The organism is Stenotrophomonas sp. a6 (assembly GCF_030913325.1).
GTDB lineage: Bacteria > Pseudomonadota > Gammaproteobacteria > Xanthomonadales > Xanthomonadaceae > Stenotrophomonas > Stenotrophomonas maltophilia.
In genome coordinates this window covers 352,501-408,992 of the sequence record NZ_CP133161.1, presented here as the reverse complement: position 1 = coordinate 408,992, position 56,492 = coordinate 352,501, and the positions used below count along the sequence as shown (strand labels likewise).

Here is a 56,492-nt window from a genome sequence, read left to right as displayed (position 1 = left end):
GAAGGTTTCCAGTGCTTCCTCGACGAAGCGCTCGGCATCGGCCTGCGCCAGGCCACCGTCACGCTCGGCCTGGTCGATCAGCGCCAGCGCGCCGTCGGTGAAGATGCGGCGGCGCGCAAGGATTTTCGCCGATTCGGCACGCAGCGCTTCGTCTTCGATCAGCTCCAGGCGCAGCAGCGAGGTGAACACGCGGAACGGATTCTGCGCCAGCGCCGCGCCGGTGAGCGGGCGGAACGCGGTGGAATGCACCGGCACGCCCGCGACCGACAGGTCGTAGTAGCCGACCGGGTACATGCCCATCACGGCGAACAGGCGGCGCAGCGTGGCCAGTTCCTGCACGGTGCCGACGCGGATCGCGCCGTGGCGCTCTTCATCCAGGCGTGCGCGCTCGTCGTTGCGCTGCAGCTGCGCGGCCAGCGCCGGATCCTGCTCCAGCACCTGCGCGTTGATCCGCTCCACCAGTTCCACCAGCGTGCCGTACAGCGGCACTTCGGTGCGGTACATGCGGGACATGGCCTGTGCGAACAGGCGGCGGATCACATCAGGCGAAACCAAAGAGGCGCTCATCAGTCACTCGATTACGGGAACGGGGGAACAGCTCGGACCCGTATTGTCGCCGGAGCGCGCGGTGGCGGCGATATGCAGAGCAACATGAAACAAACCGGTAGTGCCGGCCGCTGGCCGGCAATCTCCGGATGCCTGGAAGGGTGCAATTGCCGGCCAGCGGCCGGCACTACCGCTTGAGCTGGCGCTTCAGGGTGGCATCCAGGGTGATCGGCCGGTCCCAGTGCTGGTAGCTGGCCACGATGGCGTGGCGCACGGCACGGTAATGCAGGTTGTCCGGCCTGGTGGGCATCCGCTTCACCACCGCTTCCCAGCCGCCGTCCGGGTCCTGGCTGAAGGCGCGCACGCTGTCGCGGCAGGTCTGGCCACTGGCCTTGGCCCAGAAGCAGGCGAAATAGATGTCCCCGGCCTGCCAGCCATGGGTGGTGAACAGCGCGCTGATGTAGCCACGGGGCACGTCGGCATAGCGCGATACCTCATCGAGAAAGGCATCCGGGTAGCGTTCGGCGTAATGGTTGATGTCCTGCAGCTGGGCATCAACCCAGCTGTCGCCGGTTGCCACCTCATACGCAGCCGAACGCTCGGCGGTCTGCTGGGCCAGCACGGTGGCCGGCGCCAGCAGCAGGGACAACAGCAACACGCGCAGTCGGTAATTCATGCCCCGATTCTGCCGCAGCCGCCGGGCCCTGTCAGGCCGCCGCAGCGGCCTTGGCTTCGATCGCCGCCAGTGCGGCCGGCCAGTCGTGGGCGGTGTCGGCGGTGACCATGCGCGGTTCATCATCGGCCACGCCGTGCTGGGTCTCGTGGGCCCAGGTCACTGCGTACGGGGTATGCACGCCCCAGCCACCCAGGGTAACCACCGGCTCGATGTCCGAACGCAGCGAGTTGCCGACCATCACGAAGCGCTGCATGGGCAGATCGAATTCGGCCAGCACGCGGGCGTAGGTTTCCGGGTCCTTCTCCGAGACGATCTCGATGCGCGGGAACAGCTCGCCCAGGTTGGCGACCTTGATCTTCGCTTCCTGGTGGAACAGGTCGCCCTTGGTGATCAGCACCACCGGGTAGTGCTCGGCGATGGCCGCCACCGCTTCGCGCACACCGTCGATCAGTTCGACCGGGTGGCGCAGGGTGTCGTGGCCGATATCCAGGATGCGCTGGATGTCCTTCGCTTCGATGCGCTGCCCGGTGATGTCGATGGCCGCTTCGATCATCGACAGCGTCATGCTCTTCACGCCGTAGCCGAAGGTGCCCAAGTGGCGCTGCTGCACTTCCAGCAGGTGGCGCGCGGTCTGGGTGTCGTGCACGTCGACGTAGCGCGACAGCAGGTCAAGGTAGTCCTGCTCGGCCTTGCGGTAGTAGTCCTCGCTCTTCCACAGCGTATCGTCACCGTCAAAACCGACCAGGCCGATGGCGCGCGACGGCGCAGGCGTGGAGGTGTTCATCGCGCAAGGATACAGGGGCCGTGGTGACGAAAAAAACCCGGGCGGCCGAAGCCGCCCGGGTTCCCATACGCCCCGATACAGGTCTTACCTGCCCTGCGCACCCTGCGCTGCGCCGCCGGCGCCGGCCTGCTGGGCGGCCACATAGGCCTTGTACTCATCGGCGCTCAGCTCGCCGTCCTTGTTGGTATCAGCCTGGTCGAACACCTGGGCCAGGCCCGCGTTCACCTGCGCCTCGGTCTTGCTGATGGTGCCGTTGCCATCGGTATCGATGCTGGCCCAGGTCTGGCCACCGCCGTTGGCCTGCGCCGATGCGGCTGCGGCAGCGTTGGTCGCCTGGTCGGCGGCCTGGCCGGCCTGTGCAGCCGCCTGCTGGGCCTGTGCGGCCTCGTTCTGCGCATGCGCCGCCTGCTGCTTGGCCGACTGGGCCATCGCCGGAATGGCCAGCACGCTGCCAGCGGCGACGATCAGGGCGATCAGGGGCTTGCGGTTGCGAATAGTCATCAGGGGTGTCTCCTGCCAATTGGGTGGTGTTGCGCGGCGTGTTGTCTCCGCACGGCACCTACCCTGCCACCGCGTTTCTGAATCGATTTTGCCCCGCGACCGGCGTCAACACGCACCATTAACCACTCGCCCCCGCGCATGCATTAGCGCGGTGGTTAGCAGCAAGTGAGCAGCTCATAAGATGCGCATTCAGCGCTGCCGGATTTAACCGGCAACCAACGAAAAACCTGCGTCAGTCGACGGTTTTTTCCGATGACCGCGAACTGAACAACACCCACCCCAGCGCAACACCGGCGAGCGCACCGGCGATTTCCAGCACCACGCGGCTGCCGAGTTCGTTCGGATCGTGGATGGTGGCCAGGAACAGGCGCGCATACAGCGGCGACTCCAGCCGCACGATGCCCATGTAGAACAGCTTCCATGCATCGATGCCGGCGGAGATGATCACGGCGATGACACAGGACCACCCGATCGCGTGACCCGCGGTCCAGTGCAGGAGCCGGCACAGCTGCGACCACAGGAAGTACACCAGCAGCCCGACCAGCAGGGCGATGGCGCCGGCTTCCAGGGTACCGAGCAGGCCGAAGTGCAGGGGAAGGTTCATCGGGTGGGCAGGGATGAAGAGGCGGCCAGTGTAAGGGATCTGCCCCGGACCCAATCCGGTAGCCCCAGTAGATCCACGCCATGCGTGGATGAATCTCCATCGAGATCGAGTATCTCGACGATTGAACAAGAAGCAGCCGACGAACAAAGAGCAGCCGAGCATGGACTCGGCTCTACAACGGACCGCGCGGGAAACTGTCAGAGGCTGGGCGGTGCCGGAGTGCGGGGTGTCAGCCGCATGGATGCGGCTGCCAAGCCTCCATGGACGGATTTACGGCGTCCCCGCACTCCGGCACCGCCCAGCCAACCCACGGAACGCACGCTGTTGCTGTTGCGTCTGATGTTGCCGGCCAGCGGCCGGCACTACCGCGGGTGCAGGGCGCAGCCCTGCCGATACCCCTACCGTACCGGGACGTCGTACGCGGTGCCGGGATCCGGTTCGGGCTGCAGGGTGTAGTGCCACCACTCCTGCGGATAGTTGACGAAGCCGTGGCGCGCCATCGCCTGCACCAGCTGCTGGCGGTTCGCCTGCTGCACAGTGCTCAGCCCGCTCGTCTGCGTATGCGCACGTGGCCCGAAGAAGTCGAAGTCAGTGCCCATGTCCAACGGCGCACATGCACCGCTGCGGCAATCCAGCAGGCCCAGATCCACCGTGGCACCGCGGCTGTGGCCGGAGCGCTCGGCGATGTAGCCGTCAGCCAGCAGGCGTGGCTTGTCCAGATCCGGGTACTGCTGCGCCTTGCGCGAGAGCTCGCGCGGATCGTTCACCCATGCCATGAACGCCTGCACCGAACGCACCGGCCGGTAGCAGTCGTAGAGGCGCAGGCTGAAGCCATCGGCGCGCAGGTCCTGTTCCACCTCGGCCAGCGCCTTCGCCACCGGCGCCAGCAGGTAGCACGAAGGCGCCTCGTAGCCTGGCACACGCGCGCCGGTGAAGTTGTTGGCACCCGCATAGCGGATATCCAGGTCGATTCGCGGCGACAGCGTGCGGATCTCCACCAGTCCGGCGCTGGCCGCGTCGGTGGCCGGTGAAACGCGCGGTGGCTCAGCGGCGCCGGTGGTCGCCGCCAGGGCAATCGCCAGTACGAGTGAAATGCAGGTCCTGGAAGTCATAGCTGAAGTCGATGTCCGGATCGATGGCGCGCAGGTCCAGTGTCGGTGCCGGGCCCTCGCCCGGCCGCAGCCACGCCTGTGCATCGTCACCCAGCGTATCCCAGCGCAGCAGCCAGCGCCCCTGCAGCTGCAGCACGGCTCCCTGCAGGCGGGGCGACTTGTCCACGCTGAAGCGCAGGCCGTCCTTGCCTGGGCACAGCGATGCGGGCCCCAGCCAGGGATCGCTGTAGCGTCCCTGCCAACGCGGCAGATCGGAAGCCGACGCCTGCCGCGCATCCGACATCGGCGGCCGCTGGTGCCCGGTTGCCGCACGAGCGGCCTGGTCCGCCTTCAGTTCGGCCAGGTATTCCATCGCCGGGCGCGCATCATTGGGGGCGGTGAAGCGTTTCAGTGCGGCCTGCATCAATGCGGTGCGCGCATCCTCGCCTTCACCGTTGAACAGCATCACCACGCCCACCTCGCGGTCAGGCAACAGTGCCAGCGACGAGTACATGCCCGACAGGGTGCCGGTGTGCGCCACCTTCCACTGCCCATCCATGTCCGACACCCGCCAGCCATAGCCGTAGCCATAGAAATGCGCGTTGTCCCAACGCCGCTGGCGTTCACCCAGCGCCATCGGCATGTGCAGGGTCCACAGCGTACGGCGCTGCTCAGCGTCCAACCAGCCAGGTGCCAGGGCGGGATCGAGCAGCACCTGCATCCAGCGCGTCATGTCGCGCAGCGAACAACGGATGCCGCCGGCCGCCATCGACGGCAGGTCCGGGCTGATCGCTCCATCCGCGTTCACTACCGCGTTGCGATCACCGCGCCAGGCATGCGGCTGCGCCACGTTGCCCACGCGCTTCACCGACCACGCCCCCACCTGGCAGCGCGTCATGCCCAGTGGTTCGAACACCTGCTCGCGCATCAGCTGGTCGTACGGCTTGCCACCCGCTGCCGCCGCCACTTCCCCGGCCACCACGTACATCAGGTTGTCGTAGGCGTAGCGGCTGCGGAAGCTGCTGACCGGTTTCAGGTGCGCCAGCCCCGCGATGATGTCCGCACGGGTGAACGCGTTCGGTTCCGGCCACAGCATCAGGTCACCGGCGCCCAGGCCCAGGCCGCTGTTGTGGATCAGCAGGTCGCGCACCTGCATCTGCTCGCCCACCCACGCATCGTGCATGCGGAAGCCCGGCAGATATTGCTGCACCGGATCCTGCCAGCGCAGCTTGCCCTGCTGCACCAGTCGCGCCAGCAGCGCGGCGGTCATCGCCTTGCTGTTGGAGGCGATCTTGAACAGCGTGTCCTGGTCGATGCGGCCGCCGTCGCCACGCGCGCCTTCGGCGTGGCGATAGACCACCTGCCCGTTGTCGACCACCGCTATGGCCAGCCCGGGCAGGTGCTCGTGCTGGACCACAGCGGCGACGTCGGCATCGAGGGAGGCGATATCGGTCGGCGAAGCGGACGGTGCGGCCAGTGCCGCCGCGACGATCAGCAGGTGGTACATGCGCGCAGCCCCTCCATTGCCCGCGCCGTCACGGTGGACGGCGCGGATCGTGGCCTCAGAAGTTCCAGGTCACCACCAGCTGGGTGTAGCGCGGGGCCTGCCAGCGCGTCCCGGTGGCGAACGTCGCTTCGCGGTACTGGCCGGGCTGCGCTTCATAGCGCTGGTGCACGTTGATGGTCTTCTGGTTGTTGAACAGGTTGTACACCGACAGCCGTGCACTGAGATCGATACCCTCCACCGGCAGGCGCCAGGTTACGTTGGCGCCCATGGTCCAGGTCCACGGCAGGCGACCGAACGCGCCGCGCGGGCTGTACTCGAACTGGCGCTGGTTGTACGGGCCCGAACAGTTGGCCACGCACAGCCAGCCGGTGCCACCACCGCTACCTTCGCTGGAGGTACTGCCACCGGCGATGGAATCGTTTGGCCACATCACGCCGTAGGCCGTGATCGGGCCACCGGACTGCACCTGCAGCGTGGTGCCGAACGACCATTGCTTGTTCAGCGCGTAAGCGGCACGCAGCTTGAACTGGTGGCGGAAGTCGTTGAACAGCACGCCATAGCGCTCGTTGGTGGCCGGATGGTCCCAGAACTGCACCATGCCCGTGTCGCCGTAGTTGGTATCGGAATTCACCGGGCCTTCGAAATTGCCCTCGCTCTTCGACCACAGGTAGGACGCGTTGAACATCCACTTCTCGTCCCATGCACGGTCGATCTGGAACTCCAGTGCCTTGTAGGTGCGCTTGGGCTTGGAGTAACCGATCACCTCGCCACTGCCGCCCTTCCGATAGCCGCTGTTGGCGGTGTCAATGGTGATCCAGCCTTCGGTGGCGCAGCCGATGCTCCTGTCGCCCCAGATCGTCAGGCTCTCGCCCGGGTTGGCGATCGGCCACAGCGTGCTGGGGGTCGGGCCGCATGGGGTGTAATTGATGCGGATGTCGTCCAGCGCACGGGTCATGCGTCGATAGGTGGCGTTGACGCCCCACGACCATGCCTGGTTGATCATGTTCTGGAAGCCCAGGATGTACTCGTCCTGGTAGACCGCCTTGAGGTCGCGATCCACACTCTGGCGCAGGTCGGCACCGCCGGTGTTCATGCGGGTGTCGGTCGGCCCGATCTGCTGGCCGACGACCGGTGCCATGTACGGTGAGCCGGTCGGCGAGGTTTTCCGCTCCCAGCCATTGAGCACGTAGTAGCTGTACTCGTCGGTCAGGCCACCTGCGAAATTCACGTTGATGTTGTTGGTGACAGGCAGGTAGTAGCGGCCGGCGTTGCCGAACAGCTTGGTGCTGCCATCACCGCGCATGTCCCACGAGAAGCCGACGCGAGGTGCGATCAGGTCATCCATCTTGATGAACGCCTTGCCGGCGGCGGTACGGTTCTCGAAACGGTCCCAGCGCACGCCCAGGTTCAGCATCAGGTTCGGGGTGATGTTCCAGATGTCTTCCACGTACAGCGCATTGGCTTCGGTCTCGAACGTGCCGCCGGAGCGGCGGTTGCGCGCACGCAGCATTTCGGTAACGCCAGCCGGTACGTAGGCATTGGCACCGTCCCAGACTTCATCGCCGGGGCGCGCCACGTAGGCGGTGTAGCTCAGTTCGGTCGGGCCGGGGTAGCGGGTGGACTGCTTTGTGGTCATCAGCTCACGGTCGACACCGAAGCGCAGCAGGTGGTCACCCAGCTGCCATTCGAAGTCCAGTCGCGCCACGTCACGGGTATCGTCACGCTCGGCCACTGCCGTGCCCGTGGGGTGGCAGCCTGCGCGCAGGCCCTGCAGCTTGCCCAGGCGCGGGCCGTAGGTACTGTCGGTGAACACGGGGCTGCAGGCCTGATCCAGCGATGAATTGGTGAACGCACGCTGGTTGTTCTGGCCGACCATGGCGCGCGCGGTGAAGTTCTGTCCGAAGTGGCCGGTGTAGGTGGCCGACCAGTTGCGGCCGCCGGTCTCGGTGACCGAATCGCCGCCCCAGGCGCCGAGCTGGTCGGCGTTCCAGTTGTAACCGTACGACGCATTGGTGACATCGCCCTCATCCGAGAACGCCAGCAGCGCCAGGCTGTGGTTGTCGTTGATGTTCCAGTCCAGCTTGGTGCCCCAGAAGCCGTTGCCGGAATCGTTCTTGAACCAGGTACTGCCATCGGACGAGGTGTTGTGTCCCTTGTCGCTGCGGTCTTCGTACATCGCGAACAGGAACAGCTTGTCCTTGACGATCGGGCCGGAGCCCCACACGTTGGTCTTCAGGAAGGAGTTGTTGTCGCGGCTGCCGTAGGAATGCGGGGTGCCGTCGCGGTGGAAATGATCGCCGCCACTGGCGCGCCACGCACTGGGCTCGGCGGTGACTTCAACACCGCCCTCGAATTCGTTGCTGCCCGAACGGGTCACCGCATTGATCACGCCACCGGTGGAGCGGCCGAACTCGACCGAGTAGCCACCGGTCTTGACCTGGAACTCCTTGAAGAAGGCGAACGGCGCGGTGCTGAAGCCGCGACGGGTATACATGTCGGTGACATTCAGGCCATTGATGAAGACCGCATTCTCGGCCACCGATGAACCAGCGAATGACAGGCCGCCGAATGACGAGTTGCCGCCGACCACGCCCGGCGCCATCAGCGCGACCGCAGACAGGTCCTGCGCCACCGGCAGCCGCGAGATCTCCTGGCGGTTGATGTTGAAGGATGTCTCGGTGGAGTAGACATCCACGCGGTTGACCACGCGGGTGCCGACCACCTGCAGCGCATCGAGATTGGTGACGCCGCCGCCACTGGCCAGGTTGACCGTGGTGGTTCCGCCTACTGCCACACTGACAGCAATCTGATCGCCCAGCTTCTGGCCATCGCGGCTGAGCTGCAGCTGGTAGTCACCTACCGGCAGCTGGCCGAGGCGGTAGCTGCCGTCGGCGCCGACGGTGACGGTACGGGTCAGACCCGTACTGTTGCTGACCACGGTCACCTGGTCGCCCGCGGTTGCACGGCCGGCAACTGCGCCGCTCACGTTCTGTGCCATCGCGATGCCGGGCAGCACTACGCCCAGACACGCCCCAAGGGCGACGCACAACGCCGCCCGCTTGATGCTGTAAGCCTTCATCCCCTGCTCTCTCCTGCAAGAATTGAATGGTGTGGAATGCGGTGTGTCGCGCTAGCGTTGCCTGGCTGGCAGTACCCGCCACTGGAAGTCGTAGCTCCATTGGTCGAAGTACAGGTTGCCGCCTGCCCACTCGGCCTCGCCGCGCTGCGAGTCGACCGTTTCCGAGCGGAAGTGCTGCTTGGCCGGCACGAAGGGCTGGCCGAAATCGTCGTTGAAGGCGATGCGGTAGCCGTCGAGGCCACCCAGGTAGAAATCGCGCAGTGCAGGCACATCGCTGGCAAGCGCGCCGGTGGTCACGTCCATCGGCAGCCAGCCGTATGGCGCCAGGTAGACCTGTCCCCAGTCATGCAGGTTGTTGTAGCCGCTGCCGTCGCTGGAGAACACCATGCCCGACTGCCAGCGTGCAGGAATGCCGTTCATGCGCAGCAGCGCGATCAGCAGCAGGGTCTGCTGCCCGCAATCCGCATGGCCGGCGCGCAGCGCATGATCACTGATGTTGCTGAGCGTCGAGTATTCACGCGCACCGGCCCATGGAATGCGGTCCACGGCGGCAAACAGCTTGCGCAGCACTTCATACGGACGTGTCTCGCCCTGCAGTACCTGGTCGGAGAACAGCTTCAGCGCCGGGGTGAAGCGCACATGCGGCAGCTGCTCGGCCAGATAGGGCTTCAAGGCCGGATCAGCCGGGGTTGGCTGTACCTTGGCCGGGTCGATCGCGGTATGCCGGGCGAGGATCGTGACCGCGTAGCGGATCTCGAAGCGCGTCGGCTGCCCAGCCACTGCCTTGGCTTCCAGGTACGCGGTGCGCTGCAGGGTACTGGCCGGTGCCACCCGCGCCTTGCCCGGGGTGCTGCCCAGCCACTGCACCTGTTCCTGCTGCCCGGGGATTTCGCGCGGGTACGGAATCCACGCGCGGATCGTTTCACCGGCGGGCACCACATCGGATTTCACCGTGAGCGACTGGGTGAATTCGTAGCGCTGCGGCAGTACCGACGCCTGGCCACTCTGTTCGGCCGCGGCAACCACGCCTGCGTGGTGGGCGTTGAGCACTTCGTTGGGGCCCGGAGGCGGCATCGGTGCATCCGTGCGGCGGCGCGCGCGTGCTTCGTCGCTGAGCAGGAACAGGTTCGACGGTGCGCGCTTGAAGTACCAACGCTCGCCATCGGTATCGAGATGCTCGATCAGGCCGAGTTGGTCCCAGCGCGCAAATTCCTCGTCGGTCAGATCGGGAATCCAGCGGCGCACGGCCGCCTTGGCCGCGGCCTCGTCGAGGGAAAAATCCAGGCGGATGCGGCGCATGCGCTCGCGCTGGAAGGTCCCCTCGGTGGTATCGCCTGCCGTTGCCAGCAGCGCTTCGGCATCGCTGAAGCGACCGCTGTCGATCAGGTCGATCACCTGCGTCTGGCGCGCCCGCTGCTGGCTGCTATGCCCATCCGTCGCGTGCGTGGCCGACACCCACAGCAGCAACACGGCACCCAGGCCGGCGGCGGCAGTCAGACGCGGTTTGCGAACGGCAGGATCCACAGCGACACTTCCCCAGCGCGGGTGGTAATGGCTGTGTAACACGGGCCGGGATGCCGGTCAATAATTTATTCTTGCTTTCCATGCCGAAAGGAATAAATATTCCAACAGGCATTCGAGGAGGGTGTTCACCGCATGAGCCTGGCTTTCCGCGAACGGCACCGGCATTGGCCGCGCCGCTTGACCCTGGCCCTGTGCCTGCTGGCCGCTCCGGCCTTTGCACAGGCGGCCCCACGGCCCGACCCGGGTGCGCCGCTGCCCTATGTGATCGGCCTGCACGAGGCCTATCTGACCCCGCAGTACTGGGCCGCGCGCCTGGACAACGCCGATGCGCCGATTCTGGATCGCGCGCAGATCGAAGCACAGAACGCGCGGATGCGGGCGCAGGACAGCCACATCCAGGACATCGCCGCACTGCCCGCCCAGCTTGATGCGGCGACGGTTCGCGCCAGCATCACCGCGCTGTCGAGCTGGCCCACCCGCGCCCTCTACAACGACAAGGGCCAGGCGATCGCACCCGCGCTGCGCAGCGCGATCGAAGCCAACCTCGGCCTCGATGCGATCCCTGCCAAGGTGGCACCGGCCTACGGGCTGGTGGTGAAGCGCGCGGCACTGCGTACCTTCCCCACCCGCGAGCGGGTCTTCAGCACTGCCGGTGACACCGACATCGACCGCTTCCAGGAATCGGCACTGTTCCCCGGCGACAAGGTCGCCGTGGTCCACCGCAGCGCCGACGGCCGTTGGCTGTTCGTGCACAGCGAGCGCTACAGCGCGTGGATCGAAGCCGATGCCATTGCCAGCGGCGACAAGGCCACGGTGCTTGGCTATGGCACGAAGGGCCCGTACCGCATTGTCACCGGCGCCACCGCGCAGACCGTCTACACCCCGGAAGAACCGCGCGTTTCGCGCCTGCAGCTGGATATGGGCGTACGCCTGCCGGTGCTGGCCGACTGGCCCGCTTCAGAACCCGTGAACGGCCAGCAGGCGCATGCCTCGTGGGTGGTGCAGTTGCCGGTGCGCGAGGCCGATGGGCGTCTGAAGCTCGTACCGGCGCTGCTGCCGCGCTCGCAGGACACCGCCGCCGACTACCTGCCACTGACCCCGCGCCTGCTGCTGCAGCAGGCCTTCAAGTTCCTTGGCGAACGCTACGGCTGGGGCCACGACTACGACACCCGCGACTGCAGCGGGTTCGTCTCCGAGATCTACCGCAGCTTCGGCGTGCTGCTGCCGCGCAATACCAGTGCACAGGCGGTCAGCCCGGCACTGGATCGCCTGCCGTTCACCGACAAGGTCGGCAAGGCCGCGCGCGACCGTGCGGTCACCGAACTACAGGTCGGCGACCTGGTCTACATCCCCGGCCACGTGATGATGGCCATTGGCCACGTCGACGGCCGCACCTGGGTGATCCACGATACGGCGGGCGGCAGCTGGTTCGGTGCCGACGGCAGACGTGTGCAGGCCCATCTCAATGGTGTTTCGGTCACGCCGCTGGAGCCGATGATGGCCAGCGATACCGTCCGCTACATCGACCGCATCACCAACATCCAGCGCCTGCGGGCCAAGACCCCCTGAATGAAGATCACTGCCATCGAACTGGGCATGCTGCGCGTGCCGCTGAAGACGCCGTTCAAGACTGCCCTGCGCACGGTGGAAACCGTGGAAGACGTGGTCGTACTGATCCGCACCGACACCGGCAACACCGGTTACGGTGAAGCCCCGGCCACCGCGGTGATCACCGGCGATACGCACGGCTCGATCATCGAAGCGATCCGCCACTTCATCGCCCCGCGCCTGATCGGCCAGGACGTGGTCAACCTCAACCATCTGTGCACGCTGGTGCAGACCGCGATGGAGCGCAACACCAGCGCCAAGGCAGCGGTGGAGATCGCGCTGTACGACCTGTGGGCGCAGCTGCACGGTGCGCCGCTGTACCAGATGCTCGGTGGTGGCGACCCGGTGATCACCACCGACATCACCATCAGCGTGGACTACATCGACAAGATGGTGGCCGATTCGCTGTCGGCGATCGAACGCGGCTTCGAGTCGCTGAAGATCAAGGTCGGCAAGGACATCGGCCTGGACATCGAACGGGTCAAGGCCATCCATGCCGCCGTGGAAGGCCGCGCCCTGCTGCGCCTGGATGCCAACCAGGGCTGGACCGCCAAGCAGGCGGTGCATGCGATGCGTACGCTGGAAGAGGCCGGCGTGGTACTGGAGCTGCTGGAACAACCGGTGAAGGCGGCTGACATCAGCGGCCTGAAGTACGTCACCGATCGCGTCAACACGCCGGTGATGGCCGATGAAAGCGTGTTCAGCCCGAGCCAGGTGATGGACCTGATCCAGCAGCGCGCGGCCGACATCATCAACATCAAGCTGATGAAGACCGGCGGCCTGTCCAACGCGATCCGCATCGCCGACATTGCCGGCATCTACGGCGTGCCGTGCATGATCGGCTGCATGATCGAATCGAGCATCAGCGTGGCCGCCGCCGTGCACCTGGCCGTGGCCAAGAGCGATGTGATCACCAAGGTCGATCTGGACGGTCCCTCGCTGGGCCAGTTCGATCCGGTCAGCGGCGGCGTGCATTTCAACGAATCGGAGATCAGCATCAGCGACGTACCGGGGCTGGGCATTACTGAGGTGCGTGGGCTGGAGATGCTGGGGTGATTTCTGCCTTGCGGCTGACGTTGCGTGCCACTGACGCTGGGTCGCGCGTTACTTTTCTTTTCGCGAAAAGAAAAGTAACCAAAAGAAACGCTCCGCCGGCCGCGAGCCGACGTGCTGCGCACGTCGGTGCCCTGCGCTCCTCGGTCCGCCGAGGGACGGCGCGGAACTCGCTGCGCTCAGACACCCGCGCCTCTTCGCCCTCGCCGGACCTGCGGTGCTCGGCTCGCTACAAGGCGGACTCAACGTCAAAGGCAACAACTGCACTCCGTAACCTCTTCGCGGCTGGAACCCGCCCGACCCATTCCATGGCACGCTCTACGCTGTCAACCGCAACGCGCCTACACATGCCCGGACACCCCGCATGCCGCCCCTGCTGAAGATCCGTTCCGAGCGCGGGCAGATGTCGGCCATCGAGCGCCGCATCGCCGACTTCATCCTCGACAACGCCCACCTGCTGCGCGACTACTCGTCCCAGCAGCTGGCCAGCGCGCTGGGCATCAGCCAGTCCAGCGTGGTGAAGTTCAGCCAGAAGCTCGGCTTCAAGGGTTACCCGGACCTGAAGTACTCCATCGGCCAGGATGTCGCCCGTGCTGGCGCCGATCCGCAGCAGGCCCCCAGCGAACCCGACAGCGGCGACGACTACCTGCGCCTGGGCGACACCCTGCGCCGCAGCAAGGCGCAGGCCGAGGAGGAAACCCGCCAGGCCAACCCACGCGAGGAAATCGAGCGCATCGTGCAGCTGCTCGACGGCGCGCCCAAGCTGTTCGTGTACGGCCTGGGTGACGACGGCCTGTTCGCGCGCGAGTTCGCCATGCGGCTGTCGCTGCTCGGCCTGCTGGTGGTACCGCATACCGACCCGATCCTGATGCTGGCCAACCTGTCGGCCGCGCGCCCCGGTGATGCGCTGCTGGTGTTCTCCGAATTCGGCAACCTGCCGCAGCTTTCGCAGCTGTCGCGGCAGTTCCAGGACATGGGTGGCAAGGTGATTTCCATCACCCGCCATACCGCCAACCCGCTGCGCGCGCATGCTGACGCAGCACTGGTGGTGTGCGCGCACGAGCGCACGCCGCAGGTCGCGCAGCTGCTGTACCGTAGCGCCATGCACGCCCTTCTCGATTTCCTGTTCGTGCTGCTCTGCCACACCAATCCGGACCGCCAGCAGCAGCTGGCGGTGAACCTGGAGCGGATCGACCACCTGCTGGATTCCTGACCGGAGCACCTGTTGATGAAATCGCTGGTCCGTCTCGCTACCGCTGCACTGCTGCTTGCCGCGGCGGTATCCGTCCACGCTGCGCCGCTGCAGGGTGCGCGCCAGCTGATCGTGGTCACCAGCGAAAGCTGGGACAGCACACAGGGCCAGCTGCAGGCCTATGTGCGTGATGGCAAGGGCTGGCATGCACATGGAGAGGCGTTCCCGGTGGCACTGGGCCGCACCGGCAGCGCCTGGGGCCTGGGCCTGCACCCGGCGCAGGCCGATGGCCCGCAGAAGCAGGAAGGCGATGGCCGCAGCCCGGCAGGCGTGTTCGCGCTCGGCAGCGCGTTCGGCTATGCCGTCACCCGCCCCGGCACCGCCATGCCCTACCAGCCGATGCTCGACAGCAGCTACTGCATGGATGTGCCGGCGTCGCCGTTCTATAACCGCATCGTCGACGCGAAGAAGGTCGGCAAGGCAGCTGTGGAAGGCTCCACCGAGCCGATGCGGCTGGATCTGCACAACAAGGGCGACGTGCGTTACCAGGAGGGCTTCGTGATCGCCCACAACCCGGACAACCAGCCCGGCAAGGGCAGCTGCATCTTCGCCCATCTGTGGCGCCAACCCGGTGAGGCCACGGCCGGCTGCACCGCCATGCCGCAGGCCCGCATGCAGGCCCTGCTGGACTGGTTGCGGCCGCAGGATGCGCCGCGCTTCGTGCTGCTGCCGCGCGCCGAGTACACGCGCCTGCAGGCCCAGTGGCAACTGCCCGCACTGCGTGGAGACGCCCGTTGAGCGCGCAGGACGAACCGCAGCTGCAGCGCGCGGTCAGCCGCTGGCAGATCGTCGGCCTGTCGATCAACGATGTGATCGGCAGCGGCATCTACCTGCTGCCGGCCGCCACCGTCGCCCTGCTCGGCCCCTTCAGCCTGTGGGGCGTGGTCGCCGCCGGTATCGTCGTGGCGCTGCTGGTGCTGTGCTACGCGCAGGCCGCCAGCTACTTCGACGAGCCCGGTGGCAGCTACCTGTATGCACGCGAGGCGTTCGGGCGCTTCGCCGGGTTCGAGATCGGCTGGATGATCTGGCTGACCCGCATCAGCTCGGCAGCCGCACTCAGCAACGCGCTGGCCGATGCCGTCGCGCGTTTCTGGCCGTGGGCCGGTGCCGGCATGGGGCGCATCGCGGTGATCGTGGTGTCGCTGGGCTTCCTGACCGGCGTCAACATCATCGGCGTGCGCTCGGCCGCGCGTACCGGCGTGGTGCTGGTGATCGGCAAGATGTTGCCGCTGCTGCTGTTCGTGGCCATCGGCGCGTTCTACATCGACCCGCAGCTGGCCTTCTCCGGCCAGCGCCCCGACCCGCACGACCTGCAGCGCATGGGCGAGGCCGCGTTGCTGCTGCTGTACGCCTATGCCGGCTTCGAGAACATCCCGGCCGCCGCCGGCGAGTACCGTAATCCGCGTCGCGATATTCCGTTCGCGCTGATCACCATGATCATCACCGTCACCGTCATCTACGGCGCGGTGCAGGTGGTGGCACAGGGCACGCTGGCCGGCCTGGCCAGCTCGGCCACGCCGCTGGCCGATGCCGCTGCCGGCTTCGGCGGCGAAGCACTGGCGCTGATCCTCACCGTAGGCGCGACCATCTCCATCCTCGGCACCAACAGCAACACGATGATGATGGGCCCGCGCTTCCTGTTCGCACTGGCCCGCGATGGCTATGGGCCGAAGATCCTGGCGCAGGTGCATCCGCGCTTCCACACGCCGGCCGCGTCGATCCTGTGCCAAGGCCTGATCGCGCTGGGCCTGGCCCTGTCCGGTTCGTTCGTGCAGCTGGCCCTGCTGTCGATGACCACGCGCCTGTTCGCCTACATCGGAACGGCCGCTGCGGTACTGGTGCTGGCCAAGCGCTATGCGGACCGGCCGGGCGCACTGAAACTGCCGGGTGGCCCGCTGATTCCGGTACTCGCGCTGCTGCTGTGCCTGGCGCTGTTCGCCAGTGCCAGCTGGCAGAACATCGCTGCTGCGCTGGTGGCGTTCGCCATCGGTGCGGTGATCTACAAGCTGCCGCGAAAAGATGCCGACGCCGGATGACCGTTAGCGCCGGGCCATGCCCGGCGGATTGATCTGGTGATCACGCTGCCGGACCGGGCCGTTAACCGCCACGCAGGCAGGATCAGGCTTCGTCCACAACGGAGCCTTCCATGACCGAGTACCAGATCCCCGGCCGCGTACCGGACGACAGCACGCCGCGCGATGCGGTCAGCAACTACTGGCGCGAACGCTACACCGCCGAACCGTACTACGACGACCAGCTGTTCTTCGAGGACTATGAACCGGCTTACCGCATCGGCCATGCCGCCCGTGCGCAGGACATGATCCGCGCCTACGAACAGGTCGAAGCTGAACTGGAGTCGCGCTGGGCCAGCGAGCGTGGCCGCAGCCGGCTGGAATGGGCGCAGGCACGCAATGCCGTGCGCCGTGGCTGGGAGGATGCGCAGTTGGCGGATCCGCGGTTGAAGCGATAACGCCATGCTTTTGTCGGGCCGAGCCTACGCTCGGCTCGACTCCACAAACGCCGCACGACAGCCGAGCATGGGCCCGGCTCTACACATTCACTCCTGTTCCGGCAGCGGCGGCACGACCGCGCTGCGCTTGCTCTCACCGCCACCGGCGGCGATCAGGTCGCGGGTGTTCTTCTGCACCGCCACCGCGCCGAACAGCGACAGTGCATACGCCATGCCGTAGAAGCCCTTCTCGCTCGGTGCCAGCGTGGCATTCCACAGGCCAACCAGCAGCAGCATCAACGCCGACAGCAGTGCGAACCAGCACAGCGCGTAGTACAGGCCACTCACCGGAATGCCCTCGACGCGGTCACGCACGCTCTTCTGCAGCGACACCGCCGCGAACAGGCCGAACAGCAGCAGGGTCAGGTAGTAGCCCTTTTCGTTGAGCGCCATCGTGGCGTTGAACAGACCGATCAGGTAGGCCGCCGCACCCAGCAGCAGGGCCACCCATGAGGCGGCGATGAAGGCGGTGGAGGGCTTGTGGGGCATGGCAGTGTTCATTGCAGATCCTTGGCAGGCAGACGGGCACGCTTTGCCCGGGCGTGCCCACCCTAGACGATCCCGCCGCGCTCGCACAGGGGTCGCAGGACCTTCGGGCCACGACGCTCACGGCGCCGGTGGTATACAAGGGACAGCCCGGCCATCCGCATCCCCGCACTGGAGATACCCATGACCCGCACGCCCCTGCTGCTCGCCCTCGGCCTTGTGCCGATCCTTGCCACCTCCGCCTGCAATGCCGCCGACCCGGCCGCCAACGGCGCCCAGACCGCAGCGCCCGCAGCCTCCACCACTGCCGACCAGCGCCCGTTCACCGCCACCGAAATCAGCCGGTTCGACCAGCCGTGGGCGATGACCTTCCTGCCGGACGGCAGCCTGCTGGTCACTGAAAAGCGCGGCAAGCTGCAGCACCTGGACCTGGCCAGCGGCCAGAAGCATGAGATCACCGGCGTTCCGAAGGTCGCTTACGGCGGCCAGGGCGGCTTCGGTGACGTGATCCTGCACCCGCAATTCGCCAGCAACCACGTGGTCTATCTCAGCTATGCCGAGGAAGGCACGCTGGACACCCGCGGCGCTGCCGTGGCCCGTGCCACGCTGGCGCTGGATGCCAACGGTGCCGGCCAGCTGAAGGACCTGAAGGTGATCTGGCGACAGAGCCCGAAGGTGAGTGGTGAAGGCCACTACGGCCATCGCCTTGCTTTCGGCCCGGACGGCAAGCTGTGGATCAGCTCCAGCGAGCGCCAGAAGTTCGATCCGGCGCAGGACATGGGCGGCAACCTCGGCAAGATCATCCGCCTCAACGAAGATGGCAGCCTGCCTGCCGACAACCCGTTCGCCTCGCAGGGCGGCGTGGCCGCGCAGGTGTGGTCACTGGGCCACCGCAACATCCTCGGCATGGCCTTCGATGCCAACGGCAAGCTGTGGGCACACGAGATGGGCCCGGCCGGCGGTGACGAGCTGAACCTGATCGTGCGCGGCGCCAACTACGGCTACCCGATCGTTTCCAATGGTGACCATTACGACGGCCGGCCGATTGCCGACCACAGCACCCGCCCGGAATTCGCCGCGCCGAAGGTGACCTGGACGCCGGTGATCTCGCCGGCCGGCTTCGTGATCTACAGCGGCAACCTGTTCCCGCAGTGGAAGGGCAGCGGCTTCATCGGCGGCCTGTCCTCCACCTCGCTGGTGCGCGTGGCTTTCGACGGCGACAGCGCGCGCGAAGCCGAACGCTTCAACATGGGCGAGCGGATCCGCGAAGTGGAACAGGGCCCGGATGGCGCCCTGTGGCTGCTGGAAGACGGCAGCAAGGCGCGCCTGCTGAAGCTCACCCCGAGCACCTGAGGTAGTGCCGGCCGCTGGCCCGCACGTTTGTCCGCAACGGCCCCGCACGCGGGGCCGTCTGCGTTCATTGGATGGTGATGACCTTCACCTCGGTCTTCGTGCAGGCCTGGTCCAAGCACTGCCCGTTCAACCACACCTGGCCGCTGCCGATCATCACGCCCTGCTGGTTGACGAACACCTTGCCGAAATCCTGCTCGGACACCGCCTTGACCACCGCCGGGGTGATGATCTTCTCGTAGTTGCGCTGGAACTCACCGGGGCCGGTGATCTTCTTTCCGCCACCGACGTTCAATGGAAAGCGCACTTCCTCGACCACCGCAGCGCGATCGCCGCCAACCACGGCGGCCTTGAACGCATTGAAGACCTTCTCGAACTGCGCCGCATCGCCAAGCAGCGTTTCGATGCGCGCGCGTGCGTCTTCGGCGGGCGCTTCCGCTGCGGGCGCGGCCGGTGCCGAAGCAGCGGGTTCAGTGGCAGACGCCGCAGGCGTTGCCGGGGCGCTGGCCTCCATCGGCGGCGGTGCATCCGCCGCAGGCCCGGCCGGCGGTGCCGCCGGCTGCGAGCAGGCGGCCAGCACCAGGGCGGGAATCAGACAAGCCATCCGGCGCATGCGCGCACTCCGTCGAAACAGGGAGCCCGATGGTAGCGCCGCCGCGGTGAGGACAACAAAAAGGGGACGGAGGGGATTAAGTCGTTAGTGGCACAAACGACTTAATCCCCTCCGTCCCCTTTTTCTTCGATCAGGCCTTCAGCAGCTCGAACTGCACGGCTTGGCCGGCCGCCGAGGACGCGCAGACCCACAGGTCAAAGTGGCCCGGTTCGGCACGCAGCACGCCGTCGCGGCCGGTGAAGGCCAGTTGCTCGCGGGTGAGGGTGAACACCACGTCGGTCGACTCGCCTGGCTGCAGTGCCACCTTGCGGAAGTCCTTCAGTTCACGCACCGGACGCACGCGGCTGGCCACGCGGTCGTGGATGTACAGCTGCACCACTTCCTCGCCGGCCACGTCGCCGCTGTTGGTCAGCGTGGTGGTGATGGTCAGGGTGTCGTCCCAGCCGAGCTGCGCCGCACTCAGCTGCGGCACGCCGTAGGCGAAGGTGGTGTAGCCGATGCCGTGGCCGAACGGGTACAGCGGCTCGTTCGGGATCTCGCGCCAGCGAGCCTTGAACTCCGACATGGTCGGCAGTTCCGGGCGGCCGGTGCGCGGGTGGTTGTAGAAGTACGGCTGCTGGCCGGACACCTGCGGGAAGCTGACCGGCAGGCGGCCGGACGGGCTGTAGTCGCCGAACAGCACATCAGCCACGGCATGGCCGGTCTGCGTGCCCAGGTACCAGGTGACCGCCACCGCGTGCGCGTTGCGCACCGCGCCCTGCAATGCCAGCGCACGGCCGTTGCGCAGCAGCACCACCAGCGGCTTGCCGGTCATCGCCACCGCCTCGGCCAGTGCCTGCTGTGCCGGCGGCAGGGTGATCTCCACGCGCGACTGCGCTTCACCGCTGTAGCGCTGCGGTTCGCCCAGCGCCAGCACCACCACGTCGGCGCGCAGCGCGGCAGCCACCGCTGCTTCGGTGCCGCCCGGAATGGCAGTTTCCAGTTCGCAGCCCGGCACGATCTCCAGCAGCGTTTCATCGCCGATGGCGGCGCGCACGCCGGTTTCCAGATCCACGTAACGCTGCTTGTCGCCGAACAGCGTCCAGCAGCCTTCAATGTTCTCGCGGTCCTGCACGAACGGGCCGATCAGCGCGATCTTCTGCCCGGTCTTCTGCAGCGGCAGCACGTTGTCGCGGTTGTTCAGCAGCACGATCGAACGGCGCGCGGCATCGCGCGACAGTTCGTCATGCGCGGCGAGGTACGAGGTATCGGCTTCGCGCGCCGGGTCCAGCGAACGGTACGGGTTGTCGAACAGGCCGATGGTTTCCTTCAGCCACAGGATGCGGCGCACGCCCTCATCCAGCACCGCCATCGGCACCTCGCCGCTCTCGACCAGGCCCGGCAGGTGCTCGGCGTAGAAGCCGCTCTGCATGCTCAGGTCCAGGCCGGCGGTGAACGCCTTGGCGGTGGCATCGCGGTCGTCGGCGGCATAGCCGTGCGCGACCAGTTCCATATCGGCGGTGTAGTCGGAGATCACCACGCCCGGGAACCTCCATTCACCGCGCAGGATGTCGGTCAGCAGTTCGGCGTTGGCACTGGCCGGCACGCCGTTGATGTCGTTGAACGAGGACATCACGGTGATCGCGCCGGCGTCGAAGGCGGCCTTGAACGGCGGCAGGTGCACGTCGCGCAGGGTCTGCGGCGAGATGTCCACCATGTTGTATTCCATGCCGGCCATCACCGCGCCATAGGCGGCGAAGTGCTTCGGCGTGGCCAGCAGCGAATCGGCGGCGCGCAGGTCGCTGCCCTGGAAGCCGCGCACGCGGGCGGCGGCAAAGGCACAGCCCAGCACCACGTCCTCACCGGCACCTTCGGCGCCACGGCCCCAGCGCTGGTCGCGGGCGATGTCCACGGCCGGGGCATAGGTCCAGTGCAGGCCAGCGGCCGTGGCCTCGATGGCGGTGGCGCGCGCGGTGCGCTCGGCCAGCGCCGGCTCGAAGCTGGCGGCCTCGCCCAGCGGGATCGGGAACACGGTGCGCATGCCGTGGATGACGTCGGCCGCCAGGATCACCGGGATGCCCAGGCGGCTCTCTTCGGTGGCGACCTGCTGGATCCGGCGGCCCAGTTCGGCGCCCACACCATTGAACAGCGAGCCGACCTTGCCCTCGCGCACCTGCTGCAGCACCTGGTCGGCATTGCGCACGTTGGCTTCCGGGTTCACGTCCGGGGCGAACGGGCGGACCATGTCCGCGAAGACACCCAGCTGGCCGACCTTTTCCTCGACGGTCATCTGGGCAATGAGGGATTCGATGCGATCGGAGGCCACCGGCAGTCCTTGATGAAAACGTTTACAAGCCCGGCATTCTAGCGATCCCGAGCCGTTTGGCGAGAGGTTTCTTCATTCAGTTTCAGCCACCAGCGGGGTCCGTATGGCCCCGCCGGGGGCACCGCAGCTTACTCCGAGCCGGCCAGCTGGCGCTGCCCGGCCATCAACATGGCGTCGCTGGAGGCCTGGAACACCCGCAGGCCGAAGGCCGGCAGGATCGCCAGCAGGTGGTCGAAGATGTCTGACTGCACCGCCTCGTACTCGGCCCAGGCGGTGCTGCGGGTGAAGCAGTACAGCTCCAGCGGCAGGCCTTCGGTGGTCGGCTGCAGCTGACGTACCAGCAGGGTCATGTCGGTATGGATGCCCGGGTGGCTGCGCAGGTAGCGCTCCACATAGGCCCGGAAGGTACCCAGGTTGGTCACCCGGCGGCTGTTGACCTCGGCCACGCCCTGCTCGCGCAGGCGCCCGTTCCACTGCCCCAGCTCCTGCTCCTTGGCCTGCAGGTAGTCGCGCAGCAGCGCGAATTCACCGAGGAAGGCCAGGTCGCCCTCATCCAGGAAGCCGACGCTGTGCTGGTCCAGGTACAGCGCGCGCTTGATCCGGCGCCCACCCGCCTCCTGCATGCCGCGCCAGTTCTTGAACGACTCGGTCACCAGCTTCTTGGTCGGGATGGTGGTGATGGTCTTGTCGAAGTTCTGCACGGTGATGGTGTGCAGGGCGATGTCGATCACATCGCCATCGGCGTTCTGGCTGGGCATCTCGATCCAGTCACCGATGCGCACACGACCATCGCCACTGATCTGTACGCTGGCCACCAGCGACAGGATGGTGTCCTGGAAGATCAGCATCAGCACTGCGGTGGCGGCGCCGAGACCGGTGACCAGATAGCGGAGGTCGACGCCGGCCAGGGTGGCAACGATCGACAGGCCGGCGATCACGAAGATGACGATCTTGGCGACCTGCAGGTACCCCTTGATCGGCTTGTTGCGTGCCTCGGGGCGGCGCTCGTAGAGATCATTGGCCGCATCCAGCGCATGCGAGATGGCCAGCACCACGGTCAGGATCGCCCACGCCTGGCAGGCGCCGATGATGAAGCTCACCAGCCCCGGCGGCAGGTCCGGCACGATGCGGATGCCCGAGGCGATCACCTGGCTGGGCACCACATTGGACAGACGCGAGATCACCCGCATCAGGTGGCTGCCGCGGCCGGTATCAGCGCCCGGCAGGCGGCTGAGCAGGCGTCGCAGCCCGCGCAGCAGGATGCGCTTGGTCACCCAGTTGGCCAGGCCAGCGGCGATCAGCAGCGCCGAGATCATCAACGCCAGGTAGGCGCCAGGATAGGGTTCCAGTGTGTTCTGCAGCCGTTCCAGCCACTGTACCGCCACCACCGCGTCCACCATCGGTTGTCTCCTGTCTGTTTCGTTGTTGCCAAGGTTGCCGGCCAGCGGCCGGCACTACCGGGGTTGCTGGCCAATGGCCGGCGCGACCGGGTCAGTCCCGCGTGCGTTCGATGATCACGCCCACCGCGCGCGCGCCGCGCACCGCGCCCGGCTTGCTCAGCTTCAGGCGCAGCCACTTCACATCGAATTCGTCCAGCACGATCTGCGCGCAACGTTCGGCCAGGGTCTCGACCAGGCCGAACTCCGACTCGCGCACGAACTGTTCCAGGCGCTTGCTCACCGCCTTGTAGTTCAGGGTGTGGGCGATGTCATCGGTGGCTGCGGGGCGACGGTTGTCGAAGCCCATTTCCAGGTCGAACACCAGGTCCTGGCGGATCCGCCGCTCCCAATCGTAGATGCCGATCAGGGCGTCGATCGTCAGCCCCTCGATGAAAACCTTGTCCATTGCGGTTACCAGCCGAATACAGACGGCCATGGTACCGGCACGGCGGTGAGCCTGCCCGGAACGGGCGGCGGGCCACCGGCGTGGGGCGGTCCGGAAAAAACAAAGGGCCCTGCTAGCGGGGCCCTTTGGTACTACCGTTTGTCCCCGGGGGGAGCTGAAATCCAGCCGCGAGTCCCGGTGGCGCAGGCACGCAGATTAGGCAAGGACCAGATCGCCGGTCAAGGCCAAATCCGACAGGACAGGTCAGGTATTCGTCCGAGGCAAAACGCAGAAAATCAGCCGCGCGGACAAGGACGTTCCCTGATGGTCGCCGCCGCCCACTCTCGCGAACATCGATTCCTCCTTCACCACCGCACATGACGATGGCTCCATACGATGTACTGCGGCGCGCGTTGTCAGCGGAGCGTCTGTCTACTTACGAGAGAATCGCATCGAGCTGCAGCCCCGACGTCACAGCCGAATCCCTGTACCTGTGGAACATGCGGATGTGCAGTGCACTGATGATGCCGGTCCATCTGTGCGAAGTGGTCACCCGCAACGCCGCTGCAGCTGTGCTCGCCAGGCAGCATGGCCCGCGTTGGCCCTGGAATAATGCCTTCCGACGGAGGCTGCCAACCTCATCCAGTACTTCTCCGCGCACGGTACTGGAACAACTTGCCAGCCGCGTAACCGATACACCTGGGATCGTCGCCAACCTGCCGATGGTGTTCTGGCAGCAACTCTTTACCTGTCGCTTCGACTCCACGCTTTGGATACCCGCACTCAGCAGGGTTCTGCAGCATGCTCCCTCTGCTCATCCCAGTGCCGTCAGGAAAGCCATCCATGCGGATATCGGACGCATCCGCCACCTGCGCAACCGCATCGCCCATCACGAGCCCATCCTCGAGCGCGACATCGGCGCCGACCTGGCCGCGATCGGGCGGCTGATCCATGCCCGCTGCCCACACACGCTGGGCTGGCTGCAGCGCCATGAGCGGGCGACAACCGTGCTGGCGGCGTCGCCGTTGGCAGTGCATCGGTAATGCGCCCGCCGGGCATGGCCCGGCGCTATCGGTTCACACCGCCGGCAGGGTCGCCATGTCCCAGCGCGGGGTCACATCCACCTTCGGCGGACTGTGCTGGCCGGCCTGCAGGCGCAGCGCGCCGGCGAAGGCAATCATCGCGCCGTTGTCGGTGCACAGTGCCGGCCGCGGGAAGCAGGCGCGGCCGCCGAGGCGCTCGGCCATCTGCTGCAGGCGGGCGCGCAGGCGCGTGTTGGCGCCGACGCCGCCGGCCACCACGATCACGTTGGTCCCCGCCGCTTCCAGCGCGCGCTCGCACTTGATCGACAGGGTCTCGACCACCGCATCTTCAAAGCCCCGGGCGATGTCGGCACGGGTCTGCTCGCTCTGGTCGCTGTCGCGCCAGGCCATCAGGACCTGGGTCTTCAGGCCGGAGAAGCTGAAATCCAGCCCCGGGCGGTCGGTCATCGGCCGCGCGAAGCGATACGCGCCCGGCGTGCCCTGCTCGGCCAGCCTGGCCAGCTGCGGGCCACCGGGGTACGGCAGCCCCATCAGCTTGGCGGTCTTGTCGAAGGCTTCGCCGGCCGCATCATCCAGGGTTTCGCCCAGCAGGCGGTACTGGCCGATCGCATCCACCGCCACCAGCTGGGTATGGCCACCGGACACCAGCAGTGCCACGAACGGCGCTTCCGGCCGGTCGTCTTCCATCAGCGGGGCCAGCAGGTGGCCTTCCATATGGTGTACGCCCACGGCCGGTACCTCCAGCGCCCAGGCCAGCGAACGCGCCACGCCCGCGCCCACCAGCAGCGCGCCGACCAGGCCGGGACCGGCCGTATAGGCCACGCCATCGATATCGCCTACCCCCAGACCGGCTTCGGCCAGGGTCTGGCGCACCAGCGGCAGCAGCTTGCGGACGTGGTCGCGGCTGGCCAGTTCTGGCACCACACCCCCGTATTCGGCGTGCAGGGCGATCTGGCTGTAGACCGCATGGGCGCGCAGGGCCGCGCTGCCGGACAGGCCGGTGTCATACACCGCCACGCCGGTCTCATCACAGGAAGATTCGATGCCAAGGACTCGCATGCCTGCTATTATGACGCCCCTGCCGCCCCCTCGGGGGATGTGCAGATCTCACTGCTTTCGAACTTCCGGCCCGTATTCAGGGTTGGCCGCTTGCAGTTTGTCTATTCGCCGCTATAATGTGCGGCTCGCCGGGCGTGACCCGGTTCTACTGTGTCCCGGAGATTCCATGCCCAGCGTCAAAGTCCGCGAGAACGAGCCCTTCGAGTTTGCTCTTCGCCGCTTCAAGCGCACTTGCGAAAAGGCCGGTGTGCTGGCCGAAACCCGCAAGCGCGAGTTCTACGAAAAGCCGACCCAGGAGCGCAAGCGCAAGGCCGCCGCTGCTGTGAAGCGTCAGCTGCGCCGCTCGTCGCGCGACGTCACCAAGCGTCAGCGCCTGTACTGATCGGACGCATCTTCATTGCGGCGGGCCTGCCTGTCGCGATGGAGCCGAAGCCGGCACGCGCGAGCGTCGCCGGCTTTTTGCGTTTCCGGGTTCGGGCATCCGCCCCCGCCCCACCTACCACCACGAGGTTCCTCATGAGCATGAAGCAGCAGCTCACCGAAGACATGAAGGCCGCCATGAAGGCGGGCGAGAAGCACAAGCTGGGCGTGATCCGCCTGATCAATGCCGCCATCAAGCAGCGCGAAGTGGACGAGCGCATCGAACTGGACGACACCGCCGTGATCGCCGTGCTCGACAAGATGGTCAAGCAGCGCAAGGACTCGGTCAGCCAGTACGAAGCCGCCAACCGCGAAGACCTGGCCGAGATCGAGCGCGCCGAGATCGTGGTCATCGAAGCCTACCTGCCGGCCAAGATGGGCGAAGCCGAGATCGTGGCCGCCATCCAGGCCGCCATCGCCGAAACCGGCGCCTCCGGCCCGGCCGACATGGGCAAGCTGATGGGCGCACTGAAGCCCAAGCTCGCCGGCCAGGCCGACATGGGCCTGGTCTCCAAGCTGGTCAAGCAGCTGCTGGCGTAATCCAGCACTTGCGGTCGGATCCCTTCCGCGACACGGAAGGGTTCTGACCCCATTGATGCACCCGCTTCACCGCACCTTCGTCGGTCGCCTGCTACAACCGCACACATGGTTGAACCCGAGCCCAACGTTCCCGTGTCACTGCACAAGTACATCAAGCGCCTGCAGGACAGCTTCCCGATGGCGGTGGCCAAGCGCTTCATCGACGTCGACGTGCTGACCCAGGCAGCTTCCGTCTCCTTTTACGCCCTGCTGTCGATGGCACCGTTGCTGGTGCTGCTGCTGTGGCTGACCGCCTCGCTGTACCCACCGGCCCAGCAGGCACTGATCGACCAGATCAGCTCGGTGGCCGGCAGCAGCGCGGCTACCGTGGCCGAAACCGTTCTGAAGAACGCCGACAACCAGCCGGATGTCGGCTCGCTGGCGGGTGTGTGGAGCACGCTGCTGCTGTTCGTCGGCGCCACCGCCGTGTTCGCCCAGCTGCAGAACGCACTGAACCTGATCTTCCGCACCAGCGGCGAGCGCCTGGAAGGCCTCAAGGCCTGGCTGCGCAAGCGCGTGTTCTCGTTCGGCGTGGTGCTGGCGCTGGGCTTCCTGCTGATCCTGTCGATGACCGCCACCACGGTGCTGCAGGTGGCCTTCGCGCAACTGCCCTCGATCCTGCCCGCGCTGGGGTACGTCACGAGCCTGCTGCTGTACGCAGTCGGCTTCGCCTTCATGTACCACTACCTGCCCGACCGTCGCGTGGCGTGGCGCCAGGCCTTCATCGGCGGCGTCATCACCTCGGCACTGTTCGCACTGGGCCGGTACGGCATCGGCGTCTACATCGCCACCGTGGCACCCGGCAGTGCCTACGGCTCGATGGGCGCGCTGGTGATCTCGCTGGTCTGGATCTACTACGCCACCGTCGTGTTCTTCGTTGGTGCCCTGATGACGGCGGTGATCGATGAGCGCCTGCGCGCGCGTCATCACCTGGCCGCAGCCGGCATTGATCCGGCAACCGCCAGCCAGGTGCCCGACAGGGGGTAAACTAGGCCGACCGCCCCCGGTTCCGTCGCGTGGTCCTGCACCGCGCCCTGCCCTGTTGCCCATGGCCCGTATCCCCGACGCTTTCATCGACGACCTGCTCGCCCGCACCGACATCGTCGAGGTGGTGGGCAGCCGCGTGCCTTTGAAGCGCCAGGGCAAGGAGTACGCCGCGCGCTGCCCGTTCCATGACGAGCGCTCCGCGTCGTTCACGGTCTCGCCCACCAAGCAGTTCTATCACTGCTTCGGCTGCGGCGCGCACGGCACCGCGATCAGCTTCCTGATGAACTACGACCGCCTCGAGTTCCTCGACGCGGTGGATGAGCTGGCCAAGCGCGCGGGCATGGAAGTACCGCGCAACGAGAACCCGCGCAGCCCCCAGCAGCAGGACGACAGCCGCGAGCTGTATTCGGCACTGGATGCCGCCGCCCGGTTCTTCCAGAAGAACCTGGAAGGCAGCGACAAGGCACGCAGTTACCTTGATGGGCGTGGCGTGGACGAAGAGAACCGCGCGCGCTTCCAGATCGGCTATGCGCCGGATGGGTACAGCGGCCTGCGCGATGCACTGGGCAAGGACGAGCGGCGCATGAAGCTGCTCGACCGCGCCGGCCTGTTCTCCAAGAACGATCGCGGCCATGTCTACGACAAGTTCCGCGACCGGGTGATGTTCCCGATCTTCGATCGTCGCGGCCGGGTGATCGCCTTCGGCGGCCGCGTGTTCGAGAAGGACGACGGCCCCAAGTACCTCAACTCGCCCGAAACCGCGCTGTTCCACAAGGGCCGCGAACTGTACGGCCTGTGGCAGGTGCGCCAGGCCAACCAGAAGATCGAGCGGTTGATCGTGGTCGAGGGCTACATGGACGTGGTCTCGCTGTTCCAGTTCGGTGTCACCCAGGCGGTGGCAACACTGGGTACCGCAACCACGCCGGACCATGCCGAGCTGCTGTTCCGCAACGCGCCGGACGTGTTCTTCTGCTTCGACGGCGACGCCGCCGGCCGCCGCGCCGGCTGGAAGGCGCTGGAGTCGGTGCTGCCGCGCATGAAGGATGGCCGCCAGGCCTTCTTCCTGTTCCTGCCCGATGGCGAGGACCCGGACACCATCGTGCGCAAGGAAGGCGCCGAGGCCTTCAACGAGCGCCTGAAGCAGGCCACGCCGCTGTCGCAGTTCTTCTTCGACGAACTGACCCGCGAGATCAACCTGGGCACGCTCGATGGCAAGGCACGCCTGGCCGAGCGCGCAAAGCCGATGCTGGCGCAGATTCCCGACGGTGCCTTCGGCGACCTGATGAAGCAGCAGCTGGCGCAGCTGACCGGGCTCGGCGGCAACGCCCAGGCTGCACGCACGCCGATGCCGCAACGCCAGCCTTCGCGCACGATCCAGCCGGTGGCCAGGCGCAGCCTGGTGCGCGGCGCGATCGCCGTGCTGCTGCAGCAACCCTCGCTGGCGCTGACCCTGGGCGGCAAGCATCACTTCCAGGGCCTGCGCCTGCCCGGTGTGGAACTGCTTCTGGAGCTGCTGGGGCTGGTCGAACAGCGCCCGGACATCAGCACCGGCGCCCTGCTGGAACACTTCGACGGCCGCGAGGAACAGGCCTCGCTGCATACATTGGCCGCACAGACGCTGCCCGGCACCGAAGCCAGCTGGACCCAGGAACTGCACGACGCAGTGGCCCAGCTGGAGAAACAGCTGCTGGTGCAACGTCTGGAGGAGTTGTTGGCAAAGCAGCGCCAGCAGGGCCTGGACGATACTGACAAATACGAACTGCGCGAGCTGCTCAAGGCCCGCGCCGGGCTGCGCCTGTAGCAGCAGAACGCTTTCACGGAGAGGACCATGCTGCTGCGCCTGACCTGCCTGCTGTTGTTGTCGCTCTGCCTGCCGCTGACGGCCCTGGCCGAAGAAGCATCCCTCAACGAAGTCCGCCCTGGCCTGTATGCCGGTGGCCAGCCCAGCGCCGCACAGCTGCAGGCCTTGGCCGCGCAGGGCGTACGCACGGTGATCGACCTGCGCCAGCCCGGCGAGGACCGGGGTTTCGATGAAACCCGCGCGGCCGAATCGCTGGGCCTGCGCTATGTGCGCATTCCGGTGGCCGGCGCCGAGGGCCTGGATGCGGCCAATGTGCGCGCCGTGCACCAGGCCCTGCAGCAGAGCCAGGGGCCGGTGCTGCTGCACTGCGCCTCCGGCAACCGCGCCGGTGCCGTGCTCGGCCTGGTCAATGCCCGCTATGAGCATGCCAGCCCGGAGCAGGCGCTTCAGCTCGGCCAGCGCGCCGGCCTGAAGTCGCTGGAAGCCGCCACCCGCCAGCGCCTGGCCACACCGGTCACCTCGCCCTGAACCACCCTCCGCACCAAGGACTCTGCCCACCATGACCCGCTGGTGGTCGCGCCTGCGACCGGACAACTTCACCCTCGCCCTGCTGTGCACCGTCGGCCTGGCCTCGCTGCTGCCGATGAAGGGCGCCGCCGCCATCGTCCTCGACGATGTCACCACCGTCGCCATCGCCGCGCTGTTCTTCCTGCATGGTGCGCGCCTGCCGCGCGAGTCGATCATCGGCGGCATGCTGCACTGGCGGCTGCACCTGACCATCCTGGCCTGCACCTTCATCCTGTTCCCGCTGCTGGGGCTGATGTTCAAGCCACTGTCGGGCTGGCTGCTGACTCCGGAGCTGTACCTGGGCGTGCTGTTCCTGTGCACCCTGCCGTCCACCGTGCAGTCGTCCATCGCGTTCACCTCGATGGCCCGCGGCAACGTGCCGGCAGCGGTGTGCAGCGCCTCGCTGTCGAGCATCCTCGGCGTGTTCCTGACCCCACTGCTGCTGACCGCGCTGGCCGGCACCTCCGGCGGCGTGCATGACCCACTGCACGCGATCGGCGGCATCATGCTGCAGCTGCTGGTGCCGTTCGTGGCCGGCCACCTGCTGCGGCCGTGGATTGCCGGCTGGGTGGAGAAGCAGCGCGCGCTGCTGCGCTACACCGACCAGGGCACGATCCTGCTGGTGGTGTATTCGGCGTTCGGCGAAGCGGTGACCGAAGGGTTGTGGAGCAAGACACCGCTGCTCTCGTTGCTGGCCGTGGCCGTGGTGGCTGCCGTGCTGCTCGGCATCGCCATGCCGCTGATCACCTTCATCGCCCGCCGGCTGCGCTTCAACCGCGAGGACGAGATCGCCATCGTGTTCTGCGGCTCGAAGAAGAGCCTGGCCACCGGCGTGCCGATCGCCAAGGTGCTGTTCGCCGGCGGCAGCCTCGGCGCGATCGTGCTGCCGGTGATGATCTACCACCAGATCCAGCTGATCGTCTGCGGTGTGATCGCGCAGCGGTATGCGCGGCGCAAGCCCTGACAGGGCACGCGGGTTGTTCCGAGTGAACCATCCACGCATGGCGTGGATCTACTCCAAACCACGGATGGCGTGAACCACCAGTAGATCCACGCCATGCGTGGATGGGTTGCCTGACGCTACGGATCCACGAGCGTGCCGACGCTCAGCTCCGGCATCCACACCCACAGGTCGTACGCCCGTTCCGCATGGGTATCGCCCCGCAGCCGCGGGGCCACCTGCTCTGGAAGTGGCCGCGCCATGCAACGGTCCGCGCACGCCCACGCCTGGCCACGCAGCGCACCCAACCGCACGCTGTAGATATCCAGGTCCCGCAGCTGGGAGGCCATCGGCTGCCTCTGCATTTCCGGCGGCATACCTTCCGGCCGCCGCAGCATGGCGTGGACATTGCCAGTCAGCACCAGCATGCGTGCATTGTCTGGCAACCCTCGATAGAGCCGTCGCAACTCGGCTGCCATGAAGTCATCGCGCGCCTGGTTGCCGCCACTGCTGGCATTGACGTCATAGCCAACCAATTCGATCACGCGCCCCTGCATCTTCAGCACACGCAGGCCTTCGATCATCGCCAGCATGTCGCGGCTGCGGCGACCATCATGCTGGTCATCGCGCACGGTCCAGAACGCGCGGCCGCGCAGGTGCCGGCGCGCCGTGGCCCCGCCATCGGATTCCAGATAGTCGCGCAGCACAGGGTTCTCGGCGCGTGGCAGTTCCAGCGCCAGCAGGACCGGGCCGTTGCGGCTGTAGTCGTCCACCAGCTGGCGTACCAGCAACGGCGTCTCGCGGGTGCCGTGGAACTCGCCCAGTATCAGCAGGCGGTGCTCACCGGCATGCTGGCGGATCTGCGCGGCGGTGTCATCGGCATGCGCGGTGAGGGCCACACCCAGCGCCAGCAGCAGCGCGGTGGTCCAACGGACGATCGAATGCATTCCTGCGCCCTCCTTTCCTTTGCGGTCAGGAACAGCAATGGCGACGCAGCAACCGCGGTTCAAGTAGATCCACGCCGTGCGTGGATGCTCCCGCCATCAGACCGGGCCTGAGTCGAGCGTGGCTCGACTCTACAAAGGGCAGCCCCTCACAACCAGGGCAGGATCCAGTGGTCCACCAGCAGGAAGGCGAACAGCGCCATCAGGTACACGATGGAGTAATAGAACATCTTCATCGAGAACAATTCGTCCGGCGGGTTGAGCATGCGCCAGGCATACCAGAGGAACACCGCGTTGAGCACGATCGCGCCGCCCAGGTAGAACGCACCGCTCATGCCCACCAGGTACGGCAGCAGGCAGACCAGCGCCAGCACCACCGAATACGCCATGATCTGCTTGCGGGTATGCACCACGCCATGGGTCACCGGCAGCATCGGGATCTCCGCCTTGGCGTAGTCCTCGCGGCGGAAGATCGCCAGCGCCCAGAAGTGCGGCGGGGTCCAGATGAAGATGATCAGCACCAGCAGCGACGAGTACGCCCAGTCCGACGAGCCCTGCATGCCGGTCACCGCCGCCCAGCCCAGCATCGGCGGCATCGCGCCGGCCAGGCCACCGATGACGATGTTCTGCGAGGTCGCACGCTTGAGGTACACGGTGTAGATCACCGCGTAGCCGATCAGCGAGGCGAAGGTCAGCACGGCGGTGATCAGGTTCACCCACAGCACCAGGATGGTCATCGACAGCACGATCAGCACGCCGGCAAACACCAGCACCTGCCATGGCTTGACCTTGCCCACCACCAGCGGACGCCACGAGGTGCGCGCCATCTGCGCATCGATGTGCGCGTCCAGCAGCTGGTTGATGGCTGCCGCGGCCGAGGCCGCCAGCCAGATGCCGAGGAAACCGAGCACGCCGGCGCGCACCTGCTCCCAGCTCGGCACGCCCGGAATGGCCAGGACCATGCCGACCAGGGCGGTGAAGACGATCAGGGCAACGACCTTGGGCTTGGTCAGGTCCCAGTACTGGCGGTAATTGGAAAACATGGAATCAGTCCGGGGCGCGCAGGCGGGCCAGCAGGCTGACCAGCACGAACAACAGGGCAACGGCCACGCCGTTGTGGGCCACCGCCACTTCCAGCGGCAGCGCCAGCTTCACGTTGAGGATGCCGAGGGTGACCTGCAGCACCAGCAGCGCGATCAGCGCGCTGGCCCAGCCACGCATGCTCGGCAGGCGGAACAGGCGCACGCCCAGCCACAGCAGGTAGACGGCCACCACCACCGCGAACAGCCGGTGCGCCATCTGGATGGCGATACGCGAGGCGCCATCCAGCACGCCGCCTTCGTAATCCACGCCGATGCCGCGCCACAGGGTGAAGCCTTCGACGAAGTTGTGCTGCGGCCACCACTGGTTGGCACAGCGCGGGAAGTTGTCCAGCGAGGCGCTGCCGCCGCCGCAGGCCAGCGCCGCGTAGTTGGCACTGACCCAGCCGCCCAATGCGATCTGGGTGACCAGCACCGCCACGCCGATGCGCAGCACCCACTTCAGCTTCGGTGCTTCGGCCAGGGTGATCGGCATGTGCGTGGCGCGCCAGGCCATCCAGACCAGCAGCGCGAACATCAGCATGCCGCCCAGCAGGTGCCCCATCACCACGATGGGCTTGAGCAGCAGGGTCACCGTCCACATGCCCAGCAGGGCCTGGAAGATCACCACGGCCAGGGTCAGCAGTGCAGCGCGCGCCAGGTCGATGTTGCTCCAGCGCAGCGCGGCGATCAGCAGGATCGCCTCGCCGATCAGAGCCAAGGTACTGGCGGTGCCATGCCAGCCCATCATGTACAGCGGTATGCCGGCGGCCACCAGCACGCAGGCGGTCACCACCGCCGTGCTTCCGAATCGCCGCTTGCGCGTGGCCAGCAGCGCCAGGGTCAGGATCTCGATGCCCAGTGCGCCGGCCAGGAAGCGGTGCACCTGTTCACGCCAGGCCTTGTGGGTCTCCAGCGGGCGGATCTCCGCCGCCGGGTGGCCGATGGTCTCTTCCACGTGCTGCGGCCAGGTGGCCTGGCCATAGCAGGTCGGCCAGTCCGGGCAGCTCAGGCCGGCATCGGACAGGCGCACGAAGGCGCCGAACATGATCGTGCTCGCGGTCATGATCATGGCGAACCACGCCAGGCGGTGGAAATTGCGGTGCAGCGCCGGACGCGCGGAAAGGCTCATCAAACGGGACTCACTTCAGTTTCAGCAACGTGGCCATGTCCTTGCGCAGGCCACCGAGGTCGGTGCCCGGGGCATGACGCATGATCACGAAGCCGTTCGGATCGATCACGTAGACCGGCAGGCCAGCCGGATCGTCGACGCCGGGCAGGGCCGCGCGCAGTGCTGGCGACGGAGCCAGCGGCCGCAGCGCGGGCAGCGAGGCGATCGACGCCGGTGGCGTTCCCAGCCACAGGATTTCGACATTATCGGCGTTATGGCCGAACAGCTGCCACACCTTGCCCAGTCCCTGCGACAAAGTGACGCACTGGACGTCGCAGGCACCGGCAGGCGCCACCAGCAGGCGCCAGGTACGGGCTTCGGGGTTCCACGGGTACGGCTGGCCGTTGGCCAGGGTCGGCGCCTGCTGGCGCAGGTCCACAGGCGGCTTCAGCAGCTGGCCGGCATTGCGGTGCCCGGCGGGCTGCCAGCCAGAGAAGCGCAGCACGGCGGCCAGCGCCATCGCCCCGAAGAACACGGCAAACAGCAGCACCAGGGTCCGGCGGCCGGAGCCGCGCGCCTGCGGGGACGTAGCAGTGTTCATGCGGGGCATTTTCTCATGGTTGGGTGAGGGATGCGGGTGTGACGCCGCGGTAGCGCCGGCCGCCGGCCGGCATCCAGGAATGCGGGGGTTGCCGGCCAGCGGCCGGCACTACCGGGCAGCACGTCGCCTGCGCCACTCCAGTACCAGCGCGACCACCAGCACGGTCAGGGCCAGACCGAACCACTGCACGGCGTAGCCCAGGTGGCGTTGCGGCGGCAGCGTGTTCGGCAGCAGGTCCAGGTCGCGTTCGTCGCCGAAGGGCAGCGCCGGGTCCAGCCGCAGGACGCGATCAGGCAATGCCGGCAGGCCAAGCGCCGCCGCCAGGCCCTCGGCGGGCAAGCGGCTGGCCAGCCAACGCCCGGCCTCATCGGTAGCGGAGAACGCCGGGCCCAGGGCCAGCCCCGCCGACGGCGGCGGCGCCAGCAGGCCACGCACCGCCACCGGCGAAGGCGGCGACGGCACATCCGGCAGCCTGCGATCGGGCGGCAGCGCGCGCCAGCCCAGATCGACCAGCAGCACGCTGCCCTCGTCACTGCGGAACGGGCGATAGATCTTCACGCCCGCGCGGCCGTGCCGGGTCTGGTTGTCCAGCAGCACCACGCCGGGCAGGAAGCGACCGTGGTCGGCCACGCCGTGCAAGGCGCCAGGTGCAACCAGAGCCTGCGCCAGTGGCAGCGCCTGTGCCACAGCTGGACCTTGTGCATCCAACATTGCCTGCTTGGCATGCATGCGCTGCAGCTGCCACAGCCCCAATGCGGTGAAACCAACCATTGCCAGCACCGCCAGCAGCCATCCGATCACGCGCGTGTGCTGGCGCATCATGACAAGTCCGCGCAAACGCGGTCAGATAGGCGCATCCACCCTGCCCTCGAGCCGCGCATGAGTGATTCGCTGAAGACCCTGCTGGTAATCGCGTTTCTGATCGTCATCGTCTGGAATCTGGGCGCCGGCCTGTATTACCTGCTGGTCGACCGCGGCCAGACCAAGCGCACGGTCAACGCACTGACGCGCCGCATCGCGGTGTCGGTTGCGTTGATCCTGCTGGTGATCGTGAGCATCTACATGGGCTGGATCAAACCGCACGGCATCGGCGGCTGAGGCCACCGATGCGTGCGCGGTCAAAGCACGTAGACGAACATGAAGAGCATCAGCCACACCACGTCGACGAAGTGCCAGTACCACGCGGCCGCTTCAAAACCGAAATGGTTGTCGCGGGTGAAGTGTCCCTTGGCCGAACGCAGCCACATCACGATCAGCATGATCGTGCCCAGCAGCACGTGCGCGCCGTGGAAGCCGGTCAGCATGAAGAACGTTGAACCGTAGATGCCCGAGCCGAGCGTCAGGTTCAGTTCCTTGTAGGCGTGGATGTACTCCTCCGCCTGCAGGGTCAGGAAGCCCAGGCCAAGCACCACGGTCAGGCCCAGCCAGATCAGCAGCTGGCGACGGTTGCCGGCCTTCAGCGCGTGGTGGGCAATGGTCAAGGTCACGCCGGAGGTGAGCAGGATCAGCGTATTGATCAGCGGCAGGCCCCAGGCCGGGATGGTCTGGAACGCGCCACCGATCGCCGCCGGCCCGTTGGTCGGCCAGCCGGCGGAATAACCCTGCCAGAGCAGCTCGTTGGTCATCACCCCGCGGCCTTCGCCGCTCAGCCACGACAGGCCCAGGTTGCGGGTGTAGAACAGCGCGCCAAAGAAGGCGCCGAAGAACATCACTTCGGAGAAGATGAACCAGATCATTCCCATCCGGAACGAGCCATCGACCTGGTGGTTGTAGTTGCCCGCCTGCGACTCGCGCACCACGTCGCTGAACCACCAGAACAACGTCAGCACCAGCATCGCGATGCCAATGTAGAAGGTCCAGCGTCCCCAGCTGGCATCGTTGAGCCAGCTGGCCACGCCCACCATGGTCACCATCATCGCGATGGAACCCACGAACGGCCATTTGCTCTGGGCCGGGACGAAGTACACGTTGGCGTCGGTCGGTGTCTGGGCCATGTCGGTATCCGGGTCAGGGTGCGGCGTGCGCGCCTTCCGAGGTGGCGGCCGGGGCCAGCCGATCGGACAGCGCGTCGTTGCGGTAGAAGGTATAGGACAAGGTGATCGTCTTGATCTCCGGCGGCAGGTCCGGATCAACGATGAAGCGCACCGGCATGTCGCGCTTCTCGCCAGCCTGCAGCGTCTGTGCGGTGAAACAGAAACATTCGGTCTTGCTGAAGAAGCCCGAGGCACGCGCCGGCGCCACCGAAGGCACCGCACTGCCGACCACCGCCTGCTGGCTGTCGTTGCGGGCGAAGTACAGCGCCTCGTTGAGTTCGCCGGGCACCACGTCCATGGTCAGCTGTTCGGGATGGAACGACCACGGCAGGCGCGAATTGACGCCGCCATCGAACTCCACGCGCACGGTGCGCTTGCCGGTGGCGGCGCCTGCACTGGCTTCGCCACCGGGGCCGCGTTCCAGGCGCACACCGAACACCTTCTCGCAGGCGATGCGGTACAGCGGCACCAGCGAGAACGTGAGCAGGAACACCGCCACCGCCACACCGATCAGGCGCGGCAGCCCCGCACTGCGTGACGGTGTGCTGGCTGGCGCCTCGCTCATCGGCCGATCACCCCGCTGAGGATGAAGCCGACGTAGACCAGCACGGCGATGGCGCCGACCCACATCGCCGTGCGCCTGGCGCGCTGCCGTTGCTGTTCGATGCCGTGGCGTTGGGCTTCGGTCTGGCTTTGGCTTTGGCTTTGGTAGAGCCGACTGTTAGTCGGCTGCACTTCGCGAGTCGACTGACAGTCGACTCTACCGATCGGCAGCGGGCTCTCGTTATGCATGCCTCACCTCAATGCGTGATGTCGTCATGCGCCAGATCTCCCGGACGGATGGTCGGCGGCGTGGTGAAGGTATGTGCCGGTGCTGGCGACGGCAGCGTCCACTCCAGGCCGCGCGCGCCTTCCCAGGAACGGGCCTCGGCCTTCTCGCCGTTGCGCAGGGACGACAGCAGGATCGCGGCCATCATGAACGGGGTGACGAACATGCCGAACGCACCGATCGAGCTGATCAGGTTCCAGTCGGCGAAGGCCACGCTGTAGTCGGGAATGCGACGCGGCATGCCGGCCAGGCCGAGGAAATGCTGCGGGAAGAACAACAGGTTGACGAATACGATCGACCACCAGAAGTGCACCTTGGCCCACTTCTCGCTGTACATCCGCCCGGTCCACTTCGGCCACCAGTAGTACACCGCGGCGATCAGCGCGAACACCGCACCGGTCACCAGCACGTAGTGGAAGTGCGCGACCACGAAGTAGGTGTCGTGGTACTGGAAGTCGGCGGCGACGATCGCCAGCATCAGGCCGGAGAAGCCACCGATGGTGAACAGGATGACGAAGGCCACCGACCACAGCATCGGTGCCTCGAACGTCAGCGAGCCACGCCACATGGTGCTGACCCAGTTGAACACCTTCACCCCGGTCGGGATCGAGATCAGCATGGTGGCGAACATGAAGTAGATCTCGCCGCCCAGCGGCATGCCCACGGTGAACATGTGGTGGGCCCAGACGATGAACGACAGGAACGCGATCGCGGCGGTGGCGTACACCATCGCCTGGTAGCCGAACAGCGGCTTGCGGCTGAAGGTCGGGATGATCTCGCTGACCACGCCGAAGGCGGGCAGGATCATGATGTAGACCTCGGGATGGCCGAAGAACCAGAAGATGTGCTGGTACATCACCGGGTCACCGCCACCGGCGGCATTGAAGAAGCTGGTGCCGAAGAACTTGTCGGTCAGCAGCATGGTCACCGCGCCGGCCAGCACCGGCATCACCGCGATCAGCAGGAAGGCGGTGATCAGCCAGGCCCAGCAGAAGATCGGCATTTTCAGCAGGTCGATGCCCGGCGCACGCATGTTGAGCACGGTGGCGATGATGTTGATCGCGCCCATGATCGAACTGATGCCGGCCACGTGGATGGCGAATACGCTGAAGGCAACGTTGTAGCCGCCCTGCAGCGACAGCGGCGGGTACAGCGTCCAGCCACCGGCCGGTGCACCGCCCGGCAGGAACAGGGTCAGCAGCAGCAGGCTGAAAGCCACCGGCAGCAACCAGAACGACCAGTTGTTCATGCGTGGCAGCGCCATGTCCGGCGCGCCGATCTGCAGCGGGATCATCCAGTTGGCCAGGCCGACGAAGGCCGGCATCACCCCGCCGAAGATCATCACCAGCGCATGCACGGTGGTCATCTGGTTGAAGAACTCGGGCTTGACGAACTGCAGGCCCGGCTGCGCCAGCTCTGCGCGGATCACCACGCTCATCGCCGCACCGATGATGAACATGATGAAGCTGAAACCGAGGTACAGCGTGCCGATGTCCTTGTGGTTGGTCGAGAAGAACCAACGTTCGAAGAAGCTCTGGTGGTGATGGTGATCGTCGTGCCCAACTGCCGAGTGCGCCATTGCAAAACACCTCTCAGAATCGGTTGTCACCGCGGCCGCGAACGGCCGCGGGCTTTACATCACGCTCCGCTGGCCGCGGTGGCAGGCGCGCTGCCGGCTTCTGCAGCAGCAGGCGCAGCCGGTGCCTCGCCCGTCGGTGCAGTCGGTTCGGCAGGTGCCGCAGGCGTGGCGGGCTCGGCGGGCGGCGCCGGCTTGCGCTGCGCCAGCCACTTCCTGAAGTCCTCCTTGGACACCGCCTCGACCACGATCGGCATGAAGCCGTGGTCCTTGCCGCACAGCTCGGCGCACTGGCCGCGGTAGACACCGGGCTGCTCGATGCTGGTCCAGGCTTCGTTGATGAAGCCGGGGATGGCGTCCTGCTTCCAGCCCAGCGCCGGCACCCACCAGGCGTGGATCACGTCGTCGGAGGTGATGACGAAACGCACCTTGGTATCGACCGGCAGCACCAGGCGGTTGTCGACATCCAGCAGGTAGTGCGGATGGCTTTCGCGGGTCGGCACGATGCCGCTCTGCCGCACCCGGTCGGACTCGCGGTCCAGGCGGCTGGTGAAGGTGACGTTCTCGCCCAGGTATTCGTACTTCCACATCCACTGGTAGCCGGTGACCTTCACCGTCATCTCGGCATCGCGGGTGTCGTACATCTTGATCAGGTTGGCCGTGGCCGGCCATGCCATCACGATCAGGATGATCACCGGGATCACTGTCCAGATGATCTCGGCCTTGGTGTTGTGGCTGAAGGTGGCCGCGACCGCGCCCTTGGATTTGCGGAACTTGAAGATGGCGTAGGCCATCGCCCCGAACACGATGACGCCGATCACCGTGCAGATGATCAACGACAGGTTGTTCGATTCCCAGGCCAGGCGCGAGGTCTGGGTCACCCCCTTGCCCATGTTCAGCTGCCACGGCTTCGGATCGGCCGCCTGGGCCCAGGCCAACGCCGGCATCAGTCCCCCGGTCGCCAGCATCGCGGCGACCGCGTTCACGCACTTCGTGCCCCACCTGCTGCTTTGCTTCATTGCCTAGACCCTTAGCGTCGTCGGTTGCCGCCATCGCTGGCGGCGAGCAAGCTTTCAAGTGTCTCTGCGAGCGTCTGACGTTCGGCCGGCGCGAGGAAACTCCCCACCTCCACCTGCCGGCCGCTGGATGCCAGCCGGACCCTCTCATCGTCGGTGAGCAGGCGCACCCAGTGGGGATGGGCCCGGAACACCGGCGATCCACCGGGTACGGGGATGACCTCCACGTACGCCGGCACTACCCGGATCTCCTCCTGCCGTTCACCGCTGCGCCACAAGGCACGCAGCGCGGCCGCCAGCACCAGGCTGTACAGCAGCGCGAACAGGGGGGCGAATGCATTGCCGGCCAACCACCCGAGGGCGGACACCAGCCACATCGCACCCGACAACACGGTGAACAACAGGACGAACTGCCGGGCATCGAGCGCCCGTGGGGGACGCAGCCGCAGCTGCGTACCTGACCCATCCGGAGCTGGAAGCACCTCGATCATGTCGCAACCGCGTTCCTGCCGCGGGAAACGCCTCGATGGTAGCCCCGCCCTCTCGCCGGTAGCAAGGGTGCATTCACACATTTTCCGATGCTGCAACACAGCATGAGGTCGGCGGTACGAATGACGAATTCGGCATAAACTCCTCCGCACTTGCTGAACACGCTGAATCCACCGCAGCTATTGGCTATCAGCGCTTCACGAAGGTGGCTGCTGGGCACTTCCGCAACCCGCAAAAATGATTAAAATCGCCAAGTTTTCCACTGGCCGGACCGGCATGAACGCACCTTCCTCCTCCCCTGCAGCCCACGACGCCCCGCGTCCCGGCGCGTTGCTGTCGCCGGAACTGCCGGCGCCCCCCAACCCGTTCCGCCAGGCCATCACCGACGCCTGGTTGAAGGACGAGGCCACCCACGTGCGCGAGCTGCTGGCGCAGGCCCGCCTGCCCGCCGAAGAACAGGCCAAGGTGCAGGCGCTGGCCGCCGACCTGGTCGGCCGCGTGCGCGTGCGTGCCAAGGACCAGGGCGCGATCGAAGCCTTCATGCGCCAGTACGACCTGGGCAGCGAGGAAGGCGTGTTGCTGATGTGCGTGGCCGAGGCACTGCTGCGTATTCCGGACCAGGACACCGCCGACAAGCTGATCCGCGACAAGCTGGCCGATGCCGACTGGGAAAAGCACCTGGGCGGCAGCGACTCGGTGCTGGTCAATGCCTCCACCTGGGGCCTGATGCTGACCGGCAAGCTGGTGCAGATGAACGACGCCACCCGCGCCGATGCGCCCAGCGCGTTCAAGCGCCTGGTCGGCCGCGTCGGTGAGCCGGTGGTGCGCCTGGCCGTGCGCCAGGCGATGAAGATCATGGGCCACCAGTTCGTCATGGGCCGCACCATCAGCGAAGCGCTGGCGCGCTCGCACAAGGGCGACAACGCCAGCTACCGCTACTCCTTCGACATGCTCGGCGAAGGTGCGCTGACCATGAAGGACGCGCTGCGCTACCTGGAAGACTACCGTCGTGCGATCCACGCCATCGGCGGCGATCACAAGGCACGCGGCGGCCGTCCGGATGGCGACGTCAACAATGCCCCGGGCATCTCGATCAAGCTGTCGGCGCTGTACCCGCGCTATGAGCACGCCAAGCGCGAGCGCGTGCTGAAGGACCTGGTGCCGGGCGTGCTGGAACTGGCGCAGCTGGCCAAGAGCTATGGCATCGGCTGCACCGTCGACGCCGAAGAGTCCGACCGCCTGGAACTGTCGCTGGACATCATCGAGCAGGTGTTCTCCGACGCCTCGCTGGCTGGCTGGGATGGCTTCGGCGTGGTCGTGCAGGCCTACCAGAAGCGCACCCCGTACACGATCGACCACCTGGCCGACATGGCGCGCCGCGCCGGTCGCCGCCTGCAGGTGCGCCTGGTCAAGGGCGCGTACTGGGACGCCGAGATCAAGCGCGCGCAGATCGAAGGCTACCCGGGCTACCCGGTGTTCACCCGCAAGCAGAACACCGACGTGTCCTACCTGGCCTGCGCCAAGCGGCTGTTCACCCATGCCGACGCGATCTACCCGATGTTCGCCACGCACAACGCGCACACCATCGCGGCCGTGCGCAGCATCGCCAACGGCGGCGTGTACGAGCACCAGAAGCTGCACGGCATGGGCGACGACCTGTACGCCGAGGTGGTGCCGGCTGACCGCCTGGGCCTGCCCTGCCGCGTGTATGCACCGGTCGGTTCGCATGAAGACCTGCTGCCGTACCTGGTGCGTCGCCTGCTGGAAAACGGCGCCAACTCCAGTTTCGTCAACCGCATCACCGACGAGCGCGTGCCGATCGCCGACCTGATCCGCGATCCGGTCGAGATGGTCGCCTCGTTCGCTTCGATTCCGCATCCCAAGATCCCGCTGCCGGTTGACCTGCTGCGCAGCCAGAACCACGACAGGAAGAACTCCATGGGCGCCAACCTCGCCAACGACAACGAACTGCGCGCCCTGGCCGAGCAGATCAACGCGGCTGTGAAGCCCTGGCAGGCTGCGCCGCTGGTGCCGGGCGCCAACCCGGCCGGCGCCGCGCTGCCGGTGACCAACCCGGCCGACACCCGTGAAGTGGTTGGCCAGTGGCTGGCCGCAGACGCCGCCACCGTGCAGAAGGCCCTGGCGAATGCCGTAGCCGCGCAGCCGGCCTGGAACCGCACCCCGGCCGCCAGCCGCGCCGCCATCCTCGAGCACGCCGCCGACCAGCTGGAAGCACGCATGCCGGAATTCATGGCGCTGTGCGTGAAGGAAGCCGGCAAGAGCCTGCCCGACAGCATCGCCGAAGTGCGCGAAGCGGTGGACTTCCTGCGCTACTACGCCAAGCAGGCGCGCGAGCAGTTCAGCCACGCCGAGAAGCTGCCGAGCCCGACCGGTGAGTCCAACGAGCTGCAGTTGCACGGCCGCGGCGTGTTCGTCTGCATCAGCCCGTGGAACTTCCCGCTGGCGATCTTCCTGGGCCAGGTCGCTGCCGCCCTGGCCGCCGGCAACAGCGTCATCGCCAAGCCGGCCGAGCAGACCAACCTGATCGGCTACTACGCGGTGAAGCTGCTGCACGACGCCGGCGTGCCGGCCGAGGTGGTGCAGTTCCTGCCGGGCGACGGTGCTACCGTCGGTGCCGCGCTGACCGCCGACCCGCGCGTGGCCGGCGTGGCCTTCACCGGCTCCACCGACACCGCCCGTGCGATCAACCGCGCGATGGCGGCGCGTGACGCCGCCATCGGTGTGCTGATCGCCGAGACCGGTGGCCAGAACGCCTTCATCGCCGACTCCTCGGCACTGCCGGAACAGCTGGTCAAGGACGCGATCGGTTCGGCCTTCACCTCCGCCGGCCAGCGTTGCTCGGCTGCGCGCGTGCTGTTCGTGCAGGACGACATCGCCGACAAGGTGATGACCATGCTGGCCGGTGCGATGAAGGAACTGAAGGTCGGCAACCCCGGCCTGCTGTCCACCGACGTCGGCCCGGTGATCGACGCAGATGCGCTGAAGATCCTGCAGGACCACGCTGAGCGCATGGACCGCGAAGCGCGCCTGATCGCCGCCGCCGAGCTGTCCGCCGAAGCCGCCAACGGCACCTTCTTCGCACCGCGCGCGTACGAACTGAAGGACCTGGGCCAGCTGCAGAAGGAAGTGTTCGGCCCGGTGCTGCACGTGATCCGCTGGAAGGGCGACCAGCTCGACGCGGTGATCGACCAGATCAACGCCACCGGCTACGGCCTGACCCTGGGCGTGCATTCGCGCATCGACGAGACTGTCGACCGCATCAGCAACGGCGTCCATGTCGGCAACGTCTACGTCAACCGCAACCAGATCGGTGCGGTGGTCGGCGTGCAGCCGTTCGGCGGCCAGGGCCTGTCCGGCACCGGCCCGAAGGCCGGCGGCCCGCACTACCTGCTGCGCTTCGCCACCGAAAAGACGGTGACGGTGAACACCACCGCCGCCGGCGGCAACGCCTCGCTGCTGACCCTGGGCGACTGATCGCCCGGTTGATGCAGTGAACGAAAAACCCCGCGAAAGCGGGGTTTTTTATGCCTTGCTTCCTGTAGAGCCGGGCCCACGCTCGGTTTTCCTCGCACAGCCGAGCGTGGGCTCGCTCTACAGAGGCTGGGCCACACTGAACCGATTGTCCGCCCGCTTCGCCAGCTCGCCGTGCACGCGCGCGATGCGCGCTTCCAGCCCCCCCCTCCAGCAGCACGTAGTCGACTCCCCGCGCCTCCAGCTCGCGCACGTACCACGCATGCTGCTGCGCCCGGAAGGCTTCGCCCACCCGCGTGCCGTCCTGGTCGAACGGGATATCCGGCGCACACAGGAACAGCAGGTCATACGGTCGCAATGCAGCCTGCCGCAGTGCCTCCGGCGCCGTACCAGACATCCAGCCGCTGTAGCCCAGCGTCACCAGCGGCGTGGTATCGCAGAACAGCCAGCGATGCGCATGCCGTGCGGTCTCGTCTTCGTGCTGCGGCTGTGCCATTGCGATGCGAAGCAGATCATCTGGCGTCAGCTCTCCGCCTTGCTGCTCCCATAGCGTGCGGCCATACTCCGGCACCCAGGCGGTCTGCAGTCGCTCGGCCATCACGCGCGCCAGCGTGGTCTTTCCGCTGGACTCGCCACCAATGAACGCCACGCGCTGCACATAGCCGGCATAGACCTGCGGTGCGAGGCCATGACGGTGCGCATGCGGATCGGCGCGCAGCTGGGTGCCACACGCCTGCCCGACGTCCAGTGCGCGTTCGAGCCGCTCATGGCGTACCGGCGCGCCGAAGTGCGTGGCCAGCGCCTGCGCGAAGCCGTCGCCGTAGTCCTCGCCGGTGTAGACCGCCTGCACCGGCACGCCGAACAGGCTCAGGCACAGCCAGGCGGTGAACTCGCGCTGCACGTGCTCGTTGTCGCTGTCCTGCGGCAGCGTGCGCACGGGCAAACCGTGCTGCGTGCACAATGCCGTCAGGCGCGCGTCATCAAGCACCGCCACCGTCGCCTGCGGGAAGCGCGCTCGCAGCCAGCGCTCGCGACGCTCGGCGCTGTAGCCTGGGAAACCCGGCTGCGACCAGCCGATCACCAGCAGCTGCCGGCAGCGCGTGGCGGCGAAGTCGATCAGGCGTTCGTGGCCGAGGTGCAGCGGGCAGAACTTGCCCACCACCACCCCCCGCGCAACGCGCTCAGGCGGCGGCATCGGCTGCCTTGGCCTCGGTCCGCATCAGATGGCGCCAATGGCGCAGGGCGACCAGCGCGTTTATCCAGAAACCGATGTAGAGGATCGAGGTCAGGTGCAGGCCACGGCTGTAGTACAGCGGCACCGCCACGGTGTTCACCAGCAGCCACACCCACCACGATTCCAGCTTGCGTCGCATCATCAGGATCTGCGCGATCACGCTCAGTACCAGCACCGCCGAATCGATGTACGGCGCGTAGGCGTTGGTCAGGCGGGTCAGCATCCAGCCGTAGCCGAAGGTGGCCACCACTGCCAGCGGTGCCAGCCAGGCCCAGGCGCGCGGCCGCAATGAAGTGATCGGCAACGGCGCACCGTGGTCACCGCGCAGCCACTGCCACCAGCCCAGCACGCTGATGGCGATGAAGAAGAACTGCAGCACCATGTCCGCATACAGGTGCGATCGTTCGAACACCGCAGCGAACAATGCGCAGCCGACGATGCCCAGCCACCAGGTGTGCACGTTGTTGCGGCCGGCCAGCAGGATCGAGCCAGCGACGGCGATGTTGGCAGCCAGCTCCAGCTGGAAGTTCGGGTCGGACAGGTTCATCGCGCTATTGTCGCGTAGATCCACGTGCGTGGATGGCCCACACCACTCCGCAAAAAAAAGGCCCCGCTTGCGCGGGGCCTCCTTTCGTACTGCGTCAGGCAATCGCCCGATTCAGAACTTGTACTGCATCGAAGCCGCCAGCACGTCGCCGCTGACCTTGTACTTGCCGGTCACGGTGTTGGCAGTGGCCGAGGTCGAGGTCACGTTCGGATCCTTGGTGAACAGGTGGGTGTAGCCCACGCTGTATTCCATCTTGTCCGAAGCGGCGTAGGTCAGGCCCAGCGACAGCCACTTGCGGGTGGTGTCCGGCACGCGCACGTCGCGGTGTGCGTCGGTGGTCGGGGTCTGGTCATAGGCCAGGCCGCCACGCAGGGTCAGCTTGTCGTTCACGCGGAAATCGGTACCGATCGACGCGAAGGTGGTGTCGCGGTAGTGGAACGGCAGCACGCTGTCCGGCTGGTTGGAGTCATAGTCGACGGTGACCTGGTCGAACTTGCTCCACGCGGTGCGCGTGACTTCGGCCATGATCTGCCACTGGTCGTTCACGCGGTGGGTGAAGCCCACGGTGGCGCTGGCCGGCAGGGTGATGGTCGCGCGACCGTTGCTGTCGATGAAGGTACCCGGGGCAGCGGTGGCCAGGAAAGCCGCCGCATTCTGCGGAATGGTGAAGTCCGCCTTGCCATCGGTGATCTTGTGCTCGACCTTCGAGCGGTAGCTGAAGGCGATGTTGGTGCCTTCCACCGGGGTGACGGTCATGCCCAGGGTATAGCCGACCGACACTTCATCGCCCTTGATGCGCAGGTAGCCATCGGCGGTACCCGGCGAGAAGCCGAGCTGGGCCGCCTGGCGTGCAGCCGCCTGCGACGCCGCCGCAGCCTGGGCTGCGGTGCCGCCGGCAGCCAGCACGCGCGCCGCAGCGGTGCGCTGGGCAGTGGCGTTGATCGCGGTGCCGGTGTCGACAGCGCTGGTCAGGTCGACGTTCAGGCGCTCGGCGAACACCGACGCACCGAACGACAGGTACGGATTGACGTCATAGGAGAACGCCACGCCCAGGTCGACCGCCTGCAGCTCGGTCTTGACGCCGTTGTAGCGGCCGACCCAGTCGCGGTCGTATTCGGTCTTGAAGCCGAACGGCACGGTCAGCGATGCACCGAAGTGCATGTTCTCCTTCTCGCCGAACGGCAGGTGGAAGTAGGCCGCCGGAACCGGGGCGATCATGCCGGCGTCGCCGCCGTTGCCACCGGAAATCGGAGCGCCGTTGCCGTACTGGCCCTGGCCACGGAACTTGGCGCCGAAGCTGATGGCGCTGACATCGCCCTGGATCAGGGTGCCGTCGAGCAGGCGCATGGAGGCCGGGTTGGTGGCGATGACCGAGGCGTCACCTTCGGTCGAGGTGGAGCCGGCGAACGCGCGGCCCAGGCCCTTGGCGCTGTTTTCCTTCAGCTGGAAGGCGGCAGCATTGGCATCGGCGGCGGCCAGCGCACCGGCAACGCCGACGGCCAGCAGGGTCAGTCGGGCAATGGTGGAAGCGGTTTGCATCGTAGTTCTCTCTCTCCGGTAAGCGGTGATGGTGCTCTGAGTGCGCCTGCGCCCGGCAGGCCCAGAGGCCCGTCGAAGCGCGCCGGATTCCCCTCCCGACATACGACGCCGTATGCGAGTATTACCCAGAGCCGTTAATGAAACAATAACGACGCAGGCGGTTTTTCCGTCTCAAAAGCTGAACAGGACAATCCCCGCCGCAAGCGCCCGCACGCTAGGCTAGTGCCATGTTCGTCTCCCTCCCGTCCCGCAAGAAGGCGGCCCTGCGCTGGGCCACGCCCGTGCTGTTTGCGGCACTGTGGCTGGCGTTCCTGTGGTCGATCTCGCGCCCGGACGATGCCCGCGGCAGCCTCTGGCTGGACTGGGGCGCCCTGTCCACCGGCCTGACCCACCCGCTCGACTGGTGGGCGACGCTGCAGGACGGCAGCGTGCTGCGCCTGTTCACCGCCCTGTTCCTGCACGCGGACTGGTCGCATCTGCTGGGCAACCTGGTGTTCCTGTTGATCTTCGGCCTGCCCGCCGAGCGGGTGCTGGGGCCCTGGCGCCTGCTGCTGCTGTTCCTGGTCGGCGGCGCGGTGTCCAACCTGGTGGCCATCTACACCATGGGCAGCCCGGACCAGATCATCATCGGTGCCAGTGGCGCGGTCTCGGCACTGATCGGTGCCTACCTGGCCCTGTTCCCGGGGGCGCGGCTGGGCGTGGTGATCCCGCTTGGCCTGTTCCTGGAATTCGTGCGTGCCCCGGCCTACCTGCTGATCGGCGTGTGGGCAGCGCTGCAGGTGGTGTTCGCCCATATCGGCCCGAGCTTCGGCATGGTGGCCTGGTGGGCCCACATCGGCGGCTTCGTGTTCGGCCTGGTGTACGGGGTCTACGTGCGCGCGGCGATCGCCCGCCGGCTGCGCAAGCGCCACGGCTTCTGACCGCCCAGGTAGTGCCGGCCGCTGGCCGGCTCCACGCTCACCGGCCGGTTCGTAGCGTCGAGCGTGCTCGACTCCTTCATCGATATGGATCTGCTCCGTCCGCGATGATGCTGAATGCGTCACTCGCGACTGACCACCAACGTGTTGTGGTGGGTATCGAACAGCAGTGTAGCGCCGTCATCCAGCACCACGAAGTACTCAAAGAACGGCAACTCGCCGAGCAAAGGAATCAGTTCACTTGCCTGCAGAGTCCAGATCGGCCACGGCGATGCGCGCTCATCTGACGCTACCAGGCAGATTTCGCCGTTCACTTCCGCCAGCAGTTCAGCCAGGCAGGAAAGGCCTTCATCACTGCTGTCGTATTGGATCGTCTGATCAGACGTCGCTTTGCCTGCCCACCAATAGACAAAGCGCGGATCAATTCCATGGCGACTCGCCAAGGATTCCAGCAAGCCAGTGGCACGGTCAATCGGCAGCGGATCGCGACCAAGCAGTTGGCTGATCGTAGTCGCCAGGTTCGAATCGTCCATGGGCCGATTCTATCGGGCGACACCTCGGCCGCGCCGCCTTCCGGATGAACAGGGCGTCCGCCGGGCATGGCCCGGCGCTACCGTCAGGGCTTGGCCGGGACCGGAACGGACTTCGCTTCCGACTTCGCTTCCGGCTTCGCCGCAGCGGCCTTCGCGGCCTTGGCCGCATCCGCCTTCGCCGCTTCGGCCTTCAAGCGTGCAGCCACCGAACCCGGGTTCTTCAGCTCGGCCAGCGCGTCATTGATCGGGCCATCGCCCGGCAGCACCGCACCGGCGTGGTAGCCCTCGGTGCCTTCGTCATCGCCACGCAGATGGCCCGGCAGGGTCGCTTCGCTGTAATCGCTCAGGCTGGCCGGCAGTGCCTCGTCTTCCGGGCGCGCCGCAGGCTTCAGTTCGACCTCCGGCACGATGCCAGTGGCCTGGATCGACTTGCCACTCGGCGTGTAATAACGCGCGGTGGTCAGCTTCACCGAATCGCCGTTGTCCAGCGGCAGCACGGTCTGCACCGAGCCTTTGCCGAAGGTGCGGCTGCCGACCACGCGCGCGCGCTTGTTGTCGCGCAGCGCCCCAGCCAGCACTTCCGAGGCGCTGGCCGAACCGGCATCGACCAGCACCACCACCGGTGCGCCCTTCAGCAGGTCGCCCGGCGTCGCATCGAACCGGGCATCGCTGATGCTGATACGGCCGCGGGTGCTGACGATGTTGCCCTTGTCGAGCAGGTCGTCGGCCACCTGCACCGCGGCAGTCAGCAGCCCACCCGGGTTGCTGCGCAGATCCAGCACCAGGCCCTTGAGCTGGCCACCGGACTGCTTCTGCAGCTGCTGCAGGTGCTTCTGGAAGTCCGACCCGGTGTCGGCCTGGAAGGTGCTCAGGCGGATGTAGCCATAGCCCGGCTCCAGCAGGCGGCTGCGCACGCTGGTCACGCGGATGGTCTGGCGGGTGAGGCTGACGTCGAACGGCTTCGGCTTGCCCGCGCGCACGATGGTCAGCACCACCTTGCTGCCGGCCGGGCCACGCAACGGTTCGCTCGCATCAATGGCGCTGATCGGCTTGCCGTCGATGGCGATGATCAGGTCACCGGCGAGGATGCCGGCCTTGGCCGCCGGCGTGTCGTCGATCGGCGAGATGACCTTCATGCTGGCGTTGTCGGGCTGCTGCTGCAACTCCACGCCGATGCCCTCGTAGGCGCCGTTGGCCTGCTCGTCGAAGGCCTGCGCGTCTTCCTTGTTGAAGTACGTGCTGTGCGGGTCGAGGTCGAGCAGCAGGCCGCGCACCGCCGACTGCATCAGCTTCTTGTCATCGACCGGGTCGACATAGGCCGCGCGCACCGCGTTGTACACGGCGACGAAGCGGCGGATGTCCTCCAGCGGCACCTTCGAGGTCACCGCCTCCTCGCTGTTCGCTGCCTGCCCGCTGGTTTCCTTGCTCGGGGCGGGCGCGGTCTGCTGCGCCCAGGACAGCGCCGGCAACAGGGCCAGCAAGAGGGTGGCGGTACGGGCTGCGCGCATGGATCACTCCTGTCGACGTTGGCATCGTGCCCAAGGCACATGCGTCGATTATGCGCGAAGCACAGCTAAATTCCCGTTGAATCCGTCCGCCACGCGACAGCGCCGGATTCAGCGCCGCTGCAGCCAGCTGTCCGGGTTGACCGGCTGCCCGCCCCGGCGCAGTTCGAAGTACAGCGCGGTCACGCCCTGGCCACCGGAATTGCCGACCTTGGCCACCGCATCGCCGCGGCTGACCCGGGCACCCGCATCCTTCAGCAGGGTGTCGTTGTGCGCGTACAGGCTCATGTAGCCGTTGCCGTGATCGACGATCAGGATCATGCCGTAGCCGGTCATCCAGTCGGAGAACACCACGGTGCCGTCGGCCACGGCGGTGACGGTGCTGCCGGCGGGCGCGCCGATCAACACACCACTGCTGGTGCGGCCGTCGGGCAGCTTTCCGCCGTAGCGGGCCAACAGGTTGCCCGACAACGGCCAGCCCAGGCCACCCACCTTCGGCGCCGGCGCAGAGGCCACGGCAGGCGGGACCTTGGTGGGCGGCGGTGGCGGGCGGCCCTGCGCGGCGGCCTGGCGTGCGGCACGCTCGGCGGCGGCCTTTTCAGCGGCTGCTCGCCGCGCCGCGGCGCGGCGCTCGGCTTCGGCCCGTGCCGCAGCGGCACGCAGGTTGGCCAGCAGCGTTTCCAGCGCCTTGGCGTCCTGGCCCAGCGCCTGTTCCTTCTCGCGCTGGTCCTTGAAGCGCTCATCCAGCGAGGCGACGGTCCTGGCGCGATCGCGACGGTCGGCTTCCAGCGCCGCAGCCTGCTGCTTCTGGTCCTGCTGCGCACCCTGCAGCTTCTGCTTGCGCTCGGCGATCTGCGCCTGCAGCACTTCCAGCTCTTTCAGGTCGGCTGTCAGCGTGGTGATGCGCTGTGCCCGCTCGCGTTGCAGGTAGCGGTGGTAGGCCAGGGCACGATTGGCATCGGCCACCGTGTCCTGCGACAGCAGCAGCTTCAGAGGTGCATGGTTGCCCAGCTGGTAGGCCGCACGCAGCAGGCCGGCCAGCTCGCGATGCTGCTGGGCGAGGTTGGCCTGCAGCGTGCTGCGGCGTTGTTCGGCCTCGGCCAGGGCCCTTCCCTGCTCGCGCAGCGCAGTTTCAGTCTGCGCAAGCGCACGGCCGGTGCGGGCCACCTTCTCGTCCGCCTCACGCAGCTGCTGCGAGGCCTGGCCCCGCTGGCCCTCGATCTGCCTGCGCTCCTGCGCCACGCCCTTCAACTCGCTACGCAGCTTCTGCAGCTTGCGCTCGGTCTCGCGGGTGGTCTGAGCGGCGCCCGGCAATGGCAGCGCCAAGGCGATGGCCAGCCCCAACAGCAGGCAGCGCCCGCCGCGGATGGCGGCGATGTGATGTCGGCGTGATGGGAAGGCGTTGTCGCGCAAGGGCTTTCCAGTGACTTCAGGCAGTTGCAGGGGGTACCGGGGAATGGTGACATCTCCGCACGCGGCCTGCCAGCCGCACATCCATCGAGGTCCCATGAAAACTCTTTCCATTCCGCTGTTGTTGGGCGTCCTGCTCGTTGCCGGCCCCGCCGGTGCCCAGGACAACATCAGCAAGGTCAACGGCAGCATCAGCGCCGAGCCTGGCCAGCGCTACGGCAAGCTGGATACCGTCAACGGCGGTATCCGGGTTGGTGAAGGCGTCGAGACCGGCAGCATCGACACCGTCAACGGCGGGGTCAAGGTGGCCGACCGTGCACGTACCGGCAAGATTGAAACGGTCAACGGCGGCGTACGCCTGGGCCGCGAGGTGATTGCACACGGCAGCGTCAGCACCGTCAACGGCAGCATCTTCACCGATCGCGGCAGCCAGATCGAAGGCGGCGTCGAAACCGTGAACGGTGGCATCGGCCTGGTCGAAAGCCGCGTCGGCAAGGACGTGGAGACCGTCAACGGCGATATCACCGTCGGCATCGGTTCCCAGGTCAACGGCGGTGTGCACGTGCGCAAGCCGAACTTCAGCGTCTCGCTCACCGCCAGCCGCAAGCCGCGCGTGATCGTCGGCCCGAATGCCGTGGTCAACGGCCCCCTGCAGTTCGAACGCGAGGTGGTGCTTTACGTGCATCGCACCGCGCGCATCGGTCCGGTCACCGGCGCCGAACCGATCCCGTTCGACACCGAAACCGCCCCGGCGGACTGAGCGCACCGGACCGCTTGGTTCGGTGATACTCGCTGATACCGGCCGTGCACGACGTGCGGCCGCCCTTTGTTTTCCAGGAATCGACGATGCCCCGCAAACTCCTCCTGTGCCTGGCCGCCGCGGCCGCGCTCAGTGCCTGCAAAGGCGAAGACACGCCGGCCACCGCACCGGCGTCAGCCACCGACACCGCTGCCGCGAAGCCGGCGGCTCATCAGTTCTCCCCGGAGATCAACGCCGGCGACTTCGCCGAGATGGTCAAGACCCTGGCCTCGGATGAATTCGAAGGCCGCGCGCCGGGCAGCAAGGGCGAGGAACTGACGGTCAACTACATCCGCGACCAGATGCAGCGCATCGGCCTGCAGCCCGGCAACGGCGACAGCTGGTTCCAGGATGTGCCGATGACCGAGACCACGGCCGACGCATCGACCGTGCTGAAGATCACCCAGGGTGGCAAGACCACCGAGCTGAAGTTCGGTACCGACATGGTGGTCGGCACCCGTACCGGCCAGGCTGAGGTGAAAGTCGATGCCAGCGACCTGGTGTTCGTCGGCTACGGCGTTGATGCGCCGGAGCAGAAGTGGAACGACTACGCCGGCCAGGACTGGAAGGGCAAGACGGTCGTGATGTTCGTCAACGATCCGGGCTTCCATGTTGACGACGCGAAGCTGTTCGACGGCAAGCGCATGACCTACTACGGTCGCTGGACCTACAAGTTCGAAGAGGCCGCGCGCAAGGGCGCCGCCGCGGCGCTGATCGTGCACGACACCGCCGGTGCCTCCTATGGCTGGGACGTGGTGAAGAACTCCTGGGCCGGCCCGCAGTACGACCTGCCGGCCAAGGATGACCCGGAAGCCCGCATTCCGGTGCAGGGTTGGCTGAGCGCCGACGCCGCCAAGGCGCTGTTTGCCGGTGCCGGCCTGGACCTGGCACAGGCCTACAAGGACGCCAGCAAGCGCGGCTTCAAGCCGGTGCCGCTGAAGGCCACCGCTACGGTCGACCTGAAGAGCCAGATCGCGCAGAAGCAGTCGCGCAACGTGGTGGGCGTGCTGCCGGGCAGCAAGCGTGCCGACGAGGCCGTGCTGTACATGGCGCACTGGGACCACCTGGGCAAGCATGAGGGTGAAACCGGCGACAACATCTACAACGGTGCGGTCGACAACGCGACCGGCGTGGCCGGCATCCTTGAGGTGGCCGAAGCCATGGCCCACCAGGATCCGAAACCGGAGCGCTCGGTGGTGTTCGTGGCGGTGACCCTGGAAGAGTCCGGCCTGCTGGGTTCGAAGTACTACGTCTCCCACCCGACCTTCCCGCTGGACAAGATTGCCGGTGTGATCAACATCGACGCGATGTCGGTGGCCGGCCGTGCCAAGGACGTGACCGTCACCGGCTTCGGCAGTTCGGAGCTGGAGGACATCCTCAAGCCGCTGGCTGCGGCCCAGGACCGCACGCTGCATGGTGAGACCTCGGTGCAGAGCGGCTTCTACTTCCGTTCGGACCACTTCAACTTCGCCAAGGCCGGCGTGCCGGCCCTATACGCCGATGGTGGCGAGGATCTGCGAGAGGGTGGCGTGGACGCCGGCCGCAAGGCCGCAGCGGACTACGGCGCCAACCGCTACCACGGTCCGAAGGACGAGTTCGACGCGTCCACCTGGAAGCTGGACGGGACTGTCGAGGACCTGCAGCTGATGTACGGCGTCGGCAAGGAACTGGCCGGTGGCGATCGTTGGCCGAACTGGTACGAAGGCAACCCGTTCAAGGCAGCCCGCGACGCGATGATGAAGGACAAGGCTTCGGCAAAGTAAAGCCGGGCCATGCTCGACTGAACATCGTTGAGAGCAGAGCGGCGCCCCACGGGGCGCCGCTTTTCTTTTGCGTACCGTCGGCGGCAGATCCACGATTGGTGTGGATCTGCCGGTAGTGCCGGCCGCTGGCCGGCAATCGATTGGTAGCGGCCAACCTTGGTTGGCGCCATGCTTCCTCGCAGTGGGCCTCCACGCATGGCGTGGATCTACCGGGCCATGTAATGCCATCGGGTTGCCGGCCAGCGGCCGGCACGACCCGCATTTACTGCGCACAAAGAAAAACCCCGCTGCGTGAGCAGCGGGGTTTTGGGTGTAAACCCTGGCGATGACCTACTCTCGCATGGCTTGAGCCACACTACCATCGGCGCAGCTGCGTTTCACTTCCGAGTTCGGGATGGGATCGGGTGGTTCCACAGCGCTAATTTCACCAGGGAGACGGTTGCAGCAGCGCTTGCAGCGCCAGCTTCGCGATCTTGCCCTTGGGGCGGAAGGCGTCCAGAAAAGCAATGCCTTCACTTAATAAGAAAAACCCCGCTGCGTGAGCAGCGGGGTTTTGGGTGTAAACCCTGGCGATGACCTACTCTCGCATGGCTTGAGCCACACTACCATCGGCGCAGCTGCGTTTCACTTCCGAGTTCGGGATGGGATCGGGTGGTTCCACAGCGCTAATTTCACCAGGGAGGCGGTTGGAGCGTCGCCATCCGATACAGCCGGATAAGGCGCCTGCCTCTCGTAGTTCTTGTGACGTAGCGTGCACTTGGATGCTCTTACGACGTTGTCGTAAAGCCAAGGCAACTTGAGGTTATATGGTCAAGCCGCACGGATCATTAGTATCAGTTAGCTCAATACATTGCTGTACTTACACACCTGACCTATCAACCACGTAGTCTACATGGTTCCTTCAGGGGGCTTGTGCCCCGGGAGATCTCATCTTGAGGCGCGCTTCCCGCTTAGATGCTTTCAGCGGTTATCGCTTCCGAACATAGCTACCCGGCAATGCCACTGGCGTGACAACCGGAACACCAGAGGTTCGTCCACTCCGGTCCTCTCGTACTAGGAGCAGCCCCTCTCAAATCTCCAACGCCCATGGCAGATAGGGACCGAACTGTCTCACGACGTTCTGAACCCAGCTCGCGTACCACTTTAAATGGCGAACAGCCATACCCTTGGGACCGACTACAGCCCCAGGATGTGATGAGCCGACATCGAGGTGCCAAACACCGCCGTCGATATGAACTCTTGGGCGGTATCAGCCTGTTATCCCCGGAGTACCTTTTATCCGTTGAGCGATGGCCCTTCCATACAGAACCACCGGATCACTAAGTCCTAGTTTCCTACCTGCTTGATCCGTCGATCTTGCAGTCAAGCACGCTTATGCCTTTGCACACAGTGCGCGATGTCCGACCGCGCTGAGCGTACCTTCGAGCTCCTCCGTTACTCTTTAGGAGGAGACCGCCCCAGTCAAACTACCCACCATACACGGTCCCCGACCCAGATAATGGGCCCAGGTTAGAACGTCAAGCACGACAGGGTGGTATTTCAAGGATGGCTCCGCCACAGCTAGCGCCATGGTTTCATAGCCTCCCACCTATCCTACACAGACGAACTCAACGTTCAGTGTAAAGCTATAGTAAAGGTTCACGGGGTCTTTCCGTCTTGCCACGGGAACGCTGCATCTTCACAGCGATTTCAATTTCACTGAGTCTCGGGTGGAGACAGCGCCGCTGTCGTTACGCCATTCGTGCAGGTCGGAACTTACCCGACAAGGAATTTCGCTACCTTAGGACCGTTATAGTTACGGCCGCCGTTTACTGGGGCTTCGATCAAGAGCTTCGCCTTGCGGCTGACCCCATCAATTAACCTTCCAGCACCGGGCAGGCGTCACACCCTATACGTCCACTTTCGTGTTTGCAGAGTGCTGTGTTTTTGATAAACAGTCGCAGCGGCCTGGTTACTGCGACCCTCTTCAGCTATAGCTCGCACGAGCCACCAAAAAGGGTGCACCTTCTCCCGAAGTTACGGTGCCATGTTGCCTAGTTCCTTCACCCGAGTTCTCTCAAGCGCCTGAGAATTCTCATCCTACCCACCTGTGTCGGTTTACGGTACGGTCTGCGTAAGCTGAAGCTTAGGAGCTTTTCCTGGAAGCGTGGTATCAGTGACTTCGCCATAAAGGCTCGTCTCGGTGCTCGGTCTTAGAGGATCCCGGATTTGCCAAAGATCCAAACCTACCGCCTTTCCCCAGGACAACCAACGCCTGGTACACCTAACCTTCTCCGTCCCTCCATCGCACTTACGCGAGGTGCAGGAATATTAACCTGCTTCCCATCGACTACGACTTTCGTCCTCGCCTTAGGGGCCGACTCACCC

At 66.4% G+C, this 56,492-nt stretch carries 50 protein-coding genes, 3 rRNA genes and 1 pseudogene (2 of these 54 only partly in view); 19 read left to right on the top strand and 35 right to left on the bottom strand.

Annotated elements, in window-relative coordinates; all coding sequences use genetic code 11:
* The 9 genes from Q9Q79_RS01895 to Q9Q79_RS01855 all read right to left on the bottom strand — a co-directional run.
* A protein-coding gene (locus Q9Q79_RS01895; RefSeq protein WP_201863685.1) for a VOC family protein crosses the window boundary here: on the bottom strand, positions 1-567 show its 5' end (the start). The gene continues 798 nt to the left of window position 1, outside the view; the window shows 567 of its 1,365 coding nt (coding positions 1-567); the start codon lies at positions 565-567; its stop codon lies beyond the left edge, outside the window.
* Between the two features lie 166 nt (positions 568-733).
* The gene (locus Q9Q79_RS01890; protein WP_065183823.1) at positions 734-1,222 is read right to left on the bottom strand and encodes a hypothetical protein; all 489 of its coding nucleotides are present in this window, start codon (positions 1,220-1,222) and stop codon (positions 734-736) included.
* Between the two features lie 31 nt (positions 1,223-1,253).
* Complete coding sequence (locus tag Q9Q79_RS01885) at positions 1,254-2,006, bottom strand: HAD family hydrolase (protein ID WP_012478958.1); 753 nt, start codon at positions 2,004-2,006, stop codon at positions 1,254-1,256.
* Between the two features lie 84 nt (positions 2,007-2,090).
* Positions 2,091-2,507: an EF-hand domain-containing protein gene (locus Q9Q79_RS01880; protein WP_005407824.1), complete on the bottom strand. Its 417-nt coding sequence runs from the start codon at positions 2,505-2,507 to the stop codon at positions 2,091-2,093.
* A gap of 232 nt (positions 2,508-2,739) precedes the next feature.
* Positions 2,740-3,111, bottom strand: coding sequence for a hypothetical protein (locus Q9Q79_RS01875; RefSeq protein WP_012478956.1), 372 nt, complete (start codon positions 3,109-3,111; stop codon positions 2,740-2,742).
* Positions 3,112-3,509: 398 nt separating this feature from the next.
* A complete protein-coding gene (locus Q9Q79_RS01870) occupies positions 3,510-4,223 on the bottom strand; it encodes a M15 family metallopeptidase (protein ID WP_236672456.1) in 714 nt (237 codons plus the stop codon).
* Positions 4,156-5,709 (bottom strand): serine hydrolase domain-containing protein, encoded by a 1,554-nt coding sequence (locus tag Q9Q79_RS01865; RefSeq protein ID WP_201863687.1) that lies wholly within the window; start codon positions 5,707-5,709, stop codon positions 4,156-4,158. The genes Q9Q79_RS01870 and Q9Q79_RS01865 overlap by 68 nt, the downstream gene beginning before the upstream one ends.
* A 55-nt stretch (positions 5,710-5,764) precedes the next feature.
* The gene (locus Q9Q79_RS01860; RefSeq protein ID WP_201863689.1) at positions 5,765-8,788 is read right to left on the bottom strand and encodes a TonB-dependent receptor; all 3,024 of its coding nucleotides are present in this window, start codon (positions 8,786-8,788) and stop codon (positions 5,765-5,767) included.
* 51 nt (positions 8,789-8,839) lie between these two features.
* Positions 8,840-10,312, bottom strand: coding sequence for a transglutaminase domain-containing protein (locus Q9Q79_RS01855; RefSeq protein WP_201863691.1), 1,473 nt, complete (start codon positions 10,310-10,312; stop codon positions 8,840-8,842).
* Between the two features lie 132 nt (positions 10,313-10,444).
* Here Q9Q79_RS01855 and Q9Q79_RS01850 point away from each other — a divergent pair, with 132 nt between their 5' ends.
* The 6 genes from Q9Q79_RS01850 (at position 10,445) to Q9Q79_RS01825 (ending at position 16,695) form a co-directional block, all read left to right on the top strand.
* The gene (locus tag Q9Q79_RS01850; RefSeq protein WP_201863693.1) at positions 10,445-11,881 is read left to right on the top strand and encodes an SH3 domain-containing protein; all 1,437 of its coding nucleotides are present in this window, start codon (positions 10,445-10,447) and stop codon (positions 11,879-11,881) included.
* Positions 11,882-12,976: a dipeptide epimerase gene (locus tag Q9Q79_RS01845; protein ID WP_005412042.1), complete on the top strand. Its 1,095-nt coding sequence runs from the start codon at positions 11,882-11,884 to the stop codon at positions 12,974-12,976.
* A 361-nt stretch (positions 12,977-13,337) separates the two neighbouring features.
* A complete protein-coding gene (locus Q9Q79_RS01840) occupies positions 13,338-14,186 on the top strand; it encodes a MurR/RpiR family transcriptional regulator (protein ID WP_049459316.1) in 849 nt (282 codons plus the stop codon).
* A gap of 15 nt (positions 14,187-14,201) precedes the next feature.
* Positions 14,202-14,963 (top strand): L,D-transpeptidase family protein, encoded by a 762-nt coding sequence (locus tag Q9Q79_RS01835; RefSeq protein WP_043035505.1) that lies wholly within the window; start codon positions 14,202-14,204, stop codon positions 14,961-14,963.
* Positions 14,960-16,261, top strand: coding sequence for an amino acid permease (locus Q9Q79_RS01830; protein ID WP_005407814.1), 1,302 nt, complete (start codon positions 14,960-14,962; stop codon positions 16,259-16,261). The genes Q9Q79_RS01835 and Q9Q79_RS01830 overlap by 4 nt, the downstream gene beginning before the upstream one ends.
* A 110-nt stretch (positions 16,262-16,371) precedes the next feature.
* The gene (locus Q9Q79_RS01825; protein WP_201863695.1) at positions 16,372-16,695 is read left to right on the top strand and encodes a hypothetical protein; all 324 of its coding nucleotides are present in this window, start codon (positions 16,372-16,374) and stop codon (positions 16,693-16,695) included.
* An 87-nt stretch (positions 16,696-16,782) separates the two neighbouring features.
* On the opposite strand, the gene yiaA is transcribed toward Q9Q79_RS01825, so the two are convergent.
* Entirely contained in the window at positions 16,783-17,235 is a 453-nt protein-coding gene (gene yiaA, locus Q9Q79_RS01820; protein WP_005407812.1) for an inner membrane protein YiaA, read from the bottom strand.
* A 168-nt stretch (positions 17,236-17,403) separates the two neighbouring features.
* Between yiaA and Q9Q79_RS01815 the strand changes: the two genes are divergently transcribed.
* Positions 17,404-18,573, top strand: coding sequence for a PQQ-dependent sugar dehydrogenase (locus Q9Q79_RS01815; RefSeq protein WP_024958188.1), 1,170 nt, complete (start codon positions 17,404-17,406; stop codon positions 18,571-18,573).
* 64 nt (positions 18,574-18,637) lie between these two features.
* On the opposite strand, the gene Q9Q79_RS01810 is transcribed toward Q9Q79_RS01815, so the two are convergent.
* The 4 genes from Q9Q79_RS01810 to folB all read right to left on the bottom strand — a co-directional run bounded on the left by Q9Q79_RS01810 (position 18,638) and on the right by folB (position 23,333).
* The gene (locus Q9Q79_RS01810) at positions 18,638-19,183 is read right to left on the bottom strand and encodes a hypothetical protein (protein ID WP_201863696.1); all 546 of its coding nucleotides are present in this window, start codon (positions 19,181-19,183) and stop codon (positions 18,638-18,640) included.
* A gap of 130 nt (positions 19,184-19,313) precedes the next feature.
* Positions 19,314-21,488, bottom strand: a complete 2,175-nt coding sequence (locus Q9Q79_RS01805) for a glycoside hydrolase family 3 N-terminal domain-containing protein (protein WP_201863698.1) — start codon at positions 21,486-21,488, stop codon at positions 19,314-19,316.
* A gap of 128 nt (positions 21,489-21,616) precedes the next feature.
* Positions 21,617-22,888 (bottom strand): mechanosensitive ion channel domain-containing protein, encoded by a 1,272-nt coding sequence (locus Q9Q79_RS01800; protein WP_100438294.1) that lies wholly within the window; start codon positions 22,886-22,888, stop codon positions 21,617-21,619.
* A 91-nt stretch (positions 22,889-22,979) separates the two neighbouring features.
* Entirely contained in the window at positions 22,980-23,333 is a 354-nt protein-coding gene (gene folB / locus Q9Q79_RS01795) for a dihydroneopterin aldolase (protein ID WP_005407807.1), read from the bottom strand.
* 356 nt (positions 23,334-23,689) lie between these two features.
* Here folB and Q9Q79_RS01790 point away from each other — a divergent pair, with 356 nt between their 5' ends.
* Positions 23,690-24,355, top strand: coding sequence for a hypothetical protein (locus Q9Q79_RS01790; RefSeq protein WP_032965532.1), 666 nt, complete (start codon positions 23,690-23,692; stop codon positions 24,353-24,355).
* A 33-nt stretch (positions 24,356-24,388) separates the two neighbouring features.
* On the opposite strand, the gene tsaD is transcribed toward Q9Q79_RS01790, so the two are convergent.
* On the bottom strand, positions 24,389-25,414 hold the full coding sequence (gene tsaD, locus Q9Q79_RS01785; protein WP_201863704.1) for a tRNA (adenosine(37)-N6)-threonylcarbamoyltransferase complex transferase subunit TsaD: 1,026 nt from the start codon (positions 25,412-25,414) through the stop codon (positions 24,389-24,391).
* 166 nt (positions 25,415-25,580) lie between these two features.
* Here tsaD and rpsU point away from each other — a divergent pair, with 166 nt between their 5' ends.
* The 6 genes from rpsU (at position 25,581) to Q9Q79_RS01755 (ending at position 30,732) form a co-directional block, all read left to right on the top strand.
* Positions 25,581-25,796 (top strand): 30S ribosomal protein S21, encoded by a 216-nt coding sequence (gene rpsU / locus Q9Q79_RS01780; RefSeq protein ID WP_002808376.1) that lies wholly within the window; start codon positions 25,581-25,583, stop codon positions 25,794-25,796.
* 134 nt (positions 25,797-25,930) lie between these two features.
* Complete coding sequence (locus tag Q9Q79_RS01775; protein WP_005412032.1) at positions 25,931-26,374, top strand: GatB/YqeY domain-containing protein; 444 nt, start codon at positions 25,931-25,933, stop codon at positions 26,372-26,374.
* A gap of 105 nt (positions 26,375-26,479) precedes the next feature.
* On the top strand, positions 26,480-27,400 hold the full coding sequence (locus Q9Q79_RS01770) for a YihY/virulence factor BrkB family protein (RefSeq protein WP_049396179.1): 921 nt from the start codon (positions 26,480-26,482) through the stop codon (positions 27,398-27,400).
* Between the two features lie 61 nt (positions 27,401-27,461).
* Positions 27,462-29,201 (top strand): DNA primase, encoded by a 1,740-nt coding sequence (dnaG, locus tag Q9Q79_RS01765; RefSeq protein WP_033833640.1) that lies wholly within the window; start codon positions 27,462-27,464, stop codon positions 29,199-29,201.
* 27 nt (positions 29,202-29,228) lie between these two features.
* Positions 29,229-29,729, top strand: a complete 501-nt coding sequence (locus Q9Q79_RS01760) for a sulfur transferase domain-containing protein (RefSeq protein ID WP_049417775.1) — start codon at positions 29,229-29,231, stop codon at positions 29,727-29,729.
* Between the two features lie 31 nt (positions 29,730-29,760).
* Complete coding sequence (locus Q9Q79_RS01755) at positions 29,761-30,732, top strand: bile acid:sodium symporter family protein (protein ID WP_049396182.1); 972 nt, start codon at positions 29,761-29,763, stop codon at positions 30,730-30,732.
* A gap of 116 nt (positions 30,733-30,848) precedes the next feature.
* Here the strand turns inward: Q9Q79_RS01755 and Q9Q79_RS01750 are convergent, their stop codons facing one another.
* The 5 genes from Q9Q79_RS01750 to Q9Q79_RS01730 all read right to left on the bottom strand — a co-directional run bounded on the left by Q9Q79_RS01750 (position 30,849) and on the right by Q9Q79_RS01730 (position 35,265).
* A complete protein-coding gene (locus tag Q9Q79_RS01750) occupies positions 30,849-31,655 on the bottom strand; it encodes a calcium-binding protein (RefSeq protein WP_201863706.1) in 807 nt (268 codons plus the stop codon).
* 146 nt (positions 31,656-31,801) lie between these two features.
* Positions 31,802-32,695, bottom strand: a complete 894-nt coding sequence (cyoE, locus tag Q9Q79_RS01745; RefSeq protein WP_005412028.1) for a heme o synthase — start codon at positions 32,693-32,695, stop codon at positions 31,802-31,804.
* 4 nt (positions 32,696-32,699) lie between these two features.
* Positions 32,700-33,863 (bottom strand): COX15/CtaA family protein, encoded by a 1,164-nt coding sequence (locus Q9Q79_RS01740; protein WP_005407797.1) that lies wholly within the window; start codon positions 33,861-33,863, stop codon positions 32,700-32,702.
* Between the two features lie 10 nt (positions 33,864-33,873).
* Positions 33,874-34,443, bottom strand: coding sequence for a hypothetical protein (locus Q9Q79_RS01735; RefSeq protein ID WP_049407110.1), 570 nt, complete (start codon positions 34,441-34,443; stop codon positions 33,874-33,876).
* A gap of 108 nt (positions 34,444-34,551) precedes the next feature.
* Positions 34,552-35,265, bottom strand: a complete 714-nt coding sequence (locus Q9Q79_RS01730; protein WP_099562852.1) for an SURF1 family protein — start codon at positions 35,263-35,265, stop codon at positions 34,552-34,554.
* A 57-nt stretch (positions 35,266-35,322) separates the two neighbouring features.
* On the opposite strand from Q9Q79_RS01730, the gene Q9Q79_RS01725 reads away from it, so the two are divergent.
* The gene (locus Q9Q79_RS01725; protein ID WP_005412025.1) at positions 35,323-35,541 is read left to right on the top strand and encodes a twin transmembrane helix small protein; all 219 of its coding nucleotides are present in this window, start codon (positions 35,323-35,325) and stop codon (positions 35,539-35,541) included.
* Between the two features lie 20 nt (positions 35,542-35,561).
* On the opposite strand, the gene Q9Q79_RS01720 is transcribed toward Q9Q79_RS01725, so the two are convergent.
* From Q9Q79_RS01720 to Q9Q79_RS01695, 6 genes are read right to left on the bottom strand one after another with little or no spacing between them, the layout of a single operon-like run.
* The gene (locus tag Q9Q79_RS01720) at positions 35,562-36,437 is read right to left on the bottom strand and encodes a cytochrome c oxidase subunit 3 (protein ID WP_005412024.1); all 876 of its coding nucleotides are present in this window, start codon (positions 36,435-36,437) and stop codon (positions 35,562-35,564) included.
* Between the two features lie 13 nt (positions 36,438-36,450).
* The gene (locus Q9Q79_RS01715) at positions 36,451-37,041 is read right to left on the bottom strand and encodes a cytochrome c oxidase assembly protein (protein WP_005412023.1); all 591 of its coding nucleotides are present in this window, start codon (positions 37,039-37,041) and stop codon (positions 36,451-36,453) included.
* Positions 37,038-37,268: a hypothetical protein gene (locus tag Q9Q79_RS01710; RefSeq protein ID WP_005407791.1), complete on the bottom strand. Its 231-nt coding sequence runs from the start codon at positions 37,266-37,268 to the stop codon at positions 37,038-37,040. Before Q9Q79_RS01710 ends, Q9Q79_RS01715 begins: the two co-directional genes overlap by 4 nt.
* Before the next feature lie 8 nt (positions 37,269-37,276).
* Complete coding sequence (ctaD, locus tag Q9Q79_RS01705) at positions 37,277-38,884, bottom strand: cytochrome c oxidase subunit I (RefSeq protein ID WP_005407790.1); 1,608 nt, start codon at positions 38,882-38,884, stop codon at positions 37,277-37,279.
* A gap of 59 nt (positions 38,885-38,943) precedes the next feature.
* Positions 38,944-39,900, bottom strand: coding sequence for a cytochrome c oxidase subunit II (gene coxB / locus Q9Q79_RS01700; RefSeq protein WP_005407789.1), 957 nt, complete (start codon positions 39,898-39,900; stop codon positions 38,944-38,946).
* 11 nt (positions 39,901-39,911) lie between these two features.
* Complete coding sequence (locus Q9Q79_RS01695; protein ID WP_004153894.1) at positions 39,912-40,388, bottom strand: DUF2244 domain-containing protein; 477 nt, start codon at positions 40,386-40,388, stop codon at positions 39,912-39,914.
* Between the two features lie 274 nt (positions 40,389-40,662).
* On the opposite strand from Q9Q79_RS01695, the gene putA reads away from it, so the two are divergent.
* On the top strand, positions 40,663-43,881 hold the full coding sequence (gene putA / locus Q9Q79_RS01690) for a bifunctional proline dehydrogenase/L-glutamate gamma-semialdehyde dehydrogenase PutA (RefSeq protein ID WP_024957489.1): 3,219 nt from the start codon (positions 40,663-40,665) through the stop codon (positions 43,879-43,881).
* Positions 43,882-44,146: 265 nt separating this feature from the next.
* Here the strand turns inward: putA and Q9Q79_RS01685 are convergent.
* The 3 genes and pseudogenes from Q9Q79_RS01685 to Q9Q79_RS01675 all read right to left on the bottom strand — a co-directional run.
* A pseudogene (locus Q9Q79_RS01685) lies at positions 44,147-44,476 on the bottom strand (ATP-binding protein); the annotation flags it as partial.
* 583 nt (positions 44,477-45,059) lie between these two features.
* The gene (pnuC, locus tag Q9Q79_RS01680) at positions 45,060-45,659 is read right to left on the bottom strand and encodes a nicotinamide riboside transporter PnuC (protein ID WP_049396190.1); all 600 of its coding nucleotides are present in this window, start codon (positions 45,657-45,659) and stop codon (positions 45,060-45,062) included.
* A 111-nt stretch (positions 45,660-45,770) separates the two neighbouring features.
* Positions 45,771-47,198 carry an outer membrane protein transport protein gene (locus Q9Q79_RS01675; RefSeq protein WP_062606908.1) on the bottom strand — a complete coding sequence of 476 codons (1,428 nt, stop codon included), beginning with the start codon at positions 47,196-47,198 and terminating at the stop codon, positions 45,771-45,773.
* Between the two features lie 227 nt (positions 47,199-47,425).
* Here Q9Q79_RS01675 and Q9Q79_RS01670 point away from each other — a divergent pair, with 227 nt between their 5' ends.
* Positions 47,426-48,118 (top strand): rhomboid family intramembrane serine protease, encoded by a 693-nt coding sequence (locus tag Q9Q79_RS01670; RefSeq protein WP_005407784.1) that lies wholly within the window; start codon positions 47,426-47,428, stop codon positions 48,116-48,118.
* A gap of 119 nt (positions 48,119-48,237) precedes the next feature.
* Here Q9Q79_RS01670 and Q9Q79_RS01665 read toward each other — a convergent pair whose 3' ends face one another.
* From Q9Q79_RS01665 to Q9Q79_RS01655, 3 genes are all read right to left on the bottom strand, one after another.
* On the bottom strand, positions 48,238-48,648 hold the full coding sequence (locus Q9Q79_RS01665) for a hypothetical protein (RefSeq protein ID WP_062606906.1): 411 nt from the start codon (positions 48,646-48,648) through the stop codon (positions 48,238-48,240).
* Between the two features lie 83 nt (positions 48,649-48,731).
* Positions 48,732-50,156 (bottom strand): S41 family peptidase, encoded by a 1,425-nt coding sequence (locus tag Q9Q79_RS01660; RefSeq protein WP_087803663.1) that lies wholly within the window; start codon positions 50,154-50,156, stop codon positions 48,732-48,734.
* 108 nt (positions 50,157-50,264) lie between these two features.
* Positions 50,265-51,566 carry a peptidoglycan DD-metalloendopeptidase family protein gene (locus Q9Q79_RS01655; RefSeq protein WP_032965528.1) on the bottom strand — a complete coding sequence of 434 codons (1,302 nt, stop codon included), beginning with the start codon at positions 51,564-51,566 and terminating at the stop codon, positions 50,265-50,267.
* 94 nt (positions 51,567-51,660) lie between these two features.
* Between Q9Q79_RS01655 and Q9Q79_RS01650 the strand changes: the two genes are divergently transcribed.
* Both Q9Q79_RS01650 and Q9Q79_RS01645 read left to right on the top strand, forming a co-directional pair.
* On the top strand, positions 51,661-52,323 hold the full coding sequence (locus Q9Q79_RS01650) for a hypothetical protein (protein ID WP_005407780.1): 663 nt from the start codon (positions 51,661-51,663) through the stop codon (positions 52,321-52,323).
* Between the two features lie 86 nt (positions 52,324-52,409).
* Positions 52,410-54,125 carry a M28 family metallopeptidase gene (locus Q9Q79_RS01645; protein WP_201863708.1) on the top strand — a complete coding sequence of 572 codons (1,716 nt, stop codon included), beginning with the start codon at positions 52,410-52,412 and terminating at the stop codon, positions 54,123-54,125.
* Positions 54,126-54,442: 317 nt separating this feature from the next.
* On the opposite strand, the gene rrf (Q9Q79_RS01640) is transcribed toward Q9Q79_RS01645, so the two are convergent.
* The 3 genes from rrf (Q9Q79_RS01640) to Q9Q79_RS01630 form a co-directional block, all read right to left on the bottom strand.
* Positions 54,443-54,557: ribosomal RNA gene (rrf, locus tag Q9Q79_RS01640) — 5S ribosomal RNA — on the bottom strand.
* A 132-nt stretch (positions 54,558-54,689) separates the two neighbouring features.
* Positions 54,690-54,804: ribosomal RNA gene (gene rrf / locus Q9Q79_RS01635) — 5S ribosomal RNA — on the bottom strand.
* A gap of 127 nt (positions 54,805-54,931) precedes the next feature.
* Positions 54,932-56,492, bottom strand: a 23S ribosomal RNA gene (locus Q9Q79_RS01630); it runs 1,317 nt beyond the window's last position.

Bases quoted from the DNA above. Each gene is read 5' to 3' on its own strand.
- Q9Q79_RS01890 (WP_065183823.1), bottom strand. From the start codon at position 1,222: ATGAATTACCGACTGCGCGTGTTGCTGTTGTCCCTGCTGCTGGCGCCG.
- Q9Q79_RS01885 (WP_012478958.1), bottom strand. From the start codon at position 2,006: ATGAACACCTCCACGCCTGCGCCGTCGCGCGCCATCGGCCTGGTCGGT.
- Q9Q79_RS01880 (WP_005407824.1), bottom strand. From the start codon at position 2,507: ATGACTATTCGCAACCGCAAGCCCCTGATCGCCCTGATCGTCGCCGCT.
- Q9Q79_RS01875 (WP_012478956.1), bottom strand. From the start codon at position 3,111: ATGAACCTTCCCCTGCACTTCGGCCTGCTCGGTACCCTGGAAGCCGGC.
- Q9Q79_RS01870 (WP_236672456.1), bottom strand. From the start codon at position 4,223: ATGACTTCCAGGACCTGCATTTCACTCGTACTGGCGATTGCCCTGGCG.
- Q9Q79_RS01865 (WP_201863687.1), bottom strand. From the start codon at position 5,709: ATGTACCACCTGCTGATCGTCGCGGCGGCACTGGCCGCACCGTCCGCT.
- Q9Q79_RS01860 (WP_201863689.1), bottom strand. From the start codon at position 8,788: ATGAAGGCTTACAGCATCAAGCGGGCGGCGTTGTGCGTCGCCCTTGGG.
- Q9Q79_RS01850 (WP_201863693.1), top strand. From the start codon at position 10,445: ATGAGCCTGGCTTTCCGCGAACGGCACCGGCATTGGCCGCGCCGCTTG.
- Q9Q79_RS01845 (WP_005412042.1), top strand. From the start codon at position 11,882: ATGAAGATCACTGCCATCGAACTGGGCATGCTGCGCGTGCCGCTGAAG.
- Q9Q79_RS01840 (WP_049459316.1), top strand. From the start codon at position 13,338: ATGCCGCCCCTGCTGAAGATCCGTTCCGAGCGCGGGCAGATGTCGGCC.
- Q9Q79_RS01835 (WP_043035505.1), top strand. From the start codon at position 14,202: ATGAAATCGCTGGTCCGTCTCGCTACCGCTGCACTGCTGCTTGCCGCG.
- Q9Q79_RS01825 (WP_201863695.1), top strand. From the start codon at position 16,372: ATGACCGAGTACCAGATCCCCGGCCGCGTACCGGACGACAGCACGCCG.
- yiaA (WP_005407812.1), bottom strand. From the start codon at position 17,235: ATGAACACTGCCATGCCCCACAAGCCCTCCACCGCCTTCATCGCCGCC.
- Q9Q79_RS01815 (WP_024958188.1), top strand. From the start codon at position 17,404: ATGACCCGCACGCCCCTGCTGCTCGCCCTCGGCCTTGTGCCGATCCTT.
- Q9Q79_RS01810 (WP_201863696.1), bottom strand. From the start codon at position 19,183: ATGCGCCGGATGGCTTGTCTGATTCCCGCCCTGGTGCTGGCCGCCTGC.
- Q9Q79_RS01800 (WP_100438294.1), bottom strand. From the start codon at position 22,888: ATGGTGGACGCGGTGGTGGCGGTACAGTGGCTGGAACGGCTGCAGAAC.
- folB (WP_005407807.1), bottom strand. From the start codon at position 23,333: ATGGACAAGGTTTTCATCGAGGGGCTGACGATCGACGCCCTGATCGGC.
- Q9Q79_RS01790 (WP_032965532.1), top strand. From the start codon at position 23,690: ATGACGATGGCTCCATACGATGTACTGCGGCGCGCGTTGTCAGCGGAG.
- tsaD (WP_201863704.1), bottom strand. From the start codon at position 25,414: ATGCGAGTCCTTGGCATCGAATCTTCCTGTGATGAGACCGGCGTGGCG.
- rpsU (WP_002808376.1), top strand. From the start codon at position 25,581: ATGCCCAGCGTCAAAGTCCGCGAGAACGAGCCCTTCGAGTTTGCTCTT.
- Q9Q79_RS01775 (WP_005412032.1), top strand. From the start codon at position 25,931: ATGAGCATGAAGCAGCAGCTCACCGAAGACATGAAGGCCGCCATGAAG.
- Q9Q79_RS01770 (WP_049396179.1), top strand. From the start codon at position 26,480: ATGGTTGAACCCGAGCCCAACGTTCCCGTGTCACTGCACAAGTACATC.
- dnaG (WP_033833640.1), top strand. From the start codon at position 27,462: ATGGCCCGTATCCCCGACGCTTTCATCGACGACCTGCTCGCCCGCACC.
- Q9Q79_RS01760 (WP_049417775.1), top strand. From the start codon at position 29,229: ATGCTGCTGCGCCTGACCTGCCTGCTGTTGTTGTCGCTCTGCCTGCCG.
- Q9Q79_RS01755 (WP_049396182.1), top strand. From the start codon at position 29,761: ATGACCCGCTGGTGGTCGCGCCTGCGACCGGACAACTTCACCCTCGCC.
- Q9Q79_RS01750 (WP_201863706.1), bottom strand. From the start codon at position 31,655: ATGCATTCGATCGTCCGTTGGACCACCGCGCTGCTGCTGGCGCTGGGT.
- cyoE (WP_005412028.1), bottom strand. From the start codon at position 32,695: ATGTTTTCCAATTACCGCCAGTACTGGGACCTGACCAAGCCCAAGGTC.
- Q9Q79_RS01740 (WP_005407797.1), bottom strand. From the start codon at position 33,863: ATGAGCCTTTCCGCGCGTCCGGCGCTGCACCGCAATTTCCACCGCCTG.
- Q9Q79_RS01735 (WP_049407110.1), bottom strand. From the start codon at position 34,443: ATGAACACTGCTACGTCCCCGCAGGCGCGCGGCTCCGGCCGCCGGACC.
- Q9Q79_RS01730 (WP_099562852.1), bottom strand. From the start codon at position 35,265: ATGATGCGCCAGCACACGCGCGTGATCGGATGGCTGCTGGCGGTGCTG.
- Q9Q79_RS01725 (WP_005412025.1), top strand. From the start codon at position 35,323: ATGAGTGATTCGCTGAAGACCCTGCTGGTAATCGCGTTTCTGATCGTC.
- Q9Q79_RS01720 (WP_005412024.1), bottom strand. From the start codon at position 36,437: ATGGCCCAGACACCGACCGACGCCAACGTGTACTTCGTCCCGGCCCAG.
- Q9Q79_RS01715 (WP_005412023.1), bottom strand. From the start codon at position 37,041: ATGAGCGAGGCGCCAGCCAGCACACCGTCACGCAGTGCGGGGCTGCCG.
- Q9Q79_RS01710 (WP_005407791.1), bottom strand. From the start codon at position 37,268: ATGCATAACGAGAGCCCGCTGCCGATCGGTAGAGTCGACTGTCAGTCG.
- ctaD (WP_005407790.1), bottom strand. From the start codon at position 38,884: ATGGCGCACTCGGCAGTTGGGCACGACGATCACCATCACCACCAGAGC.
- coxB (WP_005407789.1), bottom strand. From the start codon at position 39,900: ATGAAGCAAAGCAGCAGGTGGGGCACGAAGTGCGTGAACGCGGTCGCC.
- Q9Q79_RS01695 (WP_004153894.1), bottom strand. From the start codon at position 40,388: ATGATCGAGGTGCTTCCAGCTCCGGATGGGTCAGGTACGCAGCTGCGG.
- putA (WP_024957489.1), top strand. From the start codon at position 40,663: ATGAACGCACCTTCCTCCTCCCCTGCAGCCCACGACGCCCCGCGTCCC.
- pnuC (WP_049396190.1), bottom strand. From the start codon at position 45,659: ATGAACCTGTCCGACCCGAACTTCCAGCTGGAGCTGGCTGCCAACATC.
- Q9Q79_RS01675 (WP_062606908.1), bottom strand. From the start codon at position 47,198: ATGCAAACCGCTTCCACCATTGCCCGACTGACCCTGCTGGCCGTCGGC.
- Q9Q79_RS01670 (WP_005407784.1), top strand. From the start codon at position 47,426: ATGTTCGTCTCCCTCCCGTCCCGCAAGAAGGCGGCCCTGCGCTGGGCC.
- Q9Q79_RS01665 (WP_062606906.1), bottom strand. From the start codon at position 48,648: ATGGACGATTCGAACCTGGCGACTACGATCAGCCAACTGCTTGGTCGC.
- Q9Q79_RS01660 (WP_087803663.1), bottom strand. From the start codon at position 50,156: ATGCGCGCAGCCCGTACCGCCACCCTCTTGCTGGCCCTGTTGCCGGCG.
- Q9Q79_RS01650 (WP_005407780.1), top strand. From the start codon at position 51,661: ATGAAAACTCTTTCCATTCCGCTGTTGTTGGGCGTCCTGCTCGTTGCC.
- Q9Q79_RS01645 (WP_201863708.1), top strand. From the start codon at position 52,410: ATGCCCCGCAAACTCCTCCTGTGCCTGGCCGCCGCGGCCGCGCTCAGT.